This window comes from Pseudomonas putida, from assembly GCF_028682455.1.
GTDB classification, from domain to species: Bacteria; Pseudomonadota; Gammaproteobacteria; order Pseudomonadales; family Pseudomonadaceae; genus Aquipseudomonas; species Aquipseudomonas putida_AA.
In genome coordinates this window covers 171,276-228,946 of record NZ_JANHLD010000002.1, presented here as the reverse complement: position 1 = coordinate 228,946, position 57,671 = coordinate 171,276, and the positions used below count along the sequence as shown (strand labels likewise).

45 protein-coding genes and 3 pseudogenes (2 of these 48 cut by a window edge) are annotated in these 57,671 nt (G+C 62.0%); 20 read left to right on the top strand and 28 right to left on the bottom strand.

Features of this window, described 5'->3' with window-relative positions:
• Nucleotides 1-359, top strand: partial view of a response regulator transcription factor gene (locus NPS58_RS11790; RefSeq protein ID WP_274115531.1) — the 3' portion only. It extends 253 nt beyond the left edge of the window; only the last 359 of its 612 coding nucleotides appear in the window; its start codon lies off the left edge, out of view; its stop codon occupies nt 357-359.
• A 7-nt stretch (nt 360-366) separates the two neighbouring features.
• Nucleotides 367-3,648: a transporter substrate-binding domain-containing protein gene (locus tag NPS58_RS11785; RefSeq protein ID WP_274115530.1), complete on the top strand. Its 3,282-nt coding sequence runs from the start codon at nt 367-369 to the stop codon at nt 3,646-3,648.
• Between the two features lie 6 nt (nt 3,649-3,654).
• Here the strand turns inward: NPS58_RS11785 and NPS58_RS29605 are convergent.
• From NPS58_RS29605 to NPS58_RS11775, 3 genes and pseudogenes are all read right to left on the bottom strand, one after another.
• Nucleotides 3,655-4,086: pseudogene (locus NPS58_RS29605) on the bottom strand (methyl-accepting chemotaxis protein); the annotation flags it as partial.
• 105 nt (nt 4,087-4,191) lie between these two features.
• Nucleotides 4,192-4,875, bottom strand: a pseudogene (locus NPS58_RS29600) (PAS domain-containing protein); the annotation flags it as partial.
• 202 nt (nt 4,876-5,077) lie between these two features.
• A complete protein-coding gene (locus NPS58_RS11775) occupies nt 5,078-6,097 on the bottom strand; it encodes a LacI family DNA-binding transcriptional regulator (RefSeq protein ID WP_274115529.1) in 1,020 nt (339 codons plus the stop codon).
• Between the two features lie 207 nt (nt 6,098-6,304).
• Between NPS58_RS11775 and NPS58_RS11770 the strand changes: the two genes are divergently transcribed.
• On the top strand, nt 6,305-6,844 hold the full coding sequence (locus NPS58_RS11770; RefSeq protein ID WP_274115528.1) for a gluconokinase: 540 nt from the start codon (nt 6,305-6,307) through the stop codon (nt 6,842-6,844).
• 108 nt (nt 6,845-6,952) lie between these two features.
• Nucleotides 6,953-8,305, top strand: coding sequence for a GntP family permease (locus NPS58_RS11765; protein ID WP_274115527.1), 1,353 nt, complete (start codon nt 6,953-6,955; stop codon nt 8,303-8,305).
• A 74-nt stretch (nt 8,306-8,379) separates the two neighbouring features.
• On the opposite strand, the gene yiaY is transcribed toward NPS58_RS11765, so the two are convergent.
• The 3 genes from yiaY to NPS58_RS11750 all read right to left on the bottom strand — a co-directional run bounded on the left by yiaY (nt 8,380) and on the right by NPS58_RS11750 (nt 11,780).
• Nucleotides 8,380-9,528 (bottom strand): L-threonine dehydrogenase, encoded by a 1,149-nt coding sequence (gene yiaY / locus NPS58_RS11760; protein ID WP_274115526.1) that lies wholly within the window; start codon nt 9,526-9,528, stop codon nt 8,380-8,382.
• An 82-nt stretch (nt 9,529-9,610) separates the two neighbouring features.
• The gene (gene ilvA, locus NPS58_RS11755; protein WP_274115525.1) at nt 9,611-11,173 is read right to left on the bottom strand and encodes a threonine ammonia-lyase, biosynthetic; all 1,563 of its coding nucleotides are present in this window, start codon (nt 11,171-11,173) and stop codon (nt 9,611-9,613) included.
• A gap of 178 nt (nt 11,174-11,351) precedes the next feature.
• Complete coding sequence (locus NPS58_RS11750; RefSeq protein WP_274115524.1) at nt 11,352-11,780, bottom strand: PACE efflux transporter; 429 nt, start codon at nt 11,778-11,780, stop codon at nt 11,352-11,354.
• A gap of 97 nt (nt 11,781-11,877) precedes the next feature.
• Between NPS58_RS11750 and NPS58_RS11745 the strand changes: the two genes are divergently transcribed.
• The 3 genes from NPS58_RS11745 (at nt 11,878) to NPS58_RS11735 (ending at nt 15,206) form a co-directional block, all read left to right on the top strand.
• Nucleotides 11,878-12,786, top strand: a complete 909-nt coding sequence (locus tag NPS58_RS11745) for a LysR substrate-binding domain-containing protein (protein WP_274115522.1) — start codon at nt 11,878-11,880, stop codon at nt 12,784-12,786.
• Between the two features lie 131 nt (nt 12,787-12,917).
• Nucleotides 12,918-14,072: a non-hydrolyzing UDP-N-acetylglucosamine 2-epimerase gene (gene wecB / locus NPS58_RS11740; protein WP_274115520.1), complete on the top strand. Its 1,155-nt coding sequence runs from the start codon at nt 12,918-12,920 to the stop codon at nt 14,070-14,072.
• Nucleotides 14,073-14,138: 66 nt separating this feature from the next.
• On the top strand, nt 14,139-15,206 hold the full coding sequence (locus NPS58_RS11735) for a GGDEF domain-containing protein (RefSeq protein ID WP_274115519.1): 1,068 nt from the start codon (nt 14,139-14,141) through the stop codon (nt 15,204-15,206).
• A 57-nt stretch (nt 15,207-15,263) separates the two neighbouring features.
• On the opposite strand, the gene NPS58_RS11730 is transcribed toward NPS58_RS11735, so the two are convergent.
• Nucleotides 15,264-16,562 carry an ATP-binding protein gene (locus NPS58_RS11730; RefSeq protein WP_274115518.1) on the bottom strand — a complete coding sequence of 433 codons (1,299 nt, stop codon included), beginning with the start codon at nt 16,560-16,562 and terminating at the stop codon, nt 15,264-15,266.
• A gap of 16 nt (nt 16,563-16,578) precedes the next feature.
• Entirely contained in the window at nt 16,579-17,280 is a 702-nt protein-coding gene (locus NPS58_RS11725; protein ID WP_274115517.1) for a response regulator transcription factor, read from the bottom strand.
• 157 nt (nt 17,281-17,437) lie between these two features.
• Here NPS58_RS11725 and NPS58_RS11720 point away from each other — a divergent pair, with 157 nt between their 5' ends.
• Genes NPS58_RS11720 through mobA form a run of 3 tightly spaced genes read left to right on the top strand, consistent with a single transcriptional unit; the run spans nt 17,438 to nt 22,392 of the window.
• Entirely contained in the window at nt 17,438-18,616 is a 1,179-nt protein-coding gene (locus tag NPS58_RS11720; protein WP_274115516.1) for an efflux RND transporter periplasmic adaptor subunit, read from the top strand.
• A gap of 11 nt (nt 18,617-18,627) precedes the next feature.
• A complete protein-coding gene (locus NPS58_RS11715) occupies nt 18,628-21,756 on the top strand; it encodes an efflux RND transporter permease subunit (protein WP_274115515.1) in 3,129 nt (1,042 codons plus the stop codon).
• A 60-nt stretch (nt 21,757-21,816) separates the two neighbouring features.
• On the top strand, nt 21,817-22,392 hold the full coding sequence (gene mobA / locus NPS58_RS11710) for a molybdenum cofactor guanylyltransferase MobA (protein ID WP_274115514.1): 576 nt from the start codon (nt 21,817-21,819) through the stop codon (nt 22,390-22,392).
• Nucleotides 22,393-22,476: 84 nt separating this feature from the next.
• On the opposite strand, the gene NPS58_RS11705 is transcribed toward mobA, so the two are convergent.
• Genes NPS58_RS11705 through NPS58_RS11680 form a run of 6 tightly spaced genes read right to left on the bottom strand, consistent with a single transcriptional unit; the run spans nt 22,477 to nt 28,844 of the window.
• The gene (locus NPS58_RS11705) at nt 22,477-22,905 is read right to left on the bottom strand and encodes a MarR family winged helix-turn-helix transcriptional regulator (RefSeq protein ID WP_274115513.1); all 429 of its coding nucleotides are present in this window, start codon (nt 22,903-22,905) and stop codon (nt 22,477-22,479) included.
• A complete protein-coding gene (gene hemE / locus NPS58_RS11700; protein WP_274115512.1) occupies nt 22,898-23,983 on the bottom strand; it encodes a uroporphyrinogen decarboxylase in 1,086 nt (361 codons plus the stop codon). Before hemE ends, NPS58_RS11705 begins: the two co-directional genes overlap by 8 nt.
• Before the next feature lie 35 nt (nt 23,984-24,018).
• A complete protein-coding gene (rpe, locus tag NPS58_RS11695) occupies nt 24,019-24,702 on the bottom strand; it encodes a ribulose-phosphate 3-epimerase (RefSeq protein ID WP_274115511.1) in 684 nt (227 codons plus the stop codon).
• 12 nt (nt 24,703-24,714) lie between these two features.
• A complete protein-coding gene (locus NPS58_RS11690; RefSeq protein ID WP_274115510.1) occupies nt 24,715-25,641 on the bottom strand; it encodes an alpha/beta hydrolase in 927 nt (308 codons plus the stop codon).
• A 37-nt stretch (nt 25,642-25,678) separates the two neighbouring features.
• Entirely contained in the window at nt 25,679-27,256 is a 1,578-nt protein-coding gene (locus NPS58_RS11685; RefSeq protein WP_274115509.1) for a class I adenylate-forming enzyme family protein, read from the bottom strand.
• Nucleotides 27,243-28,844, bottom strand: coding sequence for a phosphopantetheine-binding protein (locus NPS58_RS11680; RefSeq protein ID WP_274115508.1), 1,602 nt, complete (start codon nt 28,842-28,844; stop codon nt 27,243-27,245). Before NPS58_RS11680 ends, NPS58_RS11685 begins: the two co-directional genes overlap by 14 nt.
• A gap of 443 nt (nt 28,845-29,287) precedes the next feature.
• On the opposite strand from NPS58_RS11680, the gene ccoN reads away from it, so the two are divergent.
• From ccoN to NPS58_RS11655, 5 genes are all read left to right on the top strand, one after another.
• On the top strand, nt 29,288-30,715 hold the full coding sequence (gene ccoN, locus NPS58_RS11675; RefSeq protein ID WP_274115507.1) for a cytochrome-c oxidase, cbb3-type subunit I: 1,428 nt from the start codon (nt 29,288-29,290) through the stop codon (nt 30,713-30,715).
• Between the two features lie 10 nt (nt 30,716-30,725).
• Nucleotides 30,726-30,938 carry a cbb3-type cytochrome c oxidase subunit 3 gene (locus NPS58_RS11670; protein ID WP_274115506.1) on the top strand — a complete coding sequence of 71 codons (213 nt, stop codon included), beginning with the start codon at nt 30,726-30,728 and terminating at the stop codon, nt 30,936-30,938.
• A gap of 507 nt (nt 30,939-31,445) precedes the next feature.
• Nucleotides 31,446-31,808 (top strand): hypothetical protein, encoded by a 363-nt coding sequence (locus NPS58_RS11665; protein ID WP_274115505.1) that lies wholly within the window; start codon nt 31,446-31,448, stop codon nt 31,806-31,808.
• Nucleotides 31,733-32,434, top strand: a complete 702-nt coding sequence (locus tag NPS58_RS11660; RefSeq protein ID WP_274115504.1) for a formylglycine-generating enzyme family protein — start codon at nt 31,733-31,735, stop codon at nt 32,432-32,434. The genes NPS58_RS11665 and NPS58_RS11660 overlap by 76 nt, the downstream gene beginning before the upstream one ends.
• 524 nt (nt 32,435-32,958) lie before the next feature.
• Nucleotides 32,959-33,534: a formylglycine-generating enzyme family protein gene (locus NPS58_RS11655; RefSeq protein ID WP_337994266.1), complete on the top strand. Its 576-nt coding sequence runs from the start codon at nt 32,959-32,961 to the stop codon at nt 33,532-33,534.
• A gap of 58 nt (nt 33,535-33,592) precedes the next feature.
• Here the strand turns inward: NPS58_RS11655 and NPS58_RS11650 are convergent, their stop codons facing one another.
• The 8 genes and pseudogenes from NPS58_RS11650 to NPS58_RS11615 all read right to left on the bottom strand — a co-directional run bounded on the left by NPS58_RS11650 (nt 33,593) and on the right by NPS58_RS11615 (nt 42,462).
• Entirely contained in the window at nt 33,593-34,147 is a 555-nt protein-coding gene (locus NPS58_RS11650) for a hypothetical protein (protein ID WP_274115503.1), read from the bottom strand.
• Between the two features lie 214 nt (nt 34,148-34,361).
• On the bottom strand, nt 34,362-35,282 hold the full coding sequence (locus tag NPS58_RS11645; protein ID WP_274115502.1) for a hypothetical protein: 921 nt from the start codon (nt 35,280-35,282) through the stop codon (nt 34,362-34,364).
• A 370-nt stretch (nt 35,283-35,652) separates the two neighbouring features.
• Entirely contained in the window at nt 35,653-35,931 is a 279-nt protein-coding gene (locus tag NPS58_RS11640; RefSeq protein ID WP_274115501.1) for a hypothetical protein, read from the bottom strand.
• A complete protein-coding gene (locus tag NPS58_RS11635; RefSeq protein WP_274115500.1) occupies nt 35,928-36,110 on the bottom strand; it encodes a LysM peptidoglycan-binding domain-containing protein in 183 nt (60 codons plus the stop codon). The genes NPS58_RS11640 and NPS58_RS11635 overlap by 4 nt, the downstream gene beginning before the upstream one ends.
• A 19-nt stretch (nt 36,111-36,129) precedes the next feature.
• Nucleotides 36,130-36,963, bottom strand: coding sequence for a DUF4123 domain-containing protein (locus tag NPS58_RS11630; protein WP_274115499.1), 834 nt, complete (start codon nt 36,961-36,963; stop codon nt 36,130-36,132).
• A pseudogene (locus NPS58_RS11625) lies at nt 36,960-39,007 on the bottom strand (type VI secretion system tip protein VgrG). The gene NPS58_RS11630 and the pseudogene NPS58_RS11625 overlap by 4 nt, the downstream one beginning before the upstream one ends.
• A 128-nt stretch (nt 39,008-39,135) precedes the next feature.
• Nucleotides 39,136-39,654: an Hcp family type VI secretion system effector gene (locus NPS58_RS11620; protein ID WP_274115498.1), complete on the bottom strand. Its 519-nt coding sequence runs from the start codon at nt 39,652-39,654 to the stop codon at nt 39,136-39,138.
• Between the two features lie 330 nt (nt 39,655-39,984).
• Nucleotides 39,985-42,462, bottom strand: a complete 2,478-nt coding sequence (locus NPS58_RS11615) for a UvrD-helicase domain-containing protein (RefSeq protein ID WP_274115497.1) — start codon at nt 42,460-42,462, stop codon at nt 39,985-39,987.
• Nucleotides 42,463-42,683: 221 nt separating this feature from the next.
• Between NPS58_RS11615 and NPS58_RS11610 the strand changes: the two genes are divergently transcribed.
• Complete coding sequence (locus tag NPS58_RS11610) at nt 42,684-43,382, top strand: pirin family protein (RefSeq protein ID WP_274115496.1); 699 nt, start codon at nt 42,684-42,686, stop codon at nt 43,380-43,382.
• A gap of 70 nt (nt 43,383-43,452) precedes the next feature.
• Here NPS58_RS11610 and pgm read toward each other — a convergent pair whose 3' ends face one another.
• The 3 genes from pgm to NPS58_RS11595 form a co-directional block, all read right to left on the bottom strand.
• Nucleotides 43,453-45,090 (bottom strand): phosphoglucomutase (alpha-D-glucose-1,6-bisphosphate-dependent), encoded by a 1,638-nt coding sequence (gene pgm / locus NPS58_RS11605; RefSeq protein WP_274115495.1) that lies wholly within the window; start codon nt 45,088-45,090, stop codon nt 43,453-43,455.
• A gap of 95 nt (nt 45,091-45,185) precedes the next feature.
• A complete protein-coding gene (locus tag NPS58_RS11600) occupies nt 45,186-47,447 on the bottom strand; it encodes an ATP-dependent DNA helicase (RefSeq protein WP_274115494.1) in 2,262 nt (753 codons plus the stop codon).
• A complete protein-coding gene (locus tag NPS58_RS11595; protein WP_274115493.1) occupies nt 47,444-49,096 on the bottom strand; it encodes a VRR-NUC domain-containing protein in 1,653 nt (550 codons plus the stop codon). The genes NPS58_RS11600 and NPS58_RS11595 overlap by 4 nt, the downstream gene beginning before the upstream one ends.
• Before the next feature lie 331 nt (nt 49,097-49,427).
• On the opposite strand from NPS58_RS11595, the gene NPS58_RS11590 reads away from it, so the two are divergent.
• Both NPS58_RS11590 and NPS58_RS11585 read left to right on the top strand, forming a co-directional pair.
• Nucleotides 49,428-50,846: an OprD family outer membrane porin gene (locus tag NPS58_RS11590; RefSeq protein ID WP_274115492.1), complete on the top strand. Its 1,419-nt coding sequence runs from the start codon at nt 49,428-49,430 to the stop codon at nt 50,844-50,846.
• Nucleotides 50,847-50,872: 26 nt separating this feature from the next.
• Nucleotides 50,873-51,793, top strand: coding sequence for a SphA family protein (locus NPS58_RS11585; protein WP_274115491.1), 921 nt, complete (start codon nt 50,873-50,875; stop codon nt 51,791-51,793).
• Here the strand turns inward: NPS58_RS11585 and NPS58_RS11580 are convergent.
• From NPS58_RS11580 to NPS58_RS11570, 3 genes are all read right to left on the bottom strand, one after another.
• Nucleotides 51,775-53,178, bottom strand: a complete 1,404-nt coding sequence (locus NPS58_RS11580; RefSeq protein ID WP_274115490.1) for a PLP-dependent aminotransferase family protein — start codon at nt 53,176-53,178, stop codon at nt 51,775-51,777. The two genes, NPS58_RS11585 and NPS58_RS11580, sit on opposite strands and share 19 nt — an antisense overlap.
• Nucleotides 53,175-54,626 (bottom strand): hypothetical protein, encoded by a 1,452-nt coding sequence (locus tag NPS58_RS11575; protein WP_274115489.1) that lies wholly within the window; start codon nt 54,624-54,626, stop codon nt 53,175-53,177. The genes NPS58_RS11580 and NPS58_RS11575 overlap by 4 nt, the downstream gene beginning before the upstream one ends.
• Nucleotides 54,627-55,130: 504 nt before the next feature.
• Nucleotides 55,131-56,153, bottom strand: coding sequence for a zinc-dependent alcohol dehydrogenase family protein (locus tag NPS58_RS11570; RefSeq protein WP_274115488.1), 1,023 nt, complete (start codon nt 56,151-56,153; stop codon nt 55,131-55,133).
• A 199-nt stretch (nt 56,154-56,352) separates the two neighbouring features.
• On the opposite strand from NPS58_RS11570, the gene NPS58_RS11565 reads away from it, so the two are divergent.
• Both NPS58_RS11565 and NPS58_RS11560 read left to right on the top strand, forming a co-directional pair.
• Nucleotides 56,353-57,267 carry a LysR family transcriptional regulator gene (locus NPS58_RS11565; protein ID WP_274115487.1) on the top strand — a complete coding sequence of 305 codons (915 nt, stop codon included), beginning with the start codon at nt 56,353-56,355 and terminating at the stop codon, nt 57,265-57,267.
• 275 nt (nt 57,268-57,542) lie between these two features.
• Nucleotides 57,543-57,671, top strand: partial view of a hypothetical protein gene (locus tag NPS58_RS11560; protein WP_274115486.1) — the 5' end (the start) only. Its footprint extends 1,815 nt past the window's final position; the window shows 129 of its 1,944 coding nt (coding positions 1-129); the start codon lies at nt 57,543-57,545; its stop codon lies beyond the right edge, outside the window.

The window sequence follows — 57,671 nt, the reverse complement described above, 5'->3', positions numbered from 1 at the left end:
CAGACCTGTTCGCCCGGCGGTGCCTGGATGCCGGTGCCTCGGCGTTCGTGGCCAAGGACAATGACCTGACGGCAGTCACCTTCGCCCTGGACGCGATCCTCAAGGGCTATTCGCTGTTCCCTGACCTCTCGAACTTCCGCAGCCCGCTCAAGAGCGAAGCCGAACGCTTGTCCAAATTGTCCGACCAGGAACTGAACGTATTGCGGCTACTGGCCCGGGGAGAGTCGAACAACGAGATTGCCGAGCGCATGCTCCTGAGCGCAAAGACCATCAGCACCTACAAGACCCGGATCATGGAGAAGCTGGAAGTCAGCTCGCTGGTGGCCTTGTTCGAACTGTCCCGCCGCAACGCACTCTGAAGCGCCCATGCACCTGCTGACCGTATTGCTGCTCGGCAGTCTGCTTGTCTTTTCGCCGTCCCCCTCCCATGCCTCGGACACCGGCGAGCCCCGCCAGCTACTGGCGCGCTCGGTCAGCAGCAGCGCCGCGCCGATCCTCTCGCCAGAAGACCGACGCTGGCTGATCGACAAGCAGCGGTTGCGCCTGGGCACGTCCGCACCGGACTACCCCCCCTTCGATATCAATGTCAGTGGCAACGACTATGAGGGGCTGACGGCCGACTTTGCCGGGCTGATCGGCGAGCTGCTGGGCATTCCCATCGAGGTTCGCCGTTTTGCCAGTCGTGCCCAGGCCATCGCTGCCCTGCAGGCGGGGCAGATCGACCTGCTGGGCAGTGCCAACGGCTTTGAGGCCGAGCACCCGAACCTGGTGCTCAGCCGCGCCTACACCGACGACCAGCCCGTCATCGTGACGGCCTCGGGCAAGCCCCTGGCCATCGACGACCCTCTCAAGGGCCAGCGCCTGGCCATGGTCAATCATTACCTGCCCACCCACACGGTCAACGACCTGTACCCCCAGGCCAGGCTGCAGCTGTACAACTCGGTGCAGGCGGGTCTTTCTGCCGTTGCCCTGGGGCAGGCCGATGCGTTTATCGGCGATGCGGCCAGCAGCGACTACCTGATCACCCGCAATTTCCTGGGCAGCGTACAGATCGACCACTTCATCAAGAACACCCGCGGGGGGTTCGCGATTGCCATGTCCGGCGATGACGCGACCTTGCAACGCCTGGTCAATCTCGCGCTGGGCAGTATCAGCGACAGCGAGCGCTTGAACATCCTGCGCCGCTGGACCAGCGGCAATGCCCGGGTGCTGCTCGATCGCAGCACACTCGACCTCGATGCCGTCGAGCGCGCGTGGATCGAGCAGCATCCTGTGGTGCGGGTCGTCTTCAACAAGTATTTCGCACCCTTGAGTTTCTATGACGACAACCAGCAGTTTCGCGGCATCACTGCCGACGTGCTGGAGCAGATCGGCCTGCGCACCGGGTTGAAGTTCGACATCCTGCATGTCGACTCGCTGGCAGACCTCATGGCACGGGTGGAACACGGCAGCGCCGATGTTGCCGCGGCCCTGGCGCCGAGCCGCGAGCACGAAACCACATTGCGCTTCAGCCGGCCTTATCTGGTCAGCCCGCAAGTGCTGGTAACCCGCAACAGCCCCGATGCGCCAACCCGCACCGAGCAACTCGAGGGCAAGCGCCTGGCCTTGCTGCGCGGCCATCCCCTGAAATCCGAACTGCAGGCGCAGGTCGCGCCCATGGCCCTGGTCGAAGTCGACGATCCGCTGACACTGATGGAGTACGTGGTGGCGGGCAAAGTCGACGCTGCCTTGGCGTCGCAACTCAATGCCGCCTATTTCGCCAGCCGGATGTTCAAGGGCCACTTGCGAATCGCCACACTCCTCAGCGACGAGCCTGGCACCACAGCCTTCGCCGTGGCCCACGACGCCACGGTCCTGCACTCGATCCTCGACAAGGCCCTGCTCAGCATCGCGCCGGACGACATGGCCAAGCTGACCGGCCGCTGGCGGACCAATGCCTTGATCAGTGACAGCCCCTGGTACAACTACCGCAGGCTGGTGATGATGATCGTGCTGGGCGCCGGTCTGTCGATCACCGCAGTGATCATCTGGAACCGCTCCCTGCGAAGCGTGCTCAGGGCACGCAGTGAAGCCGAGCAGGCCTTGCAACAGGAGCTGGGCTTCAGCCAGCGATTGCTTGAGCAATTGCGCCTGGCCAAGGACCAGGCCGAGGATGCCAACCAGGCCAAGAGTACCTTCCTGGCCACCATGAGCCATGAGATCCGCACCCCCATGAACGCCGTCATCGGCCTGCTGGAGCTGGCGATCAAGGAGGCCGAGCAAGGGCGCGCCGATCGCGAATCGCTGCAGGTCGCCTACAGCTCGGCCAAAGGTTTGCTGGAGCTGATCGGCGACATCCTCGACATCGCTCGCATCGAGACCGGGCACATGACCCTCGCGCCCCGGGCGACAGACCTGAACACCCTGGTCAATGGCACCGTTCGAGTGTTCGAGGGCACTGCCCGGCTCAAGGGGCTGGACCTTGGCACTGATCTGCAGCATGCCGGGTGCGCGGTGTCGGTCGACCCGGTGCGCCTCAAGCAGGTCCTTTCCAACCTGATCAGCAATGCGCTCAAATTTACCGAGCACGGCAGCGTCACGGTGGGCATGCAACTCGATGATCGCCAGGCCGGGCACCTGGGCGTCACGTTATGGGTCGCGGATACCGGTATCGGGATCAGCGCCGAAGATCAGCAGCGCCTGTTCCAGAACTTCTCCCAGGTCGCCCCGCAACCCACCCGCCAAGGGGCAGGCCTGGGGCTGGTCATCAGCCGCACCCTGTGCCAACTGATGGGCGGGGATCTACAGCTGTTCAGCAAAGAAGGCCAGGGTACGCGCATGCTGGTCAGCCTGTTGCTGCCCGTGGCCGGGGTGGCCGAGTGCCCGGTGCCTGAACCGGTGTCGCAGCCCCTGAAGACACCCCGGCAGTCGATACTGGTGGTCGATGATTACCCGGCCAACCTGATGCTGCTGGAGCGGCAACTGGGCCTGCTCGGGCATCAGGTCAGCCAGGCCTCGGATGGTCAGCAGGCGCTGGCACTGTGGCAGGTGCAATGTTTTGATGTGGTCATCACCGACTGCCATATGCCAGTCATGGATGGCCACCAGCTGGCGCGGCGCATCCGCCTCCTCGAGCAACAGCAAAAGCGCCCTGCCTGCCTGATTCTCGGCCTGACCGCCAATGCCCAGGCCGAGGAACGCCAGCGTTGCCTGGTCAACGGCATGAACGAGTGCCTGTTCAAACCGATCAGCCTGAACGAGCTGCGCCGCCACCTCTATTCGGCTATCGCCCCCCTCCCCGCGGTCGCCGCGCCGCTGGGCGAATACGCCAGTGGCTTCGATGTCGATAATCTCAGGTACCTGACCCTGGGTGACCCGGCGTTGGTCGAGCGCTTGCTGCACGAACTGGCCCAGAGCAACCGTGAAGACCTCAAGGCCCTGCATGCCCTGGGGCCGCAACCTTCGCGCCAGGCCATGCGCGCCTTCGCCCACCGGATCAAGGGCGGCGCCAAGCTGCTCAAGGCCCGGGGGGTGATACGCCACAGCGAGGCGCTGGAACAGGCCTGCGTCGGGGGCGCGGCGAACGATCAGCTGTACGCCATGCTCGCCACCCTGGAAAAAAGCCTGCTGGCCCTGGACAAGCAACTGAACCAGAGCGTCTCGGCCTGAGCGCCCCTAGTGCAGCTGCAAGGTCGAGTTGATCTGACTGATGGCATCGACCACATGTTGCGATCCCTGCTGGATTTCCAGAATCACCTCGCCGGCCTCGTTGGCCAACTCCACCCCCAGGCCTGTCTGGCTCAAGCTCGACTGCATACTGGCCACCGCGGTCAGTGACAGGTCATGGTTCTGGCGCACCACCTCGACGATTTCCAGGGTGGCCTTGCTGGTTCGCGCTGCCAGGCTGCGCACTTCATCGGCGACCACGGCAAACCCGCGGCCGTGCTCGCCTGCCCGGGCGGCCTCGATGGCGGCATTGAGGGCCAGCAGGTTGGTCTGGTCGGCAATGCCGCGAATGGTCTGGACGATCTGGCCGATCAGCTCCGACTGTTTGCTGACCGCGTCGATGCTGCGGGCCGCGGCATTGAGGTTCTGGGAAATTTCCTCGATCACCTGCACCGTCTGCTGCACCACCTGCGAGCCCTTGCGCGCGCAGGCATCGTTTTGTACCGAGGTGGCATGGGCGGCTTCGGCGGCTGTTTGCTGGGTACTGACCTGGGAGGTGATATCGCTGGCGAACTTGACCACTTTGGCCAAGCGCCCGCAGGTGTCGAAGATCGGATTGTAGGAGGCCTCCAGGTACACCATCTGCCCCAGCTTGTTGACCCGTTCGAAGCGGTGCGAATGATATTCGCCACGATTGAGCGAGGCCCAGAAGGCCTTATAGGCCGCCGACTCGCTTTCGCTCTTGTGGCAGAACAGGCTGTGATGCTGGCCGACGATCTCTTCATGGCGATAATGCATGGTGTCGAGAAAGTTCTGGTTGGCCTTGATCACCTGGCCTTCGGGGGTGAACTCGATCACCGCCATGGAGCGGCCGATGGCCTTGATGAGGCTTTCATTTTCATGTTCGCGGATGACCCGCTGGGTGATGTCACAGGCCACCTTGATCACACTGGTCACCTGCTGGTCCGGGCCGATGACCGGCATGTAGCTGGCCTCCAGCCACACTTCCCCACCCTGGCGATTGTGGCGCAGGAACGTGCCGCTGACCGCCTCGCCCCGACCCAGGTCGCGCCACAGTTTTCGATAATCCTCGCTGTTGGCGTACGCCTGCTCGCAGAAAATCCGGTGGTGTTTGCCGCAGATCTGTTCAAGGCTGTAGCCCATCGACTTGCAGAAATTGTCGTTGGCCGCGATGACGACCCCGTCGGGGCTGAACTCGATCATCGCCATTGAGCGGCTGATGGCGGCCAGTTTGGCACTCATCCCGGCGATCGCCCGGGTGCATTGCTCGATTTCAGCCAGATCGGACTTACGATGGAAATCAAACATCGGAACACCCTCCACGCTCAGGATGTTGCTGAGCATAGATAAACCTTCATGCCGTGCAAGCACTCTGATATCACCCTCCCCATCACAGGGGGGGAGGCCAAGTTCAACTGCTCTCTCGCACCACCAGCTCGAAGCCCAGGTCCTGGTTGTGCACGGCCGCGCGCTTGCCATCGAGTAGCCCGAGCAATGCCTGGGCAGCGCAGCGACCAATGGCGGCGCGCGGCGTACGGATCGAGGTCAGGCGCGGGACCATGTGCGCCGAGGCTGGCAAGTCGTTGAACCCGATCATTGCCACCTGCTGCGGTACCTTGATCCCCAGGCGCAGTGCCTGGAGGATCGCGCCCTGGGCCAAGTCGTCGTTGCAGAAGAAGATCCCGTCGACATCGGGGTGTTGAGCCAGCAACTGACTGAACAGTTCCCCGCCCAGGCCGATGGATGAAGGTTGCGGCGACAGTACCTGCAGCTCATCGGCATATCGGCCCGCCGCGACCAGCGCCTGGCGAAAACCCTCGGCGCGCTGCATTACCCGCGGGTCCAGTTGCGCCGCAATAAAGCCCGGGCGCTGGCATCCGCGCTCAAGCAGATGACGCGCGGCCGCAGCGCCAGCCTCTTGCTGGGAAAACCCCACCGACATGCCCTGGGCCTCGACGCCCAGCTCCATCATGTGGACGCACGGCACGCCACTGGCCACGAGCATCTGCTTGGCCGCTTCGCTGCGGTCGAAGCCTGTGAGCAGCATGCCGCGTGGCTGATAGGCCAGGTAGTTGCGGATCAGGTTCTCTTCTTCGGCGATATCGTAGTGATAGTTGCCTATCAGCACCTCAAGGCCGCGAGGCCGCATGACCTCGTGGATGGCCTCGAGGGTTTCGATGAACAACTGGTTAGACAACGACGGGATCAGCACCACGATCGACTCGCTCTGGGCCGATGCCAGGGCCCGGGCTGCAGGGTTGGCCACATAGCCCAGGGCGGTTGCAGCCTGCTTGACCTTTTCCACCAGCTCCGGGGCAACCGTGCTGACGCCGCGCAAGGCGCGCGAGGCGGTGATCGGGGAAACCCCGGAAAGCCTGGCGACTTCAGCCAGGGTGGGACGACCGGTAGTACGGGAGCCGATGCGGGTCATGGGGAGGTTTTATTTTCGACTTGCAAAGAATAGGGAACGGGCACTAAGGTAGCGCTGTCTCAGAACACAGGCAATGCATAACTGCAGGTAGCCTGAAATGAGCATCCAGACTGCTTATACAAAATCAATAACATCTGGGTGGGGAGCGCCCGAGGCACCTGTCGTCTCGACCAAAGATAGCGCTATCTCACCCTGCAGGAGGTACCGATGAACCCACCCCTGTCCGCGATCGTGGTAATGGGCGTAGCTGGCTGCGGCAAGAGCTCCGTCGGTGCCGCCATCGCCGGCCAAAGCGGCGGCCGCCTGATCGAAGGCGATGCCTTCCACCCCGCTGCCAATATCGCAAAGATGAGCGCCGGAATTCCCCTGGACGATGACGACCGTGCCGGTTGGCTGATTCGCCTGGGCGAAGAACTGCAGGCCACCCTCAAGGCCGGCGAACGTCCCATCCTCACCTGCTCGGCACTGAAAAAGCGCTACCGCGACGCGTTGCGCCATGCCGTGCCGGACCTCGGTTTCGTCTTTCTCGACCTTACCCCCGAAGAAGCCAGCCGCCGGGTGCTCGCCCGCCCCGGGCACTTCATGCCGGCCAGCTTGATCGACAGCCAGTTCGCCGCCCTTGAGCGCCCCGACGGCGAAGCCCTGACCTTGCCCCTGGATGCCACCCTGCCAGTGGAACAGCTCGCTGTACGGGTAGACCTATGGCTAAAGCCCTGCGGTGAACCGGTACTGGCGCGAACGGCCTGAAATGGCAGTTTCTCGGCTCACCAAAGATAGCGCTATCTCAACCAGTAAATGCTGCAAATGCTCCGCCCACAATAATGACAAGACAATGACAAGACGAGGCACTGAACCATGTTCGGTCTGGCAACTGATACCTACCTGCTGCTTGATGCGGTGGTCACCATCATCGGCCTGGTGCTGCTGATCACTCATTTCAAAGTCCACCCTTTCGTCGCCCTCACCCTGGCCGCCGGCTTTCTGGGCCTGACTTCGGGCATGCCGGTGGCCAAGGTCATGAAGTCGTTCCAGGACGGTTTCGGCGGTGTCCTGGGATTCGTTGGCATCGTCCTGGCCCTGGGCACCATGCTGGGCAAGTTGATGGCCGACTCCGGCGGCGCCGACCAGATCGCCCAGACCTTGATCAGGGCCTTCGGTAAACAGAAAGTGCACTGGGCGATGATGTTCGCCGCTTTCCTGGTAGGCATCCCGCTGTTCTTCGAGATCGGTTTCGTGCTGTTGATCCCGCTGGTGTTCATCGTCGCCCGCCGCTCCGGGGTATCGCTGATCAAGATCGGTATACCGCTACTGGCCGGCTTGTCGGTGGTCCATGGCCTGGTGCCGCCGCACCCCGGGCCTTTGCTGGCCATCGGCATCTTCAATGCCGACATCGGCAAGACCATCTTCTATGGCCTGATCGTCGCCCTGCCCACCGCCATCATTGCAGGGCCCCTGTATGGCAACTTCATCTCCCGCTACATTCCGGGCTCGCCCTCCCAGGAGCTGATGGACCAGATCGCCCGGGAGTCGGAACAAAAGAACCTGCCCAGTTTCACCGTGACCCTGGTCACCGTGTTGCTGCCGGTGTTCCTGATGCTGCTCAAGACCTTCGCCGACGTGGTACTGCCAGCCGAACACATCGTGCGCCAGTGGATGGACCTGATCGGCCACCCCATCACCGCCCTGCTCGCTGCCTTGCTCCTGGCTTTCTATACCTTTGGCGCAGCCCGGGGCTTTTCCCGCCAGCAGATCATGAAATTGCTCGACCAGAGCCTGGCACCGACCGCCGCTATTGTGCTGATCGTCGGCGCCGGGGGTGGCTTCAAGCAGATGCTGGTGGATACCGGGGTGGGCAATGTGATCGGCCAGATGGCCGTGCATGCACAGATCTCGCCGATCATGCTGGCGTGGCTGGTGGCGGCGGTGATTCGCATTGCCACCGGGTCCGCGACGGTGGCAACCATTACCGGTGCCGGGATAGTCGCACCGGTGATCGGCATGATTCCCGGGGTCAATCGTGAGTTGCTGGTGCTGGCTACCGGGGCGGGGTCGTTGATTCTGTCGCACGTCAACGATGCCGGGTTCTGGCTGGTGAAGCAGTACTTCAACATGACCGTGGCCGAGACGTTCAAGACCTGGAGCATGATGGAGACCATCCTGTCGGTGGTCGGCATCATCTTTATCATGCTGTTGTCGTTGGTGGTTTGAGGGCCTCTCGCAGGGCAAGCCCGCTCCTACACTGTGGGAGCGGGCTTGCCCCGCGATTCATTCAAGCGCTACGGTTAAAAGGCCGCCTTGAAAATCGCCTCGATCTCTTCCTGGCTCGCCGGCCGCGGATTGGTCAGTCCACAGGCATCCTTCAGTGCATTGCTGGCCAGGACCGGCACATCCGCCTCGCGCGCCCCCAGCACCGCCAGCCCGGCGGGAATTTCGATGGCCCGCGACAGGTTCTCGATAGCGGCAATCGCCGCATCACTGCCCTGCTCCGCGCTCATGCCGCTGACATCCACACCCATCGCCTTGGCAACATCGCGCAGGCGCGCAGCACTGACCTTGGCATTGAAGCGCTGCACATGCGGCAGCAGCACGGCGTTGCAAACCCCATGGGGCAAGTCATAGAACCCGCCGAGCTGGTGCGCCATCGCATGCACATAGCCCAGCGAAGCATTGTTGAACGCCATGCCGGCCAGGAACTGGGCATACGCCATGTTCTCGCGGGCCTGCAGATCACTGCCTTCGGCCACGGCCTGGCGCAGGTTGTCACTGATCAGCTCGATGGCCTTGATTGCACAGGCGTCGGTAATGGGCGTCGCCGCCGTGGACACATAGGCCTCGATGGCGTGAGTCAGTGCGTCCATGCCCGTTGCTGCCGTCAGCCCCTTGGGCATCGCGGCCATCAGCGCTGGGTCGTTCACCGAGAGCAACGGCGTGACGTTACGGTCGACGATGGCCATTTTCACATGGCGAGCCTCGTCGGTGATGATGCAGAAGCGAGTCATTTCACTTGCCGTACCGGCCGTGGTGTTGATCGCAATCAGCGGCAGCTGCGGCTTGGCCGAGCGGTCGACGCCTTCGTAATCGCTGATGTGCCCGCCGTTGGTGGCGCACAGGGCAATGCCCTTGGCGCAGTCATGGGGCGAGCCGCCGCCCAGGGAAATCACGCAGTCGCAACGCTCGCGTTGCAATTGCGCCAGGCCTTGTTCGACGTTGGCGATGCTGGGGTTGGGTTTGGCGCCGTCGAAAATCGACGAGTCGATGTCGCGCATGGCCAGCAGTTCGGCAATGCGCGTGGCGACACCGGCCTTGGCCAGGCCTGTATCGGTGACGATCAGCGCCTTGCGCAGCCCGTAGCCGGCGATGGCGGCCATCGCTTCGTCGAGGCAATCAATGCCCATGATGTTGACGGCGGGGATGAAGAACGTGCTGCTCATGGCGAAACCCTCGTGCAATATTCCATTGCCTTCAGGATCCGCCGATACAGCCTGCCCCGTGTTGATCTGGGGCAAGCCTTGCTCAACCGAGGAACAAGCGGTAGGCCGGGTTGTCGGTCTCGTCCCAGTAGCGATAGCCCATGTCATCCAGCGCTTGCGGCAGGCCGGCCTGTTCGTCTTCGGGCACCTCCAGGGCGGCAAATACCCGTGCCTCGGCCGCACCATGGTTGCGGTAGTGGAACAAGCTGATGTTCCAGCGCTTGCCCAGGCGTTCCAGGAATCCCAGCAAGGCCCCCGGGCGTTCCGGGAATTCAAAGCGCATCACCCGCTCGTTTGCGCCGGGGCCGGCATGCCCGCCCACGGTATGGCGCACGTGCAACTTGGCCAGTTCGTTGTCGGTCAGGTCGAGCACGCTGTAGCCCTGTTCGCCGAGGCTCGCCAGCAAACGGTCACGGGGGTCGTGTTGTGGATGGGTCTGCACTCCAACAAACAGCCGCGCCTCCTTGCCAGGGTAATAGCGGTAGTTGAACTCGGTGATCTGGCGCTTGCCCAGCGCCTGGCAGAACGCCCGAAAACTGCCGGGCTGCTCGGGGATGGTCACGGCGATGATCGCTTCGCGCTGCTCACCCAGCTCGGCGCGTTCGGCAACATGGCGAAGGCGGTCGAAGTTGACGTTGGCGCCGGAGTCGATGGCTACCAGGGTCTGCCCAACGGCATTCTCGCGAGCGACATACTTCTTGATGCCGGCCACCGCCAGTGCCCCCGACGGTTCGGTGATCGAGCGGGTGTCGTCGTAGATGTCCTTGATTGCCGCGCACAGCTCGTCGTTGCTGACCGTGATCACTTCATCCACATAGTGCCGGCACAGCTCGAAGCAATGGGCGCCGATCTGCGCCACCGCCACGCCCTCGGCAAAGCTGCCGACCTGGGGCAGCACCACCCGCTCGCCAGCCGCCAGCGCCGCCTGCAGGCAGTTGGAGTCCTGTGGTTCGACGCCGATCACCTTGACCTGTGGGCGCAGGTACTTGACGTAGGCGGCGATGCCGGCGATCAGACCGCCGCCGCCCACCGGCACGAAGATCACGTCCAGCGCACCGGGCTGCTGGCGCAGGATTTCCATGGCCACCGTGCCTTGGCCGGCGATCACGTCCGGGTCATCGAAGGGTGGGACGAAGGTCGCGCCTTCACTGTCGGCAAGCTTGAGGGCATGAGCCAGGGCGTGCGGGAAACTGTCGCCGTGCAGCACCACTTCACCACCGCGCGAGCGCACGCCGTTCACTTTCAATTCCGGAGTAGTGGTCGGCATGACGATGGTTGCCCGCATGCCCAGTTCTCGGGCAGCCAGGGCTACGCCCTGGGCATGGTTGCCGGCCGATGCCGTGATGACCCCGCGTGCGCGCTGGGCCGGGTTCAGGCGGCTGAGGCGGTTGTAGGCACCACGGATCTTGAAGGAGAACGTCGGCTGCAGGTCTTCACGCTTGAGCAGCACCTGGTTGCCCAGGGCCTGGGACAACGCCGGTGCAAGCTGCAAAGGCGTTTCGATCGCCAGGTCGTACACCGGGGCAGCGAGAATGCGCCGTACGTAGTCGGACAGCAGGTTCAGCGACGCGGATGGTGTGCGAGGGCTAACGGCAAGGCTGGTCATCGGTGACTCCTGGTTTTTTGAAGTGCCCAGGAGAGAGAGAAAGAACCCGCCTCCAGGGCGGGTTCTGTGCAAGTGCCAGCTAGCCCGCCAAACTGATAATGGCGGTAATAATGCTGTGCTGGGGCAACTGCAGGTAGGTATTCATGGCAGGGAAACTAGCCCAGCTGCGCGACCGAAGTCAAGCGGGCTCTCGCGCCGATGCCGGCACATCGAACACCCGGTCGAAGCCCCACTGGAACACAAAGGCGTAGACGAAGAAGAACAGAAACAGCGCAAGGTTGGTCAGCAGCGCCGCCCACAGACTGATCTGCAGCCAGTAGGCAACCACTGGCAAGAGGATCAGCACCATCCCGCCCTCGAAGCCCAGCGCATGCACGAATCGCCGCCACAGGGTGCGACGCCGTTGGGCCTGACGCGCTTCCCAGTACTCGAAGATCCAGTTGTAGAACATGTTCCAGGCCAGGGCCACGGCTGACAGGATCAGCGAGAGCACTGTTGAATGCGCCATGTCCGTATCGAACGCCCAGGACAGCGTCGGCGCCACGCACAGCACCGCGATGGCTTCGTAAAGTATGGCCTGGACGACCTTGCGCGCCTTGCCTTGCATGACCGGCTCCCCTCGACAAATGAAGCCCCACCCTAGCTGCGTTGAGGCTCAGGTTCAATTGAGCTAGATTGAGCCTCCCTCAATCAGGTTGAACGTCATGTTCGCCAAATTGCCCCTGACTGCCCTGCGCACCTTCGAAGCGGCGGCCCGCCTGGGTGGCTTCAAGGCTGCCGCCGACGAGCTGGCCGTGACCCCGGCGGCGGTCTCGCACCAGGTCAAGCAACTGGAAACCCACCTGGGCCAGCTACTGTTCCAGCGCAGTGCCCAGCGGGTCGCGCTGACCACGGCAGGCGAGCAACTGTACCGCCAGGTCCACCACGCCCTGGGTGAGCTGCAACAGGCCATGACCGACCTGCGTCCCCCTTGCGACCAGCAACAACTGACCTTGACCACCACCGCTGCTTTCGCCAGCCTCTGGCTGATCCCGCGCCTGGGAGACTTTCACCGGCGTCACAGCGACATCCAGGTCAAGGTGCAAACCAGCAACGCGGTCATCGACCTGCACCGCGACCACAGCCTTGACCTGGCCCTGCGCGCAGAATTCAACATTGACCCGACCCTGTACCGAGTGCCGCTGCTGTCGGAGCATTTTGCCGTCTATTGCCCACCTGGCTGGCAAGAGCCCCCGGACGACCAGGCACTGGTATTGATCGAAGCTCCATGGGTGTCGGCCAGCGGCGCCGCCATCGACTGGACCCGCTGGTGCGCTCTGGCGGGCAAGCAGGCGTGGCTGCAACGCGCCCGCTTTCATCACTACGACGACGAGCACCATGCCTTGCAGGCGGCGATTGCAGGTCATGGGCCGGTGCTGGCGAGCACCGTGCTGGTTGCCCAAAGCCTGAGGCTCGGCTTGTTGCAGCCGTGGCGCGACGACATCCGTCTGCCAGCAGCGCAGTACAGCGCAGTCTGCGTACCAGGCCAGGAACGACGGCCGGCAGTGCGTGTGTTCCTGGCGTGGTTGCGTGAAGGCGCGGGTTTGCCCACCGATGCTCATGAACCGCTCTAAAGCCTGCCTTCCTTGACGCCAAATAGCCGCTCCCGCGAGTGGACAACCCCCGTTCTGCTGCTGTATCTAACACCTACGACACCGACGGATCGTACAACTTCGCACATCAGGAAGGGACGAGGATCGCGACGATGGCCTACACAGTCATGATGGTTTTTGGGACGCGCCCCGAAGCAATCAAGATGGCCCCACTGGCCCAGGTGTTACGCCAGTGGCCAGACGTCGAACTGAATATCTGCTCCACCGGCCAGCACCGGGAAATGCTCCAACAGGTACTCAAGGACTTTGGCTTGAGCGTTGACGAGGACCTCCACGTCATGACCCAGAGTCAGACGCTCAATGGCCTGTCGCAACAATTGCTCGAGCAACTGGACGCCACCTACTCCCAGATCAAGCCCGACATCGTGCTGGTGCACGGTGCCACCACCACCAGCTTTATCGCCGCCCTCGCCGCTTTCAACCGGCAGATTCCGATCGGGCACGTCGAAGCCGGGCTGCGCACCGGCAACCTCAAGGCGCCCTGGCCCGAGGAAGCCAACCGGCGCATGACGGCGGTGATCGCCGACCTGCACTTTGCGCCGACCAACCGCGCCCGCGACAACTTGTTGCGCGAAGGCGTAGCGCTTGAAAACATCGAAGTCACCGGCAACACGGTGATCGATGCGCTGCTGTGGATGCGCGAGCACCTGACCAAGAGCCACTGGAAACCCGCTCCCGAATCGCCCTTGGCGCACCTGCGCGAAGACCAGCGCATGGTGCTGGTCACCGGTCACCGGCGGGAGAACTTTGGCCAGGGCTTCGAGCGTATCTGCCTGGCCCTGGCCGAACTTGCCCTGCGCTACCCGAACGTGCAGTTCGTCTACCCCGTGCACTTGAACCCCCAAGTGCAAAAGGCCGTCTACGGGGTGCTCTCCCATCAGTCGAACATCCTCCTGCTACCGCCCCAGGACTATCAGCATTTTGTCTGGCTGATGGACCGCGCCTACCTGATCCTCACCGACTCCGGCGGCGTGCAGGAAGAGGCGCCCGCCCTGGGCAAGCCGCTGCTGGTGCTTCGCAAGGTGACCGAGCGCCCTTCGGTGCTCGAAGGCGGAACGGTGAAGCTGGTGGGCACCCTGACCGAACGAATCGTCAAGGAAACCAGCCTGCTGCTCGATGATGCCGAGGTCTACCAACGCATGAGCCGGGTGTTCACCCCCTACGGCGATGGCCACGCCAGCGAACGCATCGCCGAACGACTGAACCAGTGGCTCGAGAACAAAGCTCGCGAGCGCCACGATGCATGAGAGGGCCTGCTAACCTTCAGCGGCAACCGAGACGCATTCGGAACTCACAGCATTCGCAAGGCCGCCATGTACAAAACCATCGAACAGCAGGTGCGCAGCAATATCGCACCGCCCGAACTGCGCCGGGAATTTCGCCAGCATGATTTCGAAAGCCTGCATTCCTTCTGCCTGCTGATATTCTGCGTCAGCCTCGGGATCTGGATACTGTTCGACCTGATCGTCGGCTATCTCGGCCTGCAAGCCTTCACTTTCCGGTCGTTGGTGTTCATTGCGGTAATGGTCATCCTCACCATCATGCTGGCATTCACCCGCAAGGCGGTGCATTTCGATGTGCTCAACCTGGTGTTCGTGGCCGTCATCACCCTGGCCATGCGCCTGGTGATCGACGGCCTGCCGGCGGAGCTGCGCCCGGCCTGGTTGGTGCTGGGCGCCTCCAGTGCGCTGTACAGCGTGTCGGTGCTGCCGGTACGGCGCTGGTCGTTCTTCGCGGCCATGCTGGTCATCTGGTTCAACCTCAACCCTTACCGCGAGGGGCTGGTACACTCCGTGGAACTGCGTGGCGGCTTGATCCTGTGCTACACGCTGTTCCTCAGCGGCCTGATCACCTACACCTACCTCAAGCTGCGCAGTGCCAAGCTGTACAACTTCTACATGTCCAAGGTGCTGCTCGAGCAGGCCTATGTCGACGCCCTCACCGAAATCCCCAACCGCCGCTCGTTCATGACCAAGGCCCAGCGCCACCTGGAAGACGACGAGCCGCACCGCTACCTGGCGATGATCGACATCGACAACTTCAAGAAGGTCAACGACCAGTTCGGCCACGACATCGGCGATCTGGTGCTCAAGCGCACCGCGGCCAATATCAAGGCGGCGATGAACGAATTCGAATATGCCCGCTTGGGCGGCGAGGAGTTCGCCATTTATCTGTGGGGCATGAACCAGGCCGATGCCGAACAACGCATGGATGCGCTGTGCAGACGGGTGCGCGAAGATGCCACCGATCACCCGGTGACCATCAGCATCGGCCTGACCCCGGTCGGGCGTGACGACAGCCTGAGCAACGCCCTGGTCAAGGCCGACGAGGCGCTGTACCGGGCCAAGCACGAAGGCAAGGACCGCTATGTAGCCTGGTAGGAGCGGGATTGCCCCGCGATGCGATATCGAGGGCCTGTCACGCCCCCACAGCCCCGCTCACCCCCGCGGCAAGCGAATCAGGAACTGCGCCCCACCCAGCGCCGACTGGCTCACGGTCAAGGTGCCACCTTGCCCCTCGATTGCCCGCCGGCTGATCGCCAACCCCAGTCCAAAACCACCGGTGGTGCGATCCCGGCTACGGTCCAGGCGATAGAACGGCTGAAAGATCAGCTCACGCTGATCCACCGGAATACCGATACCGTCATCCTCGACCGTCAGCAGGCAGTGCCCCTCGGCATCCAGACTCAGGCGCAACAGCAATTGCCGGTCGCAGTAGCGCATGGCATTGCGTACGAGATTCTGTAGTGCCCGGGCGGTCAGGCGCGGGTCGAGGATAAAGCGCGGTAGGTTGTCGTCGGCGCGAACCTGCCATTCGATGTCACGGCTATCGAGTTCCTCGGCAAAGCTGCCGAGGATACTGTCGACCAATTCCAGCAACGATACCTCGACCCGTTCGCGGGCCTGGTCGGCATTCTGCAAGCGGCTGTACGACAGCAGCTCGAGCACCAGCTCATCCAGTTCGCGCACGTGCCCCACCAGTTCCAGCAGACGCTTGCGACAGCCTGGCGGCACCTCGTCGAACAACAGCACCAGGCCAAAGTCCAGGCGGGTCAATGGTGTGCGCAGTTCGTGGGAGACGGCGTTGAGCAGCTCTCGCTGCTGGGTCAGCAGGCGCTCGACGTCGTGGGCCATGGTGTCGAACACCTGGGCCAGCTCGCCGATGTTCGAGCGCGCCGGAATCTGCGTACGCTCCGACAGCTGCCCCTGCCCCAGGCGTCGCGCTGTCTCTTTGAGGCGCTCGAGGTCGCGCCAGTGCGGCCACACCCACAACAGCAGGCAACCGAGCAGGGCCGCGCCGATCAGTACCGTGACACCCCACGACAACAGGTTAATGTCTACCGGGTCCGGCGGGTTGCGCAACTCCACCGCCCAGGTTGAATCCAGGGGTGCCAGGGCCGAGTTGTAGTAGCCCCAGTCGCCCAGGCGCACCACGTTTTCGCCGGCCGACAAGCGTGCCCGGTCGTCATGGGACAGGCCGATCTGGTCCTGGCGCCGCAGCTCGATCTGCAGCGGTGCGAAGTCAGCCGCAAGGGCTTTCTCGACTTCGGGCCACTGCGTCGCCGACACCTGGCGAAAGCGCTCGACGATCAACTTCTGGACGCCCTTGGCCTGGTCCAGGTTGTAGGCGATGAAGCGCTCGTGAAAGGCACCGACAATGGCGTCGGGAATCAGCAACAGCGCACCGGCATAGGCGGCGATGGTCACCAGGTACAGGCGTACGAGGATTTTCAGCATGGGTCAGGCACCCTGATCAGAATTCCCACTCGACACGGCTGAACAAGTAGCCCTTGCCCCACACGGTCTTGATCTTGCGGGCTTCGCCGGCGCTGTCGTCGAACTTGCGGCGCAACTTGGAAATGGCCACGTCGACCGAGCGGTCGGTGCCGTTGAATTCGATCCCGCGCAATTGCTGCAGGATGCGGTCACGGCTGAGCACCTCGCCGGCGTGGCGCGCCAGCACCACCAGCAGGTTGTACTCGCCACTTGACAGTTCCACCTGCTGCTCACGCCAGAACACATTGCGCTCGGCAAGGTCGATGCGCAGCCCGCCGACCACGATCAGGTCGGTTTCCAGGCGCGGCTCGTTGATGCTGCTGCGACGCAACAGGGTGCGTACCCGAGCCAGTAGCACTCGCGGCTCGCAAGGTTTGGTGACGTAGTCGTCGGCACCCATTTCCAGGCCCAGGACCTGGTCATGGCTGTCGTCGCGAGCGGTGAGCATGAGGATCGGCAAGGCCTGGGACTCGGCGCGCAACAGGCGGCAGACCTGCAAGCCATCGAGCCCCGGCAGCATCAGGTCGAGGATCACCAGGTCCGGTTTGCTGCGCCGGGCTTCGGCCAGTACGTGGTCGCCGCGGGCGATCACACTGACGCAAAAGTCGTTGCGTTGCAGGTAGCTGGCGATCAGTTCGGACAAGGCGCAGTCGTCTTCGACCAGGAGGATGTTGGGCATGAGCAATTTGACAGGCTGGAAAAGTCAGGCAAGGATATAGGACCTTATGCGCAGCCCGCGCAATCCTTCACACTTTTTCACACTCGGCCTACACAGCTTAACAGTTGGACGTTGGCCTCCTGCCTTAGCATTGCCGGGTCATTTATGGAAGATCCGCATGTTCAGTTCAAGCCCCGTCCGTCTGCGTGCCTTGCTGCCGCTGCTTGCCATCACCATGTCCCTTGGCGCGTGCTCCGACAGCGCCCCGGATGAGGAAAAAGCCCCGCCAAGCGCCGTCATCATCGAAACCGTTCGCGTCCAGCCGCTGGCCATCAGCACCGAGCTCAACGGCCGCATCCTTGCCCCCCGTACCGCCGAAGTCCGCGCCCGCGTCGCCGGCGTGGTGCTCAAGCGGGTGTACCGCGAAGGCAGCGACGTCAAGCAGGGCGATGTGCTGTTCAGGATCGACCCGGCACCGTTCAAGGCGGACTACGACAGTGCCCGCGCCGTACTGGCCAAGGCCGAGGCAAACCGCTACCAGGCACGCCTGCAGGATGAGCGCTACCGAGAGCTGATCACGATCAACGCCGTCAGCCGCCAGGACCACGACAACGCCCGAGCGGCCCTGATGCAGGCCGATGCGGCGGTTGCCGAGGCCAAGGCCGCGGTAGAGCGGGCAAAACTGAACCTGGGGTATGCCACGGTCACCGCGCCGATTTCCGGGCGCATTGGCCGCGCCCTGGTCACCGAAGGAGCGCTGGTGGGCCAGAACGAAACCACACCGCTGGCGACCATCCAGCAGTTGGACCCGATCCACGCCGACGTGTCCCAGTCGACGCGCGAGCTCAATGCCCTTCGTCGCGCCCTGCGCGCTGGCGAGCTGCAGCAAGTGGGCCAGGACCAGGCCAAGGTCACCCTGATCCAGGACGACGGCACGCCCTACCCGCTGCCCGGCAAACTGCTTTTCTCCGATATCAGCGTCGACCCGAGCACCGGTCAGATCACCGTGCGCAGCGAGTTCCCCAACCCGGACCTGGACCTGCTGCCCGGCAGCTTCATCCGGGTGCGCCTGGACCAGGCCGTCAAGCAGCAAGGCATCAGCGTGCCGCAGCGCGCCATCCTGCGCGACAGCGCAGGCCAGCCACGGGTATTGCTGGTAGACGCTGGTGAACGCATCAGCGAACGACCGGTGGTGCTGGGCAGCGTGCAGAATGATCGCTGGATCGTCAGCGAAGGCCTGGCCCCCGGTGACCGAGTGGTGGTCGAAGGCCTGCAGCACGTACGCCCAGGCGATCAGGTAACGATCGATAACGCGGGTAAAGACGCCCCATCCATCGCCAAGTCCACCGGCCAGTGAGGGCCTGATTCATGCCGCAGTTTTTCATTGACCGCCCGGTATTCGCCTGGGTGGTCGCGCTGTTCATCCTGCTGGCTGGCGCCCTGGCAATTCCACAGTTGCCGGTGGCCCAGTACCCGGACGTCGCCCCACCGCAGGTGGAAATCTACGCGATCTACCCTGGTGCCTCGGCGCAAACGGTCGACGAAAGCGTGGTGAGCCTGATCGAGGAAGAGCTCAACGGTGCCGACAACCTGCTCTACTTCAGCTCGCAGAGCAGCCTGGGCAGCGCCACCATCACCGCGACGTTCGAGCCCGGTACCAACCCGGACCTGGCCCAGGTGGATGTACAGAACCGCCTGAAGGTGGTCGAGTCCCGCCTGCCGCGTCCGGTCATCCAGCAAGGCCTGCAGGTGGAGAAGGTATCGACCGGCTTCCTGCTGATGGTGACCCTGACCGCCGAGGACGGAAGCCTCGATGAAGTGACGTTGAGCGACTTTCTGGCGCGCAACGTGATGAACGAAATCCGCCGCCTCAAGGGCGTCGGCAAGGCGCAGTTGTATGGCTCCGAAAGGGCGATGCGGATCTGGCTCGACTCGCAGAAGCTGATCGGCTTCAACCTCACCCCCGACGACGTCAACGAAGCGATCGCCGCACAGAACGCCCAGGTTGCCCCCGGCAGCATTGGCAACCTGCCCGGCACCGGCACCCAGGAAATCACCGCCAACGTGGTCATCCACGGCCAGTTGAGCACCGTGCAGGAGTTCTCCGACATTGTCCTGCGCGCCAATCCGGACGGCTCGCGCGTGACCATTGGCGATGTCGCCCGGGTCGAGATCGGTAGCCAGGAGTACCAGTACGGCACCCGCCTCAATGGCAAGCCGACCAGCGCCTTCAGCGTCAAGCTGTCGCCGGGCGCCAATGCCATGGAGACCGCCACCCTGGTGCGCAGCAAGCTCGATGAATTGTCGCGCTACCTGCCGCCGGGATCGAAGTTCGACATCCCCTACGACACCTCGCCTTTCGTCAAGGTCTCGATCCAGCAGGTGATCACCACCCTGCTCGAAGCCATGGCCCTGGTGTTCGCGGTGATGTTCCTGTTCCTGCAGAACATCCGCTACACCCTGATCCCGACCCTGGTGGTACCGGTGGCCTTGGCCGGCACATTTGCCGCCATGCTGGCGCTGGGCTTCTCGGTCAACGTGCTGACCCTGTTCGGCATGGTGCTGGCCATCGGCATCCTGGTGGACGACGCCATCGTGGTGGTGGAGAACGTCGAGCGGATCATGAGCGAAGAAGGCCTATCGCCCCGGGACGCGACCAAAAAAGCCATGGGCCAGATCACCGGCGCCATCGTCGGCATCACCCTGGTGCTGGTGGCGGTGTTCCTGCCGATGGCCTTCATGCAGGGCTCGGTGGGTGTGATCTACCAGCAGTTCTCGGTATCGATGGCGGTATCGATCCTGTTCTCGGCATTCCTGGCCCTGAGCCTGACCCCAGCCCTGTGCGCCACCTTGCTCAAGCCCATCGCCAAGGGCGAGCACCACGAAAAAAGCGGATTCTTCGGTTGGTTCAACCGGTTTTTCGAACGCTTGACCCACGGTTACCAGCGCTGGGTGATCCAGGCCCTCAAGCGTAGCGGTCGCTACCTGATGGTGTATGGTGTGCTGGTGGCGGGCCTGGTCTATGGCTTCAGCCAACTGCCCTCCTCGTTCCTGCCCACCGAAGACCAGGGCTACACCATCACCGACATCCAGCTGCCGCCGGGGGCCAGCCGGGCCCGCACCGAACTGGTGGCGGCGCAGATCGAGGCGCACAACGCCACCGAACCTGGCGTGGGCAACACCACCTTGATTCTTGGCTTCAGCTTCTCCGGCGAAGGCCAGAACGCAGCGCTGGGGTTCACCACCCTCAAGGATTGGTCCGAGCGCGGTGCCGATGACAGCGCCCAGTCCATTGCCGACCGTGCCAATGCCGCCTTCAGCCAGTTCAAGGATGCCATTGCCTACTCGGTGCTGCCGCCTCCCGTGGACGGCCTGGGTACCTCCAGTGGCTTCGAGTTTCGCCTGCAGGATCGTGGCGGGCTTGGCCACCGGGCGCTGATGGCGGCCCGTGACCAGTTGCTGGCCGATGCCGAGAAAAGCCCGATGCTGGTCAACGTGCGTGAAAGTGCCCTGGCCGAAAGCCCGCAGGTGCAACTGGAAGTTGACCGCAAGCAGGCCAATGCCCTGGGGGTGTCGTTTGCCGACATCGGCAACGTGCTCAACACCGCTGTGGGCTCCAACTACGTCAATGACTTCCCCAACCAGGGACGCATGCAGCGGGTGGTGGTACAGGCCGAAGGCGACCAGCGCAGCCAGGTTGAAGACCTGTTGAAAATGCACGTGCGCAACAGCAGCGGCAAGATGGTCCCGCTGGCGGCCTTTGTGCAGGCCAAGTGGATCACCGGCCCCGTGCAACTGACTCGCTACAACGGCTATCCGGCGGTTGCGGTGTCCGGCGAGCCGGCACCTGGCTACAGCTCGGGTCAGGCCATGGAAGAAATCCAGCGCCTGGTCGAGCAGTTGCCACCGGGCATGGGCCTTGAGTGGACTGGCCTGTCGTTGCAGGAGCGCTTGTCCGGTTCCCAGGCACCAATGCTCATGGCCTTGTCGTTGCTGGTGGTGTTCCTGTGCCTGGCAGCGCTGTACGAGAGCTGGTCGATCCCCACCGCGGTGCTGCTTGTGGTGCCGCTGGGTGTGTTGGGCGCGGTGATTGCGGTGAGCCTGCGCGGGATGCCTAACGATGTGTTCTTCAAGGTCGGCCTGATCACCCTGATCGGCCTGTCGGCGAAGAACGCGATCCTGATCATCGAGTTCGCCAAGAGCCTGGTCGATGAGGGCCATGACCTGGTCGATGCCACGGTCCAGGCCGCGCGCTTGCGTTTGCGGCCCATCGTCATGACCTCGCTGGCGTTCATCCTCGGCGTAGTGCCGCTGGCGATCGCCACCGGCGCCAGCTCCGCCAGCCAGCAAGCCATCGGCACCGGGGTGATCGGCGGCATGCTCAGCGCAACGCTGGCCGTGGTCTTCGTACCGGTGTTCTTTGTAGTAGTGATGCGCCTGACCAGCAAACGCCGGGCGCACTTGCAACAGCCGCAACCGGCGGCTGACCCGCACTGATCTGGACAGTCGGCGGCGTGCATGGGAAGGTAAATGGCTGACTCGCCAGGAACCTTCACCATGACACTCGCCGCCCCCTCCTTCTCCACTCTGTTGCTGGCCGGTGGCCGAGGCCTGCGCATGGGCGGCCAGGACAAAGGCCTGGTGGCCTGGCATGGCACACCACTGATCGCCCACGTCCAGGCCGTGGTCCGGCCCTTGACCGACGACCTGATCATTTCCTGCAACCGCAACCTCGAACAGTACCGGCCCTATGCCGATCAACTGGTCTGCGACCCTGAAGCGGACTTCCCCGGCCCCATGGCCGGAGTACTGGCGGGCCTTGCCGTGGCCCAGCATCCGTGGCTGTTGGTGCTGGCGTGCGATGCACCGCAGATCGACACGGCGCTGGTCCTCGCGTTGCTGGCCAAGGCCGTTGAATACCAGCAACCGTGCATGGTACGCCAGGGCGGTTTCTGGCAACCGATGTTCAGTGTGATACCCAAGGCCCTGTCTGGGGATCTTGAACAACGCTGGCAACAGGGCGAGCGCAGCTTGCAGCGGGCATTGCTGGCCCATCCGATGCAGGCGCTTGAGTGTGACGAGGATGATGTGCGGCTGTGCAACTTCAATTCGCCGGCGTTTCTGGCCCGCTGACCGAGGCCAGGTCGCGGGGCAAGCCCGCGCCTACAAAGGGTATGTGTGCCTTTAGGGTGGGAGCGGGCTTGCCCCGCGACGAAGTCAACGCAACCGCGACCGAATCCGGTGGCACACGTTCAGCACCTGCTGGACCTCACTCTCGCCAAGGTCGATCTTGCACGCCATGTTGCTGAATACCTTGGCAGCCTCGGCCTTGAGCTCGCGGCCCTTGTCGGTGAGTAGCAGGTTGCGTCGACGACGGTCGGTCGGGTCAAGGTAGACGGTGATAAAGCCATTGTCGGCCAGGCGCTTGACGATGGGCGTCAAGGTCCCCAGGTCGAACAGCGTCAGCTCGCTCAGGGTGCTGATCGAGACGTCGTCCTTCCCCCACAACCCGGCCATAACCAGCAGTTGCGGGTACGTTACGCCACGTTTCTTGAGCGGCTCGGCATAGTCGCGCACCATCGCGTTTGCCGTGGAGTACAGCGAAAAGCACAGCATCTTGTCGAAGTCGAACGTCGGGTCAAGCATGCACACCTCCTTTGACCTGGCTGTACGCATGCACCGCATCCACCAATACCGCCAGGGCCTGCGGTGGGGTCGAAGGCAACACGGCCTGACCCAGGTTGAATACGTGCCCCATCCCGGCGGTGGCAGGACCGAAGGCCTGCAACGTGCGCTGCACTTCCCGGCGGATGCAGGCTTCATCGCCCAGAAGCACGGCCGGATCGAGGTTGCCCTGAAGGGCCACCGTATTGCCCACCAATTGCCGGGCCATGCCCAGGTCATAGCTGCTATCAAGTCCCAGGCAATCGACTCCGCTCTGGGTCATGTCCACTAACCACTGGCTGGCACCGCGAGTGTAGAGAACGGATGGCACACGATGCCCGTGGTGGCTCTTGTGTACCCGCGCAAGCACTTCGCGGGCATAGAACAGCGAAAAGCGTTGATACATGCCATTGGCCAACGCCCCGGCAAATGGATCAAGCAGCATCACGACCTGGGCTCCGCTTTCGATCTGGGCGTTCAGTGAGGCAGCCACGGCCTGGCTGGTGGTCAACAACAGTCGATGCAGCAGTTCCGGACGCCGATAGAGCATCCGCCTGATCAACTGGAAGTCCCCCGGAGGCCCGCCTTCGACCATGTAGCACGCCAGACTCCAGGGGCTGCCGGCAACGCCGATCAGCGGTACCTTGCCTTCCAGCGCCCGACGCGACTGTGCCACCGACTGGTAGAGGTACTCCTGGGCTCGCGGCTCTGGCACACGCAGGCGGTGGATGGCTTTCTCGTCGCGCAGCGGATGACGCAACCGTGGCGTCTGGCCATTGACGAAGTACAACCCCAGGCCCATGGCATCGGCCAGGGTGAGGATATCGCTGGTGACCACTGCCGCATCCAGGTTCAGGTGCCGGAACGGCTGCAGTGTGGCCTCGGTGGTGTAGTCAGGGTACTTGAGCAGTGACAGGTAGCAACCGGCCTTTGCCCGCAACTGGCGGTACTCGGGCAAATGATGACCGGCCTGCCCCATCAGCCACACCGGCGTGTGTAGCGTCGGTTGACGCAGCAAGGCCTTGATGAAGGAATTATTGTGCAAGGACGGGTAACTCATGCTGGATTCGCGAGAATCGTTGGAAAGACCGCCAGTCAGGGGCGGCTGGGTACGGCATTGGCCATTTCACGGCGCAAGGCCGAGATCGTGGCACGGTAGTCAGTCTGGGCAAAAATCGCCGTGCCGGCCACAAACATGTCGGCACCGGCTGCCGCCACCTGGCCGATAGTCTCGAGATTGACTCCACCGTCAACTTCCAGGCGAATGTCACGACCACTGTCATCGATCAGCTTGCGCGCTGCGGCTATCTTGGGCAACACCTGGGGAATGAAACGCTGGCCACCAAAGCCGGGGTTGACCGACATCAGCAAGATCAGGTCGAGTCGGTCCATCAAGTAATGAGCGGCGTCCAGGGTACTGGCGGGGTTGAACACCAGGCCTGCCTTGCAGCCCAGGTCCTTTATCAACTGTACCGAGCGGTCCAGGTGCAGGGTTGCCTCCGGGTGGATGGAAATATAATCGGCACCGGCCTCGGCAAAGGCCTGGATCATGCTGTCCACTGGCGACACCATCAGGTGTACATCGATCGGCGCGGTGATGCCGTGGCTGCGCAAGGCCTTGCAGAACTGCGGCCCCATGGTCAGGTTGGGTACATAGTGGTTATCCATCACATCGATATGGATGACATCGGCACCGGCGGCGAGCACTTGCTCGGCTTCTTCACCCAAACGGGCGAAGTCGGCCGCCAGAATCGAAGGTGCAATCCAGAACTCTTTCACGCGCGTACTCCATTACTCATTGACTAATCGTTGCAACAACCCTGACGCCCCCTGCCCCAGTGCAGCGCTGATCTGGGCAATCAATGCAGGCTTGGGTGCATCGAGGTGAAAGTGATGGCCGCCGTCATGCCAGTGCACCCGGGTATTGAGGGGCAAGGCGTGCTTGCGCTTGTCGAATCGACTGCCTGCGAACAGGCCCTGGCGCCCGAGCAACAGGTGCAGCGGGCAAGTGATCTGTTGCAGGAACTCGCAGGCCTGGCGCTCGGTCAACGGTAGCAGTTCCGGCAGCACCAGCCGCGGGTCATGACGCCAGCGGTAGCCATGACCGAGGTTGATCAGGTCGCGCATCGCCAGTAGCCTCGCACCTTCTGCGCTGAGGCTGCCGTCGATGCTGTTGCGTCGCTCGGCGATGGCAGCCTCCAGGCTGCTGAACCGGGCTTCTTCAGGGCCGCTGAAACCGTGCAGGCGCGTACGCAATGCCAGGCGCAACAACCGTTGGGCCTTGCGCATGTGCTCGACCGTGCTGCCTTCGGGCACTGCGAACGGAGCCCCCATCCCATCGATGAACACCAGGCTGTCGATGTTGCGATTCATGGCCGCAAGAATCGACGCCACGCCCGTGCCCATGGAGTGACCGAGCACCGAAAAGCGCTTCCAGCCCAGGCTCTCGACCAGGGCGTTCATATCGTCGGCGTGTTCCCACAGGTAATAGCCGCTGTCGGCACGACGGTGTTCGGAGCGACCGTGGCCGGCAAGATCCGGGGCCACCACGAAATGATCGCGCAACAAGGGCGCGATACGTTCGAAGGAGGCCGCATTGTCCAGCCAGCCATGCAGGGCGAGCACCGGATGAGCGTCTTCGTTGCCCCAGGTGCGCAAGGCAAAGTGGTTGCCGTTGACGTCCAGCGTTTGATCGCGGCCTCTGCTTCCCACACTCATGGATTGCCCTTCCTCTGTGATCGCGCGCCGCGACAACTCATCCCGCCACCGCCATCTGGGTGTTGCAGGCCTGCTGATGCAACTGTTGGAGGTCGAACTTGCCGTTGGCAGTTCGCGGCAGGCTATTTTCAATGGAGATCGACAACGGCACCTTGTGCGCCTCCAGGCCCTGCCGGCACCGTTCGAGCAACTGGGCGACCGTCAACTGCGAGTCCTGGGCCAGGGTGACAAAGGCCCACAGCCCCTCACCGGCCGCCGCATGATCGACGCCTACCACCGCGGCGGCCTCGACACCTTCGATGGCGTAGAGATAGCCCTCCACTTCGCTGGGGCTGACCTTCATGCCCCGGGACTTGATCATCTGATCCATACGGCCCCGGAAATACAAATAGCCATCTTCATCCAGGCTGCAGTAGTCACCGGTATACAGCACGCTTTCACCCGGATAGCGCCCAGGCTTGAGCTTGAGCGCCGTGGCTGCCGGGTTGCGCCAGTAGCCGGCCATCACCGTGGCCCCGCGAATCACCAACTGGCCGACCTGATGGGGCTCGTCGATGCGCATGTCCTCATCGTCCACCAGCCACAGCTCGGTGTTGGGGATGGCAATGCCGACACTCCCGGGCTTGCTGTCTATATCTTCCGGCGGCAGGTAGGTGCAACGCTTGCACTCGGTCAGCCCGTACATGGAATAGATCTGTGCCTGGGGGAACAGCGCTTTCATCTGCGCAATATGCGGCGCCTTGAGGGCAGCACCGGTGTTGGTGACCATGCGCACGTCCGGAAAGGTCGCCTCGCGCTTGCGCGCATATTCATGCAGCAGTACCAGCATGGTCGGCACGAACGGAATCACCGTGACCTGGTACTGGCGAATCTTCTTGATCAGGAAAATCGGCCAGGTGAATTCCTTCTCCAGCACCAGGGTGGCGCCGGCGCTCATGGCCATGATCATCTGGTACAGGCCGTAGTCGAACGACAGCGGCAATGAGCACAGCACGTTGTCGGTCTCGTTGTAGCCCAGGTAGGTATGCAGGGAGCCGAGCGCCGCCAGCATGTTGCGGTGGGTCAGCATCACCCCCTTGGGCATCCCGGTCGACCCCGAGGTGTAAATGATCGCTGCCAGGTCCAGGTCCAGGTTGCCGCTGGGTAGCGGCACGCCAGCCCCCTGCCCCAGCAGGCCTTCGAAGGTTTGAACATGCGTCGAGCCCGCGTCGCCGTCGAGCAGCACGACGAGTTTGAGGTGAGCGAGCTGCGCCGTGTCAGGCCGCAGGCTGGCCATTTTTTCGGAAGTGGTGATCAACACCGAGGCTTGAGCATCGCGAACGATGTAGTCAAGGCCATCGGCCGGTGTCTCGAGCCCCACATTGACGACCACGCCCCCCGCCTTGAGCACGCCCCAGAAGGCACAGACCGTTTCGACCCGGTTGCCCAGGCACAGAACGACCCGTTTCTGGCGCTGCAGGCCGTTGACCTGCAAGCCCGCCGCCAACCGGGCGCTGGCCTCGTCGAGCTGGGCGTAGGTGTAGGTTTCATCGGCGTAGATGATCGCGGCCTTGTCCGGATGCAGTCCGTTGCGTGCTTCCAGCACATCCTGCAGCAGCACTTCAGACGCCTTCATGGTGCACCTCGATAGCCTCCAGCGCTCGACGGCCCGCAGGGAGCTGGCGATGCGCGTCGATGTAGCCGGCCAAGGTCGCCACGGTCTTGAAATGCCCCGGCGTGATGGTGTCCGGGTTGACGAAGAAGCCTTCGATGTCGTCCTCAAGGCTCACTAGCAACTCCATGGAAGTCAGCGAGTCGAGCCCAAGTTCATCGCGCAGGTGCGAGTCGGCACTGATGGCGACGTGTTCCGGAAGCTTCAAGACCACCCGCAGAATATCGGCGAGCTGGCGCTGGGTGGCCACCTGGGCAATGGGCGTCGGCTCTGCCTTGGTCGCGGTGCCGAGCAACTCGTCGAGGGCCACATCGGTATGGCTGTCGCGGATTTCCACGGCGCTCTGGCGGGCGCGGGCAAGGAACAAGCGGTTGTGGCTGACCACCACTTCGGCCGGGTGACCATGGCTGTGGAACAGCGTTGGCGAGGCAGTGGGCCCATATGCGCCCGAAGCCGTCACCGCCAGCAGGTCGCCTTCGCGCAAGGCCTCCAGCTGTACATCCCGCCCCAGCAGGTCGTCCGGGCTGCAGAGCGGCCCGGAGATATGGTACTCACGCAGCGGCCCACCATTGTCGCCGGTGGCCTTGACGATCCGGAAGTTGCGCTTGAGCACCTGGCCACTGCCGGCCGCCGCACCGTGGCAGTTGGTGCCACCGTCGGTCACGGCAAAGGTCTTGCCGTGGTTTTCCTTGATGTTGTCGACCGTTACCAGCAACGACCCGCACTTGCCGGCAACGAAACGCCCTGACTCCAGAATGATCCGAGTGCGGGGGAACTCATGATGAAAGGCGTTGAACAGGGGTGCCAGCAACTGCTTGAGCTGGGCGGTGTCGAGTTCCTTTTCGTTTTCGTAGTACTTGATACCCAGGCCGCCGCCAACGTCGACCATGCGCAGGTCCAGGTTGTAGCGGCGGCTCAGGCTGCGATACAGCCCCAGAATGTACTCGGCGTTGTCGTACACCGACTGAGCATCGAGAATCTTGGTGCCGTTGTAGACGTGGATGCCCTTGATCCTGATGTTGGGCAACGCCAGGTACTGGGCAAAATTGGCCACTGCGGTGTCTTCTTCGATACCGAAGTGCGTCGGCCGCCCGCCCATCTTCCATGGCGAGCCTGCGGCGGAGAAATTGGGGTTGATGCGAATGGCGACCGGTGCGTCACAGCCCAGCTCCCCAGCCAGGGCAGACAACTTGCGCAACTCGCTCTCGGACTCTACCACGATGGCGAACACCCCTACTTCCAGCGCCCGACGATGCTCTTCGGGCTTTTTGTAAGGGCCCAGCAGGATGATGTCCTGGGGGGTAACACCGGCCTTGAGGGCTATCTCCAGCTCCGCCAGCGAACAGACTTCGGCGTTGCCACCGTATGAGCGGATCAGTTTCACCAGCGATAGGTTCGGGTTGACCTTCAATGCATAAAAGATGTCCACACAATCGGGCAACGCGTCGCGCAATTCATTGAAACTGCCGCGCAACACGGCTTCATCATAGAGGTAGGTGGGTGTCCCGAACGTCGCTTTGGCCTGGAGAACCAGGTCCTTGGAAAGCTTCATCTTATGCTCCCTTCTGTTCTTATAGTCTGCCGCCGCAGCGGCGTCGCCCCGTTGTGTAAGCGCCTTCGCACAAACCCCATAGCGGTTTGGCTTCAAGGCAAATTGCGCATCTCTGACACGATCTATCGTCTCGCGCCTAAAACTTTGCGCGCAAAGTTTGTCGAAATTCTGCGTCCACGATTACGGTGATGTCAAGGTAATTCCATGTTCGCCGGGCTGCGGCTTAAAGCCACAGTTCACCCGCCGGCAAACACAGCACAGCGTATTTTCGCCACACCTTGCCCATAACAGTGCGCTTCACACCCAATGGATACGGGGCATTTATCTGATCCGTAGTTCTGCCAGGTTTCTGAGTCTGTTTTGCATCGCTTCAGCTTCCTACAGTGCGCCAGGGCTCTGCCCCCACGGCAGAGCGAGCCATACAGGAACTGTGGAAAAAAGCCATGAGCACACATCAACAGGCGCAGGCCTATAACTACAAAGTGGTCCGACAATTCGTGGTCATGACGGTGTTCTGGGGCATCGTCGGCATGGCCATGGGTGTCTGGATCGCCTCGCAACTGGTCTGGCCGGAGCTGAACCTGGAACTGCCGTGGACCAGCTTCGGCCGCCTGCGCCCACTGCACACCAGCCTTGTGATCTTCGGTTTCGCCGGCAGCGCACAATTCGCCGCCAGCTACTACGCGGTGCAGCGCACCTGCCAGGTGCGCCTGTACAGCGACAAGCTGGCCGCCTTCACCTTCTGGGGTTGGCAAGCGACCATCGTGATCATGCTGGTCAGCCTGCCGCTGGGCCTGACCACCACCAAGGAATACGCCGAGATCGAATTCACCGGTGCAGTCTGGATGGCGATTGTCTGGGTGGCCTACGGTGTGGTGTTCTTCGCCACCCTGCTGCGTCGCAAGGCCAAGCATATCTACGTCGGCAACTGGTTCTTCGGTGCCTTCATCGTGGTGATCGCCATGTTGCACGTGGTCAATCACTTGTCGATCCCGGTGAGCTGGTTCAAGTCCTACCCGGTCTACTCCGGCGCCACCGATGCCATGGTCCAGTGGTGGTACGGCCACAACGCCGTGGGCTTCTTCCTGACCACCGGCTTCCTGGGGATGATGTACTACTTCGTGCCCAAGCAGGTCGGTCGTCCGGTGTACTCCTATCGCCTGTCGATCGTGCACTTCTGGGCACTGATCACCCTGTACATCTGGGCAGGCCCGCATCACTTGCACTACACCGCCCTGCCCGACTGGGCGCAATCGCTGGGCATGGCCATGTCGCTGATCCTCCTGGCGCCTAGCTGGGGCGGCATGATCAACGGCATGATGACCCTCTCCGGGGCCTGGCATAAGCTGCGCGACGACCCGATCCTGCGTTTTCTGGTGCTGTCGCTGGCGTTCTACGGCATGTCGACCTTCGAAGGCCCGATGATGGCGATCAAGACCGTCAACGCCCTGTCGCACTACACCGACTGGACCATCGGCCACGTACACGCCGGCGCCCTGGGCTGGGTGGCGATGATCACCTTCGGCTCGCTGTACCACATGATCCCCAAGGTGTTCGGTCGCGAGCGCATGTACAGCATCAGCCTGATCAACGCGCACTTCTGGCTGGCCACCATCGGTACCGTGCTCTACATCGCCTCGATGTGGGTCAACGGCATCACCCAGGGCCTGATGTGGCGCGCCACCAACGACGACGGCACCCTGACCTACTCGTTCGTCGAGGCACTGGTAGCCAGCCACCCGGGCTTCCTGGTGCGCTTCATCGGTGGCGCGTGCTTCCTCGCCGGCATGCTGCTGATGGCCTACAACACCTGGCGCACGGTGCGGGTCGCCGACGAGCACCTGGCCTTGAACAACGCCCGCATCGCCTGAGGAGCCTCCAATGAACGAGTGGCTGTATGCACTGTATTGCCTGAGCGGCGTCTTGTTCTTCTACCTGGTCACCAGTGCCTGCCTACGGGGCCATGACTGCGAGGTAGACGATCAGGTCAGCCTGATGCCCTTTGCCGACGACCCATTGGTGGCGCAACGGGTTGAACGGGCAATTGGCAAGCCGGTGCCGGCGGTAAAGCCGGACGTGGCGCTCAAAGCCTGACGTGATGTGCCGGATGGACTGCTGGCAGGCATTGCCGGCGATCCATCCGCACGCTACCTGACCCACCGAATCGAAAGCGAAATTTCCCACGCAAACTTGGGACCTCCCGGGACCGAGTTACCCCGACGCTGCCTATAAGGCCCACGCTCACACTCCCCCACCATGACCCGGCACAAAACCGGGCGGCCTGTCGAACTTTCCAGAAAGCAATCTCGGCGCTGCTTACGCAATACGGGCGACTACGCCTACAGGCGCAAGGTATTTCATGGACGAGCTTCATGACTCTGACCGCACGGCTTATCCGTTGATGGCGAAACGACGAAAGAGAATCAATATTACTTCAGTACGCAGGACCTGCAGGGTATCGATGTAGGAAATATCTTATTGTGCACTAGGAATTATCGCTAATTTAGCGAAATTACAAATTACTGTTGTCGAGCCTTAAAATCGGCAAGAGTGAACAGATACACTGCGGCTATCAAATTTTTCATATAAGGACATTCCTTGATGCCAAGGCTGACACTCTTGCCGCTTTGTATTTTTCTACTTGCCGGCTGCCAGGCGCAATCGTTGCCTCTTCCCCAAAGCCAGAAACTCTCGCCAGACAAAGTCGCCCGGATTGCTGCAACCATCGACCAGAAATATCCGAAGCTCTCCGCTGAAACACGGAGCAAGCTGCTCAATACCGTGGTGCAGTCACTGGACAATATGGTGTTCGTGGAGGGAGGCGAGTTCGAGATGGGCGACTTTGGCTGGCCGTTCGATGACAACCCGTACGACTTATGTGACTGGCCTTGTGGCGTGGATCGGAATCAGATGGGGAGGATCACCTTTTTGGTGAGGACGACTTCGTTCATCCGGTCAAGCTGAGTAGCTACTACCTGTCGAAGTTCCAAACGACGCGAGGTGATTTTGACTTGTTTTTTATCGCACAGGGCAAGCCGCTATTTGACCTTGAACTGCGTAAACGTGAAGACTTGCAATTTCGCTATCAACCCAACCTGCCGGCCCCGACTAAACGCTGGCAGGAGGCCAAGGATTATTGTGGTTGGCTGGGGGAGCTCAGTGGTTACCCTGTGGACCTGCCGACCGAGGCGCAGTGGGAGTATGCCGCGCGTAGTCGCGGCCAGTATGTGATGTTTCCGACCGATAACGGCAGCTTGAACTATGATCGCAACTTTCCACATCCCGACGAGAGCCGCACCTTTCCGGTTGATAAATTCTTTCCTAACCCATTAGGCATTTACAACCTGTCGGGCAATGCCACCGACTGGGTCAATGATTGGTATGGTGAAAGTTACTATCGCCACTCTCCTTTCGAGAACCCCCAAGGACCAGAAACGGGTACGCAGCGAATTCGCCGTGGCGCTGATATTGGTGAAGGCCCAGTTTTTTCTGCAAGCACCGTGAGGCGCTGGGGGGATGACCCAGAAAGAAATGGATATTTTCCAGGAACAAGCTTTCGCTGTGCAGTTCAATCGGAGAGGCCGTTCTAAGTGACATAAACAATAGCGGCCCCTTTCGGCGCCGCTATCATCACCCTAACTACTCACTTTAGACCTAGTCGTCAAAACGGCCACGGTCTTTTCATATAGGGACATTCCTTGATGCCAAGGCTGACACTCTTGCCGCTTTGTATTTTTCTACTTGCCGGCTGCCAGGCGCAATCGTTGCCTCTTCCCCAAAGCCAGAAACTCTCGCCAGACAAAGTCGCCCGGATTGCTGCAACCATCGACCAGAAGTACCCGAAGCTCTCCGCTGAAACACGGAGCAAGCTGCTCAATACCGTGGTGCAGTCACTGGACAATATGGTGTTCGTGGAGGGAGGCGAGTTCGAGATGGGCGACTTTGGCTGGCCGTTCGATGACAACCCGTACGACTTATGTGACTGGCCTTGTGGCGTGGATCGGTATCAGATGGGGAGGATCAGTTTTCGCGGCAATGATGACTTCGTTCACCCGGTCAAGCTGAGCAGCTATCACCTGTCGAAGTTCCAGACAAAACTGGGTGATTTTGATTTATTTTTATTGCTCAAGGCAAGCCCGTATTTGATCTTGAAGATCGAAAGCGCGAAGACTTACAGTGGCTCTATCAACCCAACCTGCCGGCCCCGACTAAACGCTGGCAGGAGGCCAAGGATTATTGTGGTTGGCTGGGGGAACTCAGTGGTTACCCTGTGGACCTGCCGACCGAGGCGCAGTGGGAGTATGCCGCGCGTAGTCGTGGCCGGTATGTGATGTTTCCGACCGATAACGGCAGCTTGAACTATGATCGCAACTTTCCACATCCCGACGAGAGTCGCACCTTTCCAGTAGACAAGTTTGTTCCTAACCCATTAGGCATTTACAACCTGTCGGGCAATGCCACCGACTGGGTCAATGATTGGTATGGTGAAGATTATTATCGCCACTCTCCCCTCGAAAACCCCCACGGACCAGAAACGGGTACGCAGCGAATTCGCCGTGGCGCCAATATTGGTGAAGGCCCTGTTCTTTCTGCCAGCACCGTGAGGCGTTGGGTGGATAATCCAGAAAGAAATGGATATTTTCCAGGTACAAGCTTTCGTTGTGCAGTTCAATCGGAGAAACCGCTCTAAATGACATAAACAATAGCGGCGCCTTGCGGCGCCGCTATCATATAGCTAACTACTCATCTCACACCAAGCCGTCAAAACGCCCACTACCACGAGCGGCTAATAATGTTTTTTCTTTGTACCAGGGCTGACTGGTTTTCCACGCCAGCTGGGTTGAGCGGGCCGAAGCCTGGTGCATTGCCAAGCCTTCAATAAAGTAGTTGAACTGATTCTGCTCATAGCCATCCAGCAAGGCGTTGATTCGCTCCAGGCTTTCCATGGCGTTCACTTTCCCTCCATGGGGTGAGCAGTGCTCCAGCGTTTTGATAAACTGGCGCCACGTCTTGATTTCTGACAGCAGGATCACCAGGGCTTGCTCCTGCTCTTCGTTGAAACTTTCGACAAACCCTTCGGTTAACAGATAGACCATCGGTCCCAGCGTCTCGGGCGGCAGTGCACTAAAGGGTAAATACTGGCCTTTGATCTCCATGGTTTTAGTACTTTTATTATTGTTGATATATTTGGCCAAATGATAGGCTTCCGATTTAGTCGCGTTACGTTTTTGCCACCAAACGGCCATTTCGTCGTGCCCCTCCTTGAAACCCTCAGCGACCAACGTAATAGGAGAAGTTGCCATCTTATACAGTCCAGAACAGAGGTAGGCGAATGCATCCCCTGTCACTCCCATCAAATACCGATAATCCACCGCCGCCAACGCATTACAGAACAACCACGCCAACCTACCGACCTGCTCGAGATCTACGACCGTAGCAAAACTACCGCCTGCCCCAGGGCCAAATACCACCGAACCACTGCAGGTAACCGCCAACCGGTCTTCCGAGATCTCAATCCTAAACTCCCCGCCAGCCCCACCCCCGCCGCCGCATTCCCCTCCAGATTAATCCTCGCCAGATCCTTCCAGTTGCCGTCGGCATTGCTTTGCCCAAGCACGGCGGGGCCTTTGCCTTGATCGTCGGGCGCGACCCATTGAAACGCCCCACTGAGTGCGCCACCCAGTTGGGCGCCGGCAAAACCATCCGCCTTGACGCCAACGCTGCCGTGGGGGTGATGGCCACTGTCGGCGGGCCCAGCAAGGCGGTCGCACCGGCCGAGGTTTCGCTGGGCCTGTAGCCGGTGGCAACCCCTGCCTCAGCTTGTGCCCTGACACCTGCAAAGCAGGAAAGCTCCAATTTGCCGTGCAGGCGGAAGACCCCAATGGGGTGGGTCACTGCCTGGTCCAGGGCGTTGCGGTAGACAATGCTGGCGACGTAGCCACCCTGGTCGGGAAAGTAGCTGTGCAACGCCACACTGGCTTCGGCCAGCGAGAACGCCGCATTGCCTTTGACGCCCACATCGATGGTGCCCTCCCTGGGGTTCCAGCTGTTCACGCCGGCACTGGCGATGGCGGCGAAGCGCAAGGCATGGGCTTCTGCGGTGACGGCAACGCGTGAGGCGTCGCTGTGGTTCGAGCGCCAGGCGACTTCCTGGTGCAGGGCGTTGAGCACGGGGTTGAGCCACTGGCTGAACTCAGTGTCGTCCTCGTTATTCCAACTGCTGAGCTTGGCCTCCAGGCCGCCCAGCGGGCCAACCTTGCGCGTGGTGCTGATCGCCGACTTGATGTCGTTGATCAGCTCCCTGGCCAAGGATTTACCCAAGGGCTTGCCGGCCAGTACCTGGGTGGAGACTCGGGTACGCCACTGGGTGGTCTCGTGGTAGCGAGTGGAGATGTAGTGACGGCGGCTGGGGTCGCTGAACAGGATGACTTCGACCACGTTGATACCGGTTCGGGTTTGCCGGCCCAGTTGGTGGGCGCCGCTGCGGCCCTTGCCATGTTTGAGGTCGGGTATGGCGCCGCTGTCAGGGGGCGGCTGCCTTGTGGTTTGTCCTGGCGCTGGGCGGCCAGTTGCACGCGCAGGGCGTTGATCTGTTTATCCAGTTCGAGGATTTTTTTGTTCTGCAGTTTTTTCCAATTGCTTTCGAATAGCGACGAGGGTTTCCACGGCGGCGTGTAGGCCTGATACCAGTCACGGGCGCTTTGTAGCGTTGCCAATTGCCCTTGCAGGTCTTGGTCGGAGCTCGGCGGTGGGCTTGCGGGCGCTGTAGCGCGGGGCTCACGCACCAGTAGATCCGCGCCTTCAGCCTTCACCGTCCAGGCCTCTTTGACACAGGCAGAACAGGCGCAGACGGCGTCGGGTGCCTGTTTTTCTTGCACTGCGCGCTGGGCAAGGCATCGGCCAGGTTGCGGTGCAGTTCGTCCATCAGCTTTTGCACCGCACTGATTTCCTGTTTCAGCGCTTTTGCCTGCTTGTGGGTCAGAACGTAGAAGTGGCTGTGGCCAGGGATGTGGGCAACGTCCACCAGCTCCTCGTGGCACTCGGGCTGCCCCTCGATGGCAACGCTGGTGATGCTATTGGCATTCACGGGGGTGGCAGATCCAGTTGTGCCGGGAAACCGGAAAGCCGCAGTTGCCAGCCAGGCAGGATGTGATCCGGATTTTTGACAATCGGGTTGAGCGCCTGAAGATCCGCCACGGTAAGGCCATGGCGTTGGGCGATCTTGCTCAGTGTATCGCCGGATTGAACCGTGTAGGGGGTGTCCATCACATATCGTCCTTGTAATTCAGAGTTGCTCGAGCCCGACCAGCTTTTGGTCAAGGCTCTGGTCTTCGCTTTGCAGCAATTGGGCGAAGGGGGAACGTTCCCAGAAGCCATCGCCATGACGCAGTGCCAGGCGTAACCAGCGCTCTTGTTCGACAATTTCCAGGTACCCTGCCTGGCGCGCCGCGAGCAGTTGTTCGTACACGAACGTTTCTGCTTGTGGCATAGGCAATGCACTGCGGTAATGCTGCGCGAGTTGTGCGGCCTGTACCTGCAAGCGGTGATGATCCATTGCGTTCTGGCGCTGCCTGTCGAGGTGCAGCCAGCCAGGGTCTTTAACCTCGGTGTTGAGGGTTGCCCGCGGATTTGCCTGGTGCCGCCAGCCCAGTTCGTTGCGCCAGGCAAGGTCGGTGATCGGCCCGAGGAACTGCCAGCGTTCGGCCTCATCCAGGCTGTTCAACAACGGCTCCAGCCAGCGTGGATCAAAAAAGCGGAACATCCGCGTCGGCCCGTCATCGGTGCTGACGGTGAGCAAACTGCGCCAATGGGTCACGACTTGTTCGAAGGCATATTCATTCTTCATGTAGGCCACGCACCCGGCGTCGGTTCGCTCGAACAGCGTGCTCAGGTGATCCATCAACCCACCGGTTGTCGGGCACAGCAAGGCAATAGGCCCTACGGCTTGCAGGGCTACATAAGGCGTGTCGTTGAAGAGGGCGACGGAGCGTGTAACACCCTGTTCAAGGCTTTGATCAATACGCAGCTGTAGCTGTGGATCGAAGCTGGCATCGACAATCACACACAGGACACCCGGCGCAGCGGGCGTTTGGAACGCAGAGGCGATGGATTTGATCATGCTGTTTTACCCGACGGATGAATCGGGCACTCCCCAGAGGCAACGTGCGCACAACACGCTGTCGGCAATAGTGAGCCCGTTGCGGCTTGCTGTTGGTAGGACTCGCCCCCTGGCAGCGGCAATACGGGGGGTAACGGTGTGCCTTCAAGCATTCCAGGCAATATCGGTGCGGCAGCGCTGCCCGCAACAGGTGCCCCACCCGTCTGTACTTCAGTACTGCTGAAGATACCGCCAGGCCCGATCACCAGATGCTGGCCACCCGCTGTCAAGCTAATGCTGGCACCGGCATCGAGGACCAGGCTGGCCCCTGCCTTGAAGTGCACCTGCTGGCCGGCTTCGACCACCAACGTTTGCCCAACCTGGGTATGGCTACTGTTGGAGACGTGCAGATAGTCGCTGGCCTTGAGTTCGACCTTGCGATCGCCGGTTACCGTGCGTTGCTCTTCGGCTTCCAGCACCGCGATGCTGTTGCCCTTGATGGTTTCGCGGCGCTCGTTGCCGACGTCCAGGCGGCTGTCGTGGGTGATGGTTTGCTGCATGTCGCGCTGGGCATGCAGGGCGATCAATTCCTGGCCGCTGCGGTCCTCGATCATCAACTCGTTGTAGCCACCATTGGCGGGCGAGCTTTGGCTGCGCAACACGGTTTTGGTCTTGTTCGCCGGCAACGGGTACGGCACCGCGTTGACCTTGTTGGGTACGCAACCGGTAATCAGCGGCCGGTCCGGGTCGCCCTCAAGGAAGGTCACCAGCACTTCCATGCCCACCCGCGGCACGGTCACCGCGCCAAACTGCTCGCCGGCCCAAGCGGAGGACACCCGCAGCCAGCAACTGCTCTTGTCGCTGCCAAGCCCGGCGCGGTCCCAGGAAACTCGACTTTTACCCGGCCGTACTCGTCACAGAAGATCTCCTCGCCAGCCGGCCCGCAAACCCGCGCCGTCTGGGCCACCAGCGGCGACTGCCGGGTGACCAGCGGGGGCGGTAGAACACGTCCCAGGGGATGGCGCTGAAGTGGTTGCGGTAGCCCTGGGTGAAGCCGTCGGCTGCCGGGCGGTCGCTGGGGTGGACTCCTCGAGCACTTGCGGCTGTTTACCTTCGTGGCTGACGCTGAGCAATAGCCAGCGCGCGTTGCACGACGGGCGCGGATGTTCGCTCAGGTCGAAATAGTGGCCGCTGCGCAGCGCAGGCTGGTCGCTTTTGCCTTCGCTCACCAGGTAGTCGCTGCGGTGGCGCTCCAGCGCCTCGTTGGCCAATTGCTCGCCGTGCTTTCGCGACGCTTGCAACAACGGGTAGCGGTAGTCTTCAAGCCGCGGGAAGAAGGCACTGTTTGCCTGGCTTTGCAGCAGCAGCCTGGGGCGCTTGAAGTCATAGTCGCGTCGGCTCACCGCGCTGGTGCGGGTGCTCAAGCGCTGGGAAAACTGGCTGACCACCGGATGGTCGGCGACCATGGCGGTGTCTTGCTGGTAGGGCGTTGTGCCTAGGCAGGGGAAATACATCGGGTGGTTGGTGAACACCAGCAGGTGGCCGTCCGGGCTGTGCTGGTGGTGCCAGGCGATACCTTCTTCGGCGCACAGCCGGCGTACGAAGTCGAAATTGCTTTCGCCGTACTGCGTGCAGTACTCGCGTGGGGGACGGGGTCGACCTTGAAGACGAACGCATCGGCCTGGATACCCTGCCCCTGGAGAACCTGGGTGATGATCTGCGGCACGCTCTGCTGCTGGAAAATCCGCTGGTCGTGACTGAACTGCAGGTAGTGCAGCGCCGGTACCAGGACCAGTTGATAACGCGTCAGGCGGGTGCCGGGTTCGCCCGCCTCTACCTCTTCGATATGCCCGTGCAAGCCTTCGCCGTCGAGGCCAAAACGTAGAAATGCGGGTTGGCCGAGCAGGCCCTCCACGTCAAAGTCGGCGTACTCACTGACCACGTCAATGCGTATCGCGTACAGCGTGCTGAGGGTTTCGCTGCCTGCAAAGGCCAGCACCTTGAAGTCGTGACGTACAGCGGGAATTTGCAGCTCGAAATGCGCAGTGTTGGCCGAGGCGAACATAGGCTTTTCCTTATGCTGGGCGGTCCAATGAAGCGTGAGCCTCATTGGACATTCGCGTTGGGAATGACTGGCACAACACGCGGGCCAACTTCTACGTTGGTCCCACGTGTTGTGACGGTCGTTAAGCCTTAGCCCGCGACGGGCACACGCCAGTCATCGGAACCGGAAGTACCCGATATTTCATGGGTCCAGGTGATTTTGCGGTAGGTGAATTCGACGTCTTCGAGGTGGGTGAAGTGGGTGTTTGCCGGGTCCTGGCAGTTGCGCATGTAGTCTTTGATATCGACGATGATCGCGTCTTCCAGAACGGTGGTGTAGTAGTGCTCCTGGGTACCGGCAGCCGATGTGCGGTACCACTGGATTTCGATCTTGGTCAGACGCTCACCTGACGTCAGCGCGGCCAGCAGCAGCGGCGAGGCCTTGTCGAACACTTTGGTGATTTTCACCGGTTTGTGAATGCGTTGACCGGTAGGCTGACCAGACTGCGGGTCACGCGGAATGATGACCTCGTGCTCGAAACCCTGAACCATGACCTGGTCTTCATGGCCCTCCTGGTAAGTATTGCCGACCGAATCGGCTGTGAACGCACCAGCGGTAATCAAGCCTTGTTTGGTGCCAGTGATGGACATGTATGCGGGCGTAGCCATGATGTAGCTCCTTGCTGAAAATAGAGACCCGAGAGGGCAAAATTGCCTTACGGGTACTTCCAGGTTGGCAAGGGTTGTGCCAGCACATAAAAATCAATGACTTATAAATGCCTCAATCAAAAACTGGCTAAAATTCGACCAAAAACACGGTAAAAGTGCGCAAGAAGTTGCGCAGTGGTGTGCAACTTCTTGCGCACTCGCCTGTACATGACGGTTTAAAAGGCCCGTAGCAATGTATTCACAGGGTTATCCACATTTTGGTGCGCAACTTCTTGCGCAGTTGATGACTTCACTCGTCAACGCGAATCGTACGCGCTGTCAGCTGACCGCTCATTTCACACGGCTCTCGCGCCCGTCTTCGAAAAACGCCTTGCGCCCATCCACCTGGCTCGATGCCCGAGGCAGGTTGGCCGCATCCCCCGTCGGCGTTTCCACGTACCAGTAGCAGTGTTTCGCCGCCCGGGTAATGGCGACATAAGCCAAGCGCAGTACTTCATCCTTCTGGGCATTGTCGAAGGCCAACGGATCACCGTTGCGCCCCAACCCGGCCTGGCGATAGACCTGGTTCTTGTAGGGCGAACTGGTCAGGTGCTGGCAGTCGCCCAGCATGAACACGGCATCCGCCTGCAAGCCCTTGGCACTATGGTAAGTCAGTTGTCGGAAGCGTCGCTGGCTCGCAGGCAGCCCAGCCTCATGGTTGATCAGCGGCTGTATATGCTCTGATATCAACGACTTATCGCTACTTTTTCGAAACAACATCATCACCGACTCACCACGCCTGTAGTGCTCCATCAAGGTCTGCGCCAAGGCTGCTTCGTCACGTTCGAGAACTTTGACAGGCAGCGGTTCCTCGGCCGCCTGCCCGCAGGCCCTGGCTTTTTTGCCGCTGATCGCGGGCGCGGGCTTCACGATGTGTTCAGCCGCATCGATGATGTGCTGGTGGCTGCGGTAATTGTCGGCGAGCATAACTCGGGTGTTGCTGGGCGAAACGAACTCCTTGGTGAACTCCATGAAGTACTTGGGCGAGCTGCCGCGCCAGCCATAGATCGATTGCCAGTCATCTCCCACGCACAGCAGCGAGGAATGCTGGGCAGCCCGTCCGATATTCAAGGCCGGGCCGCGGCGGCGGATCTCGCGCAGGCAGGCGCGCAGCCAGGAGACGATCTGCGGCGAGACATCCTGGAATTCATCGATCATCAGGTGCGCCAGCGGACGCAACAAGGGGTCGGGCAGCAAGTGCAGGTTCTCGGGGTTGTTCTCACCGAACAGCGCGAACATGCGGTTGTAGCTCATGATCGGCGGCGACTGCCCGAGCAGGTGCGCCTCCAGCGCCTTCCAGTACAGGCTCAAGGACTCGAAGAACAGCGCGTCGCTGTCACCGGCGGGGAAGCTCATGGCTCCTACCGCCTTGCTCACTTCGAGCCCGAGGTTTTCGATAAAGCCTGCGGCGCCGACGAAAGCATCAAGCAAGGGGGCAGCCGACAGCTCACCCTTGATCTTGTAGTCAAAGCCTGGCCCGGCCACGGCATCGCCGGCCAAGGAGGTGGTCAGGCGCTTGGCCGCAGCATAATTTTCCAGCCAAATCACAGGCTTATCGCAGAAAGCTTGAAATAGGGTGCGCTTTATCACCCACTCGGCCCAGACCGGAAGCTTGGCGCCAGGGCGCTTGTACTGCTGGTTTTCACCCGGGTCGAAGCCCAGCACGACCCAGGCATCCAGTTCCTTGATATGGCCGTGGAAGTGAAAACGGCTGCCGTTGATCTCCACCGTCTCGCGGCTCGGTTCGATGCCCTTGATTGGCCAGGCACCGGCGGCAAACCAGAGGTCTTCGAGGGTGTCGCACAGTTCTTCGTCGCGGCTGGCGGACAATTGCGTCACCGCCACGCGCTTTTGCACATCCGGATGGTCGCGATCCAGGGCCTTGAGCTGCAGGGCTTCGCGGCGCAGGCCAGCGATGAGCTCGGCAAAACGCGGACTGCTTTTGAGCAGGTCGCGGTAGCACAGGTTCAATTGCTGGCGCTGGGCGTCGTTGATACGCAGGTCAAAGGGGTTGCTCTCGGCGCTGGCTTCGCTGCCGCTGGGCATTTCACTGCCGAGGGTCTCGAAGGCACGCACCTGGCTGAAGCCCGGCAAACTTCGCACCAGCGGCAAGATGCGCGAGTGGAAAGTGCGCACCAGCTCACGTGCCTGGGGCGGGCTCAGCTGCAGTTGCCAGAGGCCGAACACCTGGACCAGGCGGGCGATGAAATCCTTGCGCGATTCACGGGTGAAGGTCACCACGGTCATGGCGTCCAACTCGAAGCCCAGGTAATGGCGCAGCAAGAGAATACGCAGCACCAGCGAGGTCGACTTGCCGGCACCAGCCCCGGCGATCACGCAGGTGGAGGGGGTGTCACTGAAGATCATCTTCCACTGCGCGGCGCTTGGCTGGGCGTGGGCCGGCAGGCGTTGGGCGACATCGCCCTTGAAGCGTTTTTTAAGCTCGGCGGTCAATGGCAGTCGCCAGTCGTCGAACAGGCAGTCGTCCTGCCCCGGCACGCCGTGGCCCTCGGGGCGAGTGTCTCGGATCACCAGCACTTGGCGCCCGGCCTCATAACCATCCACCCGCCCTTCTTCGTAGCCCTCGCGCAGGCCATCGGCATGCCCGGTGCGCTGGCCGCTGGCGTGGCCCTGGAACCAGGAGTCGCGGTGCTGGGCCTGTAGCCGGCTCAGTCCGCGGCCGAGCACGCGCGCCGCCAGACGTCTGATCCAGGGTAACTGCGCAGGGGGAGTCAACTCCGGGGGTAGCTTGGGACGCTCTTCAGACACACCGACTCCAACACAAATAATCCAGCACGCATGTTCGCTCCAATGAACAAAAATCACCAGCTGATTGCTTGAAGATCAGCTAATTAGACGATGAAGCGCATAAACCACGCTAGCTATCAGCATCTAATAATCCGATAAGAATCAGTCGAAATTTACGCTTATTTTCGATTATAGATTCAGCGATGATCCTCCCATCAAACGACTCACCAGGAGAGCCCATCATGCTGCAACTGCGCCCCTTCAAGAGCCTTGGCCACGCCAACCATGGCTGGCTCGACGCCCACCATCACTTCTCCTTTGCCGAGTACTACGACCCGCAACGGATGAACTGGGGCAACCTGCGGGTCTGGAACGATGACCTGATTGCCGCTGGCAGTGGCTTCCCGCCACACCCGCACCGCGACATGGAAATCATCACCTATGTGCGCGAAGGCGCTATCAGCCACCAGGACAACTTGGGCAACAAAGGCCGTACCGAGGCTGGCGATGTTCAGGTGATGAGTGCCGGCACCGGTATCACCCATGCCGAGTACAACCTGGAAAAGGTCGATACGCGGATCTTCCAGATCTGGATCGTGCCGGAGCGGGTCGGACAAGCGCCGTCCTGGGGTACTCGCCCCTTCCCCAAGGGCGAGCGCGGTGAAGGGTTCGTCACCCTGGCCAGCGGCCGGGAAGGCGATGAAGACAGCTTGCGCATCCGTGCCGATGCCCGCCTGGTGGCGGCGACCCTGCACGCCGGGGAAACGGCCGAGTACAGCTTCGAAGCCGGTCGTCGCGGTTATCTGGTGCCTGCCAAAGGGTTGGTCGAGGTCAATGGACTGCGCGCCGAGGCCCGGGACGGGATGGCGATCGAGGATGAGCAGGTGCTCAAGGTGACGGCGCTGGAAGACAGCGAGGTGGTGCTGGTGGATGTCGCTTGAGACCTGATCGCGGGGCGAGCCCGCTCCTACCCGGTAGGAGCGGGCTCGCCCCGCGATGCTTTTTCAGCGCTTAGGCAATCGCCTCATCAACCAGCGCCTGCGCCTCGGCCACCAACCGCTGCAGGTGCGCTTCGTCCACGAAGCTTTCCGCATAGATCTTGTAGATATCCTCGGTGCCCGATGGCCGCGCGGCAAACCAGCCGTTGGCGGTCATCACTTTCAGGCCGCCAATGGCCTGGTTGTTACCCGGCGCATGGCTGAGGATCTGTTCGATCGGCTCACCGGCCAAAGAGGTCGACTTGACCTGCTCCGGTGCCAGCTTGCTCAGCAGGGCCTTTTGCTGCGGGTTGGCCTTGGCCTCGACGCGGGTGGCAAAGGGCTCGCCCAGTTCAGCGGTCAGCTCGGCGTAGGCCTGGCTTGGGTCGCGGCCGGTACGCGCGGTGATTTCTGCGGCCAGCAAGGCCGGGATCAGGCCGTCCTTGTCGGTGGTCCAGACGCTGCCATCCTTGCGCAGGAACGACGCACCGGCACTCTCCTCGCCACCAAAGCCCAGGCTGCCGTCGAACAGGCCATCGGCGAAGAACTTGAAGCCCACCGGTACTTCATGCAGGCGTCGACCCAGGCGTGCAGTAACCCGGTCGATCAGGCCGCTGCTGACCACGGTCTTGCCCACGGCAGCGTCGCTGCGCCATTGCGGACGGTGCTGGAACAGGTAGTCGATGGCCACGGCCAGGTAGTTGTTGGGGGCCAGCAGGCCGCTCGGGGTCACGATGCCGTGGCGGTCATGGTCCGGGTCGCAGGCAAAAGCCACGTCGAAACGCTCGCGCAGGCCGATCAAGCCCTGCATGGCGTAGGGCGAAGACGGATCCATGCGGATCTGCCCGTCCCAGTCGACGCACATGAAGCGGAAGGTCGGATCGACCTCGGTATTGACCACTTCCAGGTTGAGCTTGTAATGCTCGGCAATCGCCGACCAGTAGCGCACCCCGGCCCCGCCCAGCGGATCGACACCCAGGCGCAGGTTGGCACTGCGGATCACGTCGAAGTCGATGACGTTTTCAAGGTCGGCGACGTAGTTGCCCATGTAGTCGTGGCGATGGGTCGTGCTGGCCGCCAGGGCCTGCTCGTGGTCCATGCGCTTGACGCCATTCAGGCCCGCGGCCAGCAGCTCGTTGGCCTTGGCTTCGATCCACTTGGTGACATCGCTGTCGGCCGGGCCGCCATTGGGCGGGTTGTACTTGAAGCCACCGCTTTGAGGTGGGTTGTGCGACGGGGTGATGACGATACCGTCGGCCAGGCCGCTGCTGCGCCCACGGTTGTAACAAATGATCGCATGGGATACCGCCGGCGTCGGGGTGTACTCGTCGTCCTTGGACAACATCACCTGAACACCATTGGCCGCCATGACCTGCAGCGCACTGGCGGCGGCCGGGTTCGACAAGGCGTGGGTATCGGCGCCGATGAACAGCGGCCCGTCAATTCCTTTGCTCTGGCGGTACAGGCATATGGCCTGGCTGATTGCCAGCACATGGTGCTCGTTGAAACTCAGATCCAACGAGCTGCCCCGGTGCCCGGAGGTACCGAACGCAACCCGCTGGGTAGCGATGCTGGCATCCGGCTGGCCGGTGTAGTAGGCGGTCAACAGGCGTGGGATATCCACCAGCACGGAAGCCGGAGCCGGCTTGCCCGCCAAAGAACTGAGCGTCATGCAGAACCTCAAGGAAGGATGTTCAGGGAAATAAAATCACAGAGTTTACTGGCACTTTGACCGGCACGCGACGCCAATGCTCCCGGCCACTGCGATTATTTCTGTTGAGGCGCCCACCAACCCGGGAACATCTGTTGCACACGAGACTCGGCGAAGCGGTCGTCAATGAGCATCACCGTGCCCCGGTCATCGGTACCCCGAATCACCCGGCCGGCCGCCTGGATCACCTTCTGCACGCCGGGGTACAGGTAGGTGTAATCGAACCCGGCGCCGAACAGGGTCGCCATGCGCTGCTTGATCTGCTCGTTCACCGGGTTGACCTGGGGCAGGCCGAGGGTGGCGACGAAGGCACCGATCAGGCGCGTACCCGGCAAGTCGTCCCCTTCGGCAAAGGCACCGCCCAGCACCGCGAACCCTACCCCGCGCCCGTTCGCCACAAAACGCTCGAGGAACGCCTGGCGCTGCCCTTCATCCATGCCCGGGGCCTGGCGCCACTGCACCACCTGTGGATGCGTTTTTGCCAGTAAATCAGCCACTTGCTGCAGGTAGTCAAAGCTGCTGAAGAAGGCCAGATAGTTACCCGGCTCGGCGGCATACTGGGCGGCGATCAGCTCGACGATGGGGGCCAGTGAAGCCGCGCGGTGCTGGTAGCGAGTCGAGACCTGGCTCACCACCTGCACGCTCAACTGCTCGGCCGCGAAAGGCGAGGCAACCTCCAGCCACCCGGTGTCCGTCGGCATGCCCAGCAGGTCGGCGTAATAGCGCCGGGGCCCCAGGGTCGCGGAAAACAGCGTGACACTGCGCGCCGCCGCCATGCGCGGCCCGATCTGCGCGGCCGGTACCACATTGCGCAGGCACAAGGTAGACAGGCTGCGCTTGCCCGGCCCTTCGCGCTTGCTGATGTCGAACAGAAAGTGTTCGCCATACAGCTCGCTGACCCGCACGAACTGCAACGCCTGAAAGAAGAACTGCAGCACCGCCGGGTCGATACCGGCAGGTTGCTGGTTCAGTTGCTCCTGGATCTGGCCAATGCACTGCTGCAGCGCCTTGAGAAAGGCCTCAGGCAACTCTTCGACCACCCGATACGGCGCCACCTGCGTCTTGTGCAGGGCGTTCCACTGGCGATTGAGACGGTCCAGCGCGTTGCCGATGCCGGCCGGCTTGCTGCGCCGCAGGCTGTGCAGTTGCCACTGGTCGAGGCTGGCGCTGTACATCTGCCGTGCCCGCTCTACCAGGTTATGGGCCTCGTCCACCAGCACTGCCAGGCGCCACTGGTTGACCTGGGCCAGGCCATGGAGCAAGGCACTCTGGTCGAAGTAGTAGTTGTAGTCGGCCACCAGCACATCGACCCAGCGCGCCATTTCCTGGCCCAGGTAGTAGGGGCACACCTGATGGGCCAGGGCGATCTCGCGCACGGCAGCCTTGTCGAGGATCGCCACCGCCTGTGCGGCCTGGCGTGCGGCTGGCAACCGATCGTAGAAGCCTTTGGCCAAGGGGCAGGCCTCGCCGTGGCAGGCCGTCCCGGGAAACTCACAGGCCTTGTCCCTGGCGACCAGTTCCAGGCTGCGCAGTGCGAGGTCCGGGGCGCTGGCGTGGACTTGCTGCAGGGCTTCCAGCGCCAGGGCACGCCCGGGCGTCTTGGCGGTGAGGAAGTAGATTTTGTCCAACTGCTGCGGCACCACGGCCTTGAGCAACGGAAACAGGGTACCGAGGGTCTTGCCAATGCCGGTGGTGGCCTGGGCCATCAGGCAGTGGCCGGTGCTGACGGCCTTGTACACGGTTTCGGCCAGTTCACGCTGGCCGCGCCGCAAGTGCCCGTGGGGAAAGGTCAGCGCTTGCAGCCCACTATCGCGCAGCGCCCCCCGTTGCAGCTGTTGCTCGGCCCAATGCAGAAACCGAGCGCATAGCTGATTGAAGAACCGTTCCAGCTCGGCAGCGCTGCAAGGTTGTTCGATCACGGTCTGGGTGTCGCTGTCCACATCCAGGTACACCAGCGCCAGGTCGATAGCGGCAAGCTGGCGCTGCTGGCACAACAGCCAGCCGTAGACCCTGGCCTGCGCCCAGTGCAACTGGCGATGGTTGTCGGGCTGGCGGGCAAGGTCACCGCGGTGGGTCTTGATCTCTTCCAGGCGATTGAGCCGCGGATCGTAGCCGTCGGCCCTACCCCGTACCTGCAAGGCGCCAAACTGCCCTTCCAGGCTGATTTCCGCCTCATAGTCGGGCCCGCGCCTGCCCACCACCCGCTGATGGCCGCTGATGCCTTCCTGGGCAGTAGGCGAAGGGGTGAATCGCAAATCCAGATCGCCGACCTTGGCGCTGAACTCGCACAGTGCCCGCACCGCCACACAGTAGGTCATGGAGACGCGGGGCCCCAGCGCACCTGGCACACCTCGACCGGCAGGCCGTGCTCGGCGCAGAAGTCTATCCAGCGCAGTTGGTTATCCTGCAAGCGATCACCCGGCCCCTTGACCTCGATCATCCGGTAACGCTGTTGCTCGGGCCAGAACTGGATCAGGTCGGGCATGCCGGCACGGTTGGTCTGGATATCGTCGAGCAAGCGAATAAAACACTGCTTCAAGTGCTGTGCCGGGAGGCAGGCCAAGGCCTGCTCGAGCAAGCCGTCGCTGAGCATCTGCCAGTAGACGAAGGGCGATTGCAGCCCTTGTTTGCTGATGTAGCGCCCACGGATGGTCTGCTGGTAGCGGCCATCGTCCAGCTGCGCCAGGCAGTCGGCGAACAGGCCGGCGCGCCGTGCCTGGAACTCGGGGTCGTGCAGATCTTGGGGCGCGCTCTGGAATGGGTGGAAGAATGCCCCGGGCAGGGGTGCAAAGATGGCTTCCCAGCACAACAGCCCGAACAGGCTGTTGAACAGGGTATTTTCCACGTAGTGCACCTGCCCGCCTTGCGCTTGCAAGTGCAACTGGACCGCTTGCTCGACACCCAAGGCGGCCTGCTCCGGCGGCAACTGCAGCTCGATGAGGCCAACCGCCGGCTTGCTTCGCCGAGGTTGCGGTGGCCCGCCCAACTTGCGCTGCAAGCGCGGCAGCATCCGTGCCAGGGCCTGGGCCTCGATGGGGCCCGCCGGTTGCCCGGCGACCTCCAGGGCCAGTGCATGAGCCTGGGCCCATTGCTCGCTGCGCTCGAGTACCCGGATACGACGAATGCGCGCTTGCGGGTGCTGGCTATGAGGGTAGGCCTGCAGTGCCAGGTCCCAGTCGCCCAGGCGTTCGCAGTACTGGCCCAGCTGGTACAAGACGCGGGAGCGCCGGCGCAGCAACCAGGGATTGTCGCTGCTCACCGCCTGCACCTGCGCCAGCACCTGTTGCGCCGGCGTACCTTGCTCAAGCAGCTCGGCACAGCGATGCAGGGCCAGGGCCATGTCGATATCGCCACGCTTGCGCAAGGCACGGGAGTCGTCACTGAACGCCACCTGCTCGTAACGCAGCAGACCCAGGTCGGCCAGGACGAACTCCGACCAGTCCTGGTAGAGGTTGCCGAAAAACAGCAGGCGCAGCCGATCGCACAGGGCCTGCAACTGCAACACGATGATGGGTTCGTCAAAGCCCGGCAGCCAGTCGTGCAAGGGCTGGGGCGGCAGTTCCAGGAGCTGCAACTGGGCGTACAGCTCGGCCTTGGCCGCCCGGGGACGTACCAGGTGCGCGGCAAATCCGCTGGCGATTTCATCCTTGCGCAATACCTGGAACAACTGCTCCAGGCTCAAGGGGCTGTCGTCTGTCACCCAGCCTTGTTCAAGCAGAGGTTGCAACGCCTGCAACGGCGGCCCGATTTCGGCATAGACCAGTTTGCTGGGGCGGAACAACTCACCCTTGCGCATCACCATGCGCACCAGCAACGCCTGGGCAGCCCGCGGCTGTCCGGAAAACCGCTCGAGGAAGGCGTGCTCGCTGTCATCCAGCAAATCGGCATAGCGCAGCCCGATCCAGCGGAGCACCTGCTGGAAGTTGCAGAGGTAATAGAACGGGTCGTCGACGGAGTGGGCAATCACGGCAAGGCTGCTGGCAGGTATCAATGGCACTGGTTATACATACAGACCCTGCTGTTGGCAACCTGGCTACCGACCATTGATCGGGCCATACCCGCCCCACGTCAGTCGGCGCCCTCCAAAGCCCCTGCTCGACTACTTTCAATGACACCGACGATGCCCTTGCACCGGCGCACCATCGTTCCATAAGAGGAACACAGAGGACCGAGCACACGGACTACCCCGGTTCAAGCAACCATCGCAGGCTAGCGGCATCAGCGCGCCACTTGCGAAGCACAATGACCTGGCGCCGTACCACTCCTGGGACAGCGCCAACATTCTGGGCTAAAGACCGATGAACCGAATCATCCCTTGTCGATCGCCACTAGTCCTCTTCAGCCTGGCGTGCGCCTCCACCGCCAGCCTGGCGGACAACGCCCTGGGCCAACGGGACAACATCAACCTGGACCTGACCCAGCGCCAGCATGCCGAACTGGCCATTGCGCCGGGCCTTGGCAGTGGATCGAGCCTCAACGGCCTGCTGCGCAACTACTACTTCGCTCGCGACAACCACCACACCCCGGCACGCCGTGACCAGCGTGAATGGGCGCAGGGCGTGCTGTTGTCGTTGCGCTCCGGCTACACCGACACCTTGGTCGGCATGGGCCTGGATGTGCATGGCTTCAGCGCCGTGAAGCTCGATGGTGGCGGCGGCAGCGGCGGTGCCGGGTTGATGCCACTGGACAACCGCGGCCGCCTGGAAGACGAGTTCTCTGCCGCCGGCGCCGCCTTGAAGTTCCGTGCCTTCGACAGCCTGCTCAAGGTTGGCGACCAGTTGCTGGAGAACCCGCTGATCGCCAGCGGCAGCAGTCGCCTGTTCCCCCAGAGCTATCGGGGGGTGACGGTGAAGAACTTCAGTATCGAGCGGGTGATGTTCGATGCCGGCTGGGTCGAGTCGACTCGACTGCGCAACCAGAGCGGCCACAGCGACTTGCAAAGTGCCTATGGCAACGGCAACCGCGCAGGGCTCGCGCCGGATCGCGAAAGCGCACACATGGGCTGGCTGGGCGCTACCTACGGAGCGGCCCAGGCGTTGAACCTGACCTGGTACAGCGGTCGCCTCCAGGACCTCTGGGACCAGCACTACCTGGGCCTGAGCCAGACTTTCAGCCTGCAGCACGAAATGCGCCTGACCCCGTACCTGCACTACTTCAAGACCCGCGACCAGGGACGCAGCCAACTGGGAAGTATCGACAACGATGCCTACAGCGCCGGCCTCACCCTGGCCCGAGGCACGCAATCGTTCAGCCTGGGCCTGCAAAAAATAGACAGCCGCACGCCCTTCGACTTTCTCGCCCAGAACGATCGAACCTTCCTGTACCTGAACAACGCCATGCAGTACGCCGACTTCAACGGCCCCGGCGAAAAATCCTGGAAGTTGCAATACCAGACCGCCCTGCAGGCCCTGGATGCTCCCAACCTGCAACTCAGTCTCGGCTACACCCGTGGCGAGGCCGACCTTACCCGGGTAGATCCGGCAAGCCCCGGCTATGGCTACATCTATAACCCCGATGGCAAGCACGCCAAGCACTGGGAACGGGACATCGCCCTGCGCTACGCGGTACCCGAAGGCCCGGCCAAGGGCTTGAACCTGACCCTGCGCTGGGCCAGCCATCGCCCGGGCGACGGCTACACCGCGCCCGGCAACACCCGTGGCAACGCCAGTGCCGACGAATACCGAGTGATCCTCGACTACCCCTTCAACCTGCTTTGATCGATACCAACATAAGAGACCCCTTCATGCGTGCAGCCCACCTGCCCTCCCTTGGCCTGCTCTGGCCCCTGTTGTGCCTTGAAGCCCAGGCCGACAGTGTCAGCCTGCCTCCCTTGCCCCTGGGCAATACCAGCTTCCTCGATGGCATCACCCTCCCCGGCACGTTGTTCGAGTTGCCTATCCAGTACAACCGCAGCAACCAGGCCGTCGATGCAGGCGGCCATTCGGTGCCGGGCCGCCAACGGGTGCGCAGTGCCACTGTGTTGCCGCACCTGGCCTATATCAGCGAACAGCGTATCGCCGGTGCCTACTACGGCGCAGAAGTGCTGTTGCCGCTGGTGCACCTGGACCTGGACATCGACAACGGACCGCGCGGCACCCGTACCCGCCAGGGCGACCTTGTGGTCAGCCCATTGCTGCTGCAATGGGACCCGGTAACGTTGTTTGGCCGCCCTTTCTGGCAACGCTTGAACTTCGTCTTCACCCTGCCCACCGGGGACTACGACAAGAACGCGCAGATCAATACCGGCAGCAACGTCTGGACCTTCAGCCCCCACTACGCCTTTACCTGGCTGGCCAGCGAGCGCCTGGAGTTCAGCGGGCGCCTCCACTATGCCTGGAACAGCCGTAACGACAGCCCCGCCGAAGGCCTGCAGGCTGATGACATCCAGCCGGGTGAAGCCGTGCACAGCAACTTCGCGGCGTCCTATGCCGTGGACGATCACTGGCGCGTGGGGCTGGCCGGCTACCACCTCAAGCAGATCGGTGCCGACCGGATCGACGGCCATCGCCAGCACGATTCCAAGGAACAGGTGTTCGGTTTTGGCCCCGGCGTGCGCTACAGCAGCGGCGGCCACAGCGTGTTCATCAACTATTACAGCGAGTCGGGAGCACGCAACCGTGCCGAGGGTGACCAACTGACCTTGCGCTACCTCCTGGCCTTCTGAGCCCGCTGCAGTTCCTGGTGCAACACACTCAAGCCCTCCTGCAGGTCGCCTTGCTGTCGAGAAGGCCACCCCAGGCGCATGTGCTGGCGAAAATGCCCCTGCAAGCTGAACAACTCGCCCGGTGCAATCACCAGGCCCTGATCGAGCAGGCGGTGGAACAGCGCCCGGGTATCCAGCGGTGCTCGCGCTTGCGCCCACACCGTCGCGCCCCCGGCCGGCATCTGGAAGTGCAACTGGTTGCCCAGTTGCACCTGCATCTGCCGGTGCAAGTGGGCCACCGACTCGCGCAGGTAGAGGCGCAGTTGCTCAAGATGCACATCGATTCGTCCCTTGGCATACAAGCGTGCCACGGCTTGCTGGCGCAACGGCGGCAATTGAAAGTCGCGGGCCAGAAACTCGCGCTGCAACGGCGCCTGGCAGTTGCGCGACAGCAGATAGGCATAAGGTGCCTCGGCGCCCACGGTACGCTCGAGCGAGGAAATCACTAGCAGGCGCTGGGGATCGACCAGCTCGCGCAGGCACTGTGCGGGACGGTCGAAACTCCATTCGAAATCCAGGTCGTTTTCCAGCAGCCACACACCGTGGCGCACTAACAGCTCGGCGATGCCCTGACGCTGCTCGTCTGACACCACGCTGCCCTGGGGGCAATTCAAATGAGAGGCCATCATCACCATGCGCACCGCCCCTGTGCCGAGCACCGCGGCCAGTTGCTCGAGGTCCACCTCGCCACGCTCCCCAAGGGGCAGCTCGAGGACCTGAAGGCCGGCGGATTTCAGGATCCGCAACAGTCGCCAGGAACACGGGGTGGTGACCAGTACCCTGCAGCCATGCAGCTCCAGCGCCGCCACCAGCATGTCGACCAAGGCGCGCAAGTCGCCCGCCAGGTACACGTCCTCGGCGCTCCAGTACAACTGCGCCGAACGGGTGTAGCGGGCCGCCAATGCCGTGCGCAGTTCCAGTTCCCCGCAGGGATGCACGCTTGCCACTGGCCGAGGATACTGGCGCAACAACTGACGCTCCGTACCCAGCAGCGTTGCCTCCAGCGAGGGTAATGTCTGCCCCCGGCCGCTGCTGAGCACCAGCATCCGCGGACGGTTGGCGTGATGCTGCAGGTCATGCAGCAAGTCGCCCCCGGTACCCGTCCGCATGCCACTCTCCGGGCCACAGGCAAAGTAACCGGACTTGGGCACCGACTGTACCCGCCCTTCATGTTCGAGCAGCGAATAGGCGTACTGGACCGTCGAGATCGACACATTCAGGCGCTGGGCCAGGTCGCGCAACGAAGGCAACCTGCAGTAGCTGCCCGGTGCCATCTGGGCAATCAGCTCTAGCAGGTAGCGATAGACCGCCTGGTAGGCAAATCGGCTGTTGTTCTCGTGCTTCATCCATGCACGCCAGGCTGCTCGTCCCTGGCCAGGCCCAGGTTCGGCGCACGTACCTGCAGGTGCCGCAGGTCTGCGCCGCGACACTGCAACCCGAACAACAGCCCCTCGGCCACCGCCTCCTGGCGGTAGAGCCTCTGCAGGTGTGTCATCGGCAGGCCGCTGATGTCCACCAACCATTGCGCCACAGGCTCGGGGGCTGGCTCTGCGCGCAGGGCCTTGTGCAAATAGGGCAACGCCACGAGCATGCCGGGATGACATCGATGCAGGAACAACTCCAGGCGTCGCCCCTGGGCCACAATGGGACCGAACACCAGGCACACCAGCTGCGCATCGCTCAGCCCGTAGTGCTTGAGGGCAAAGGCGATGGCCTCGGCGCGCCACTGTTTCAAGGCATCCCGCTGCCGGCGCGCCGGCGCATTGGCCAGCAAGGCACTGTACAGCCCGTTGCGCGGCATCAGCGCGCGCACCTGGCGCAAATGGTCCTCCACGCCCTCGGCATAACTGCTGTTGCACATAAACTCGGCACGCAGGCCTTGCAAATGTGCCAACAGCATCGGGTTGGCCAGGCCGGTACGCGGCGAGGCAAACACCTGGTCATCCACACGAAAGCCCAGGAAGCCATCGAGTCGCTCACCCGGCGAATCGCGATCCGACACCAGGTCATCGATCGTGACAAAGCGCAATGCTGGCCGGCCAGGGTCGATCTCATGGGGCTGCGCCTGCAGGCGCCCGTGCAGTTGATCCAGGTAACGCTGGCGCAATGCGCTGAGCCCGTGCAGCAAGGTACTGGCACAGGCATGCAGTGGACGCGCGCCCAACAACTTCGCCTGGCGCAGCGCCCGGCGGCTCCAGGCCAGAAAGCGCTTGCGATCCGATAGCGTGTCGGCGCTGATCACCGCATCCACCCCACCCTCCCAATGCGACGCCAGGTAAGCGAGCTCAGCCAGGTACAGGTAGCCGTGGCTGGCAAAGTTGACGGTTGCCCTCGGGTCATCCAGGACGTGCCCACACAACAGCCACTCCTGGCGTTCGGCTAGTTGCTGGTCGAGCGAGGGCAGGCGGCGACTGTCAAAGGGTAGTGGCTGGCGATCGTCGAGGACCAGCAGCTCGATGCGCGGGTCGTCGTACAGGAATAGCGCCGAGAAGCTCCCGTCAAGGTTTGCCCGTGCCGTGGCACTCATTCCAGCCTGCCAGGCGGTGACGATGCGCAGTTGAAAGGTCCCGGGGGAGCGGGCGGCGATGCTCAATTGCGCAGCCCTCAGGCAGGCCAGGGCGTGGGTGGATGCTCGGCTGGCATCGAACACGAACATAAGGCGCATGCCTTTTACGCGTTCAATTCCGCCGGCCGAGACGATCAATCGCTGGACCAACAACTGCAATGAGGCTCGCTGCGCCTGCGACAAATGCTCGAGCAAGCGTTGCAACACTTGCTGATAGATATATTGCATGGCTTGTTCGTGAATACTGCCCATAACACCACCTGAATACCCGTAACAGCCGACCGAAAGTTATCGCGACCGCTAATTTTCCAACTAGAAGCCCCAGAGCAACAACTTAAAGCCTTAGGAAACTTCCCACGCTCGCTTAAGACGTCGAATCATCCTGTTTAGTCGCATGGCCCGTCGTAATCGCCCAGCCTCGCCGCTACCAGTCGCTCTACCCACACTCCGCATGATCATCACTCACTCCCTGAGCACACATTGACCCGCTATTATCGAGCGTTGACAGATGATTAAAAGATACAGAACAGGTTAAAAAACCCGTGCAGTTTCGTTCACTCAGTGGTTAATTTACACACAGCACCCGTACACTTTTTCGAAGTCCTTAAACATAAAGTAAGTACTCGACACATGCAGACTAAAGTTGCGTTTGAAACTTCCTAAAACCTGCAGGAAAACTCCCACAAAAAAGCCCGAGCAATACTCGGGCTTTTTACGGAGCGGGCGTCAGCTTCAAATGCTGGGCAGTTCTAGCACCAACCGGCCGCCACACGGACACTCATCCATATACCGATGGGCCTCGACCACACGCTCGAACGGATACACCTTGATGATCTGGGGCGTCAGCAGTTTGTCGGCGGTGAACTGGTTGATATCGCGCAGCGCCCGTTGCAGCGCCACCTGATCCTGGCAGATGCCCAGTTCAGGCTTGCCGGTGAAGTTTCCGATGCAATGCACAAAGAACTGGATGTTCTTCTGGAACGCGGCGCAAGCCGGGAACGGCGTCTGGTTGCCGCCCTGCAGGCCGTACAGTACCAGGCTGCCACGCGGCGCCAGGACATCACCGAGCAAGGACATCTGCGGGCCACCCAGGCCATCGAGGACCATGTCGACGCCACGGTTGTCGGTGTACTTGTTGATCTGCATGAGCAGATCCTGTTCCTCGGTGACGATGACTTTGTCGGCACCCAGCGAGAGCAGGTAATCGCGCTCATCGGCCTCCTTGGTGGCGGCGAACACCTTCAGGCCCAGCGCCTTGCCCATCTGCACGAAGGCCGGCCCGGCGCAATGGCTGGCGTCGGTCACCAGGGCAGTCTGGCCGGCCTTGGCCCGCGCCAGGTCGACGAAGGCAAAATAGGCTATCAGCAGCGGCGTGTAATGAACGCTGGCCTCGATGGGGGTGAGTATCTCGGGGTAAAGGGTTACAGCGTTGCGCGGCAAGACGATGACTTCACCGTACACCGGGTGGTCATTGGCGCTGCAGGCCGGAAAGCTGGCTACCTTGTCACCCACCACCAGGTCCTCGACGCCCTCGCCCACTGCCGTGACCACGCCCGCCATCTCATGACCCATGCCGGCCGGCAATCGCGCCTGGGACGGTGCCAGGTTCTGGCGCCAGAGCACGTCATACCAACTGATACCAATGGCCTGGACGCGGATCTGCACCTCGCCGGCGGCCGGCTGCGACTCGGCCTGCTCTTCGATCTTGAGCACCTCGGCCGGGCCGAACTTGTGGAAACGGATCATGCGGGACATCGCAAACCTCGCCTAGTGAAACTCTATTACCCTGAACTCTATCCGGGCTTTTACGGTTAGACCATCAGTGGCCATTAATAGTCAACATGCCTGTCATTGATTGAGGGTAATGCCGCCTGCCTCAAATTATGCGGTGCAGGGTAGCAGCCTTTCCCCGTAAGATTCACCCCTGCCCCAACCGTCCAGTGAAGCCGAGCCGATGAACCGTAACGACTTGCGTCGCGTCGACCTGAACCTGCTGATCGTCTTCGAGACCCTGATGCACGAGCGCAGCGTGACCCGCGCTGCAGAAAAACTGTTCCTCGGCCAGCCCGCCATCAGTGCCGCACTTTCGCGCTTGCGCAACCTGTTCGACGACCCGCTGTTCGTACGCACCGGGCGCAGCATGGAGCCCTCGGCACGGGCGATGGAAATCTTCGCCCTGCTCTCGCCGGCGCTGGACTCCATCTCCACCGCCGTCAGCCGCGCCGCCGACTTCGATCCTGCCACGAGTACCGCCGTGTTTCGCATCGGCCTATCGGACGATGCCGAGTTCGCCCTGCTGCCGCAGTTGCTCAAGCGCGTGCGTGCCGAAGCCCCGGGCATCGTCCTGGTGGTACGCCGGGTCAACTACCTGCTGATGCCGGCGCTACTGGCCAGTGGGGAGATCTCGGTAGGCGTGAGCTGGACCAACGACCTGCCCGCCAACGCCAAGCGCAAGGTGCTGCGGCGCAGCAAACCCAAGGTGCTGCGTGCCGACAGCATGCCGGGGAGCCTGAGCCTGGACGACTTCTGCGCCCGGCCTCACGCGCTGGTGTCATTTGCCGGCGACCTGGGGGGCTTCATGGACGAGATCCTGGAAAAACTCGGGCGCAAGCGCCATGTGGTGCTGGCGGTACCCCAGTTCAACGGCCTGGGCAGCTTGCTGTCGGGCACCGATATCCTTGCCACCGTACCCGACTACACCGCTGAAGCGCTGACCGCAGCGGGTGGTTTGCGCGCCGAGGATCCCCCGCTTGAGGTGCAGAGCTTCGAGTTGCACATGGCTTGGCGGGGGTCGCAGGATAACGACCCAGGGGAGAGGTGGTTGCGGTCGAGGATTCAGATGTTCTTTGGGGATCCGGATAGTCTTTGAGCCCATTCCAGATCCACCCGCGCAAGGTTGTTCGAGCTCACTACTCCGGACGTTGAAGTCGTCGATGCGGCGAACAACGCGAAAGCTCATCAAAAATAGTTGTCACTCACCTTGAATGCGATAATGGCACTTTGATACCGTTGGTTCTTTCAAGTTTTGGCTGGTGCAAATTGAACTCGAGAGAACCCGGCGCAACCGAACACAGCTGCGCCGCAGAAGACAACGATGTCCCGCGTTGCGATGCTGGCACTCGACGAAAACTGCCCAGAATCAAATTGATCGATGAGGTCCGTGCTCCGATTAACCACAGGCCTCATCACTCATCCGAAAAGCCTGTAAATACCGGTAAAAAATACAGGCCCGAGGTTGTCGTAGGAACCGCGTTCGGAACAAACGAAACCAGT

What these genes read in the sequence shown, in the direction of transcription:
- yiaY (WP_274115526.1), bottom strand. Translation starts at nt 9,528, where the DNA reads ATGAGCAGCACGTTCTTCATCCCCGCCGTCAACATCATGGGCATTGAT.
- NPS58_RS11725 (WP_274115517.1), bottom strand. Translation starts at nt 17,280, where the DNA reads ATGCCCAACATCCTCCTGGTCGAAGACGACTGCGCCTTGTCCGAACTG.
- NPS58_RS11570 (WP_274115488.1), bottom strand. Translation starts at nt 56,153, where the DNA reads ATGTCCCGCATGATCCGTTTCCACAAGTTCGGCCCGGCCGAGGTGCTC.
- NPS58_RS11735 (WP_274115519.1), top strand. Translation starts at nt 14,139, where the DNA reads ATGTACAAAACCATCGAACAGCAGGTGCGCAGCAATATCGCACCGCCC.
- NPS58_RS11650 (WP_274115503.1), bottom strand. Translation starts at nt 34,147, where the DNA reads ATGGCAACTTCTCCTATTACGTTGGTCGCTGAGGGTTTCAAGGAGGGG.
- NPS58_RS11585 (WP_274115491.1), top strand. Translation starts at nt 50,873, where the DNA reads ATGCGTGCAGCCCACCTGCCCTCCCTTGGCCTGCTCTGGCCCCTGTTG.
- NPS58_RS11685 (WP_274115509.1), bottom strand. Translation starts at nt 27,256, where the DNA reads ATGAAGGCGTCTGAAGTGCTGCTGCAGGATGTGCTGGAAGCACGCAAC.
- NPS58_RS11600 (WP_274115494.1), bottom strand. Translation starts at nt 47,447, where the DNA reads ATGACCTACTGTGTGGCGGTGCGGGCACTGTGCGAGTTCAGCGCCAAG.
- NPS58_RS11620 (WP_274115498.1), bottom strand. Translation starts at nt 39,654, where the DNA reads ATGGCTACGCCCGCATACATGTCCATCACTGGCACCAAACAAGGCTTG.
- pgm (WP_274115495.1), bottom strand. Translation starts at nt 45,090, where the DNA reads ATGACGCTCAGTTCTTTGGCGGGCAAGCCGGCTCCGGCTTCCGTGCTG.
- NPS58_RS11590 (WP_274115492.1), top strand. Translation starts at nt 49,428, where the DNA reads ATGAACCGAATCATCCCTTGTCGATCGCCACTAGTCCTCTTCAGCCTG.
- NPS58_RS11775 (WP_274115529.1), bottom strand. Translation starts at nt 6,097, where the DNA reads ATGACCCGCATCGGCTCCCGTACTACCGGTCGTCCCACCCTGGCTGAA.
- NPS58_RS11575 (WP_274115489.1), bottom strand. Translation starts at nt 54,626, where the DNA reads ATGCAATATATCTATCAGCAAGTGTTGCAACGCTTGCTCGAGCATTTG.
- ccoN (WP_274115507.1), top strand. Translation starts at nt 29,288, where the DNA reads ATGAGCACACATCAACAGGCGCAGGCCTATAACTACAAAGTGGTCCGA.
- NPS58_RS11705 (WP_274115513.1), bottom strand. Translation starts at nt 22,905, where the DNA reads ATGCTTGACCCGACGTTCGACTTCGACAAGATGCTGTGCTTTTCGCTG.
- NPS58_RS11610 (WP_274115496.1), top strand. Translation starts at nt 42,684, where the DNA reads ATGCTGCAACTGCGCCCCTTCAAGAGCCTTGGCCACGCCAACCATGGC.
- ilvA (WP_274115525.1), bottom strand. Translation starts at nt 11,173, where the DNA reads ATGACCAGCCTTGCCGTTAGCCCTCGCACACCATCCGCGTCGCTGAAC.
- NPS58_RS11750 (WP_274115524.1), bottom strand. Translation starts at nt 11,780, where the DNA reads ATGCAAGGCAAGGCGCGCAAGGTCGTCCAGGCCATACTTTACGAAGCC.
- NPS58_RS11580 (WP_274115490.1), bottom strand. Translation starts at nt 53,178, where the DNA reads ATGAAGCACGAGAACAACAGCCGATTTGCCTACCAGGCGGTCTATCGC.
- NPS58_RS11745 (WP_274115522.1), top strand. Translation starts at nt 11,878, where the DNA reads ATGTTCGCCAAATTGCCCCTGACTGCCCTGCGCACCTTCGAAGCGGCG.
- NPS58_RS11670 (WP_274115506.1), top strand. Translation starts at nt 30,726, where the DNA reads ATGAACGAGTGGCTGTATGCACTGTATTGCCTGAGCGGCGTCTTGTTC.
- wecB (WP_274115520.1), top strand. Translation starts at nt 12,918, where the DNA reads ATGGCCTACACAGTCATGATGGTTTTTGGGACGCGCCCCGAAGCAATC.
- NPS58_RS11765 (WP_274115527.1), top strand. Translation starts at nt 6,953, where the DNA reads ATGTTCGGTCTGGCAACTGATACCTACCTGCTGCTTGATGCGGTGGTC.
- NPS58_RS11680 (WP_274115508.1), bottom strand. Translation starts at nt 28,844, where the DNA reads ATGAAGCTTTCCAAGGACCTGGTTCTCCAGGCCAAAGCGACGTTCGGG.
- NPS58_RS11635 (WP_274115500.1), bottom strand. Translation starts at nt 36,110, where the DNA reads ATGGACACCCCCTACACGGTTCAATCCGGCGATACACTGAGCAAGATC.
- NPS58_RS11715 (WP_274115515.1), top strand. Translation starts at nt 18,628, where the DNA reads ATGCCGCAGTTTTTCATTGACCGCCCGGTATTCGCCTGGGTGGTCGCG.
- NPS58_RS11770 (WP_274115528.1), top strand. Translation starts at nt 6,305, where the DNA reads ATGAACCCACCCCTGTCCGCGATCGTGGTAATGGGCGTAGCTGGCTGC.
- NPS58_RS11720 (WP_274115516.1), top strand. Translation starts at nt 17,438, where the DNA reads ATGTTCAGTTCAAGCCCCGTCCGTCTGCGTGCCTTGCTGCCGCTGCTT.
- NPS58_RS11630 (WP_274115499.1), bottom strand. Translation starts at nt 36,963, where the DNA reads ATGATCAAATCCATCGCCTCTGCGTTCCAAACGCCCGCTGCGCCGGGT.
- hemE (WP_274115512.1), bottom strand. Translation starts at nt 23,983, where the DNA reads ATGAGTTACCCGTCCTTGCACAATAATTCCTTCATCAAGGCCTTGCTG.
- NPS58_RS11665 (WP_274115505.1), top strand. Translation starts at nt 31,446, where the DNA reads ATGCCAAGGCTGACACTCTTGCCGCTTTGTATTTTTCTACTTGCCGGC.
- NPS58_RS11730 (WP_274115518.1), bottom strand. Translation starts at nt 16,562, where the DNA reads ATGCTGAAAATCCTCGTACGCCTGTACCTGGTGACCATCGCCGCCTAT.
- mobA (WP_274115514.1), top strand. Translation starts at nt 21,817, where the DNA reads ATGACACTCGCCGCCCCCTCCTTCTCCACTCTGTTGCTGGCCGGTGGC.
- NPS58_RS11690 (WP_274115510.1), bottom strand. Translation starts at nt 25,641, where the DNA reads ATGAGTGTGGGAAGCAGAGGCCGCGATCAAACGCTGGACGTCAACGGC.
- NPS58_RS11565 (WP_274115487.1), top strand. Translation starts at nt 56,353, where the DNA reads ATGAACCGTAACGACTTGCGTCGCGTCGACCTGAACCTGCTGATCGTC.
- NPS58_RS11785 (WP_274115530.1), top strand. Translation starts at nt 367, where the DNA reads ATGCACCTGCTGACCGTATTGCTGCTCGGCAGTCTGCTTGTCTTTTCG.